The following is a 56697-nucleotide window of genomic DNA, read 5'->3' on the forward strand; positions in this document are numbered from 1 at the left end:
CTGCTTGTTGATGCCCTTGTTGTTGGAGAGGGTGCCGCCCACCACCACGCTGGTGTGGATCAGGTGGTCGGCGACCCGGTTGACGTCGAGCACCACCCGGCCGTCGTCGAGCAGCAGGCGGTCGCCGGGGGCGACGTCGTCGGCCAGGGTCTTGTAGTCGCAGCCGACGCGGGTCTCGTCGCCCTGGTCGCTGCCCAGGCCCATGTCGAGGATGAAGGACTGCCCCTCCTCGAGTTCCACGCTGCCCGCCTTGAAGCGGGCGATGCGGATCTTGGGGCCCTGCAGGTCGCCCAGGGCGGCGACGCTCTTGCCCAGGCGCTCGGCGATGGCGCGGACCCGCTCGAGGCGGCGGCGGTGGTCATCGGGGCTGCCGTGGGAGAAGTTGAGGCGCACCACGTCGACGCCGGCCTCGAGCATCGCCTCGAGGACCCCCTCCCGGTCGCTGGCCGGGCCCAGGGTGGCGACGATCTTGGTGCGACGGATGGGGGTGTGCAGTGGGGTGGTCGACATGTCGTGCTCCTCCGGTGGACGCGAGTTGTTATCCGTTCACGATAACGCTTTCAAGGTAAGTTTACTACATTTAGGCCGATGCCGGTCTTCTCTTGCGGCTCGGCGACAGCCTCTATTCTTATGGCGGAAGCTATCGGGTGTGTGGGTTTGCGGGCAGTAGCATCCGATCTCAGGGTGAAGAGCATTATGTTGTAAAGTTACTAAAAAGTGCTTGAGCCTTGGACAGGACTGGTCCACATTATGGGGGAGATGACGCTACTGGACCGAGGAGAACAACGCCATGACGCTCAAGATCGCCATCAACGGTTTCGGCCGCATCGGCCGCAACGTGCTGCGTGCCCTTTTCGAGAACGGCTACCGCAATCGCGTGCAGGTGGTCGCCATCAACGACCTCGGCGACCCGTCATTGAATGCGCACCTGCTGCGCCACGACACCGTGCACGGCCACTTCCCCTTCGCCGTCGAGCATGACGAGGAGAGCATGAGCGTGGATGGCCAGCGCATCGCCATCCTCTCCGAGCGGGACCCCGCGGCACTGCCGTGGGAGGCTCTGGGCGTGGACCTGGTGATGGAGTGCACCGGCCTGTTCACCAAGCGCGAGGCCGCGGCCAAGCACCTCGCGGCCGGCGCCGAGCGCGTGCTGATCTCGGCGCCGAGCCCCGATGCCGACGCCACCGTGGTGTACGGCGTCAACGAGGACGTGCTCACGCCCGAACACAAGGTGGTCTCCAATGCCTCCTGCACCACCAACTGCCTGGCCCCGGTGGCCCAGGCGCTGCACGAGGCGGTGGGCATCGAGAACGGCCTGATGACCACGGTCCATGCCTACACCAACGACCAGAACCTCTCCGACGTCTACCACAAGGATCCCTACCGGGCACGCAGCGCGACGCACTCGATGATCCCCACCAAGACCGGCGCCGCCGCTGCGGTGGGCCTGGTGCTGCCGGCGCTGGCGGGCAAGTTCGACGGCCTGGCCGTGCGCGTGCCGGTGATCAACGTCTCGCTGGTCGACCTGGTGTTCACCGCCGGTCGCGAGACCACCAGGGAAGAGATCAACGAGATCGTGGCCAGCGCCGCCGAGGCCTCCCCGGTGCTGGCGGTCAACGCCCAGCCGCTGGTCTCCATCGACTTCAACCACGATGCCCACTCCTCGACCTTCGATGCCAACCACACCCGGGTGAACGGCCGCCTGGTCAAGGTGATGGCCTGGTACGACAACGAGTGGGGTTTCTCCAACCGCATGCTGGATACCGCCCTGGCCATGCACGCGGCCGCCGGACGCAAGCGCGACGCCGCCTGATGGCCGGCCGTCCCTGACGGCCATCCCCACGCCGTGCGGTATGATGACGCCGGGCCACCACCGTGGCCCGGCGTCGTCTCGTGCCGAGGATGGATGAAACCCAAGGAAGGCCCATGTCGCTCCCCGACTACTCCTGGCTGGCCTGGACCCTCATCGTGGTGTCCACCTACCTCACCGGTGTCTCCAAGGGCGGGTTCGCCGGCGGCTTCGGCACCCTCTCGGTGCCGCTGATGGCGCTCGCCATCGGCCCCGTCGAGGCGGCCGGCCTGCTGCTGCCGCTGCTGCTGGTGATGGATGCCTTCACGGTGAAGGCCTGGTGGGGGCATCACGACCGCACCGAGGTGCGACGCGTGCTCCCGGGGCTGGCCATCGGGGTGGTCATCGGCACCCTGCTGATCGGTCGCCTGGACGAGGATGGCGTGCGCCTGCTGCTGGGCGTGATCTCGCTGCTGTTCGCCGCCTACATGCTGCTCAAGCCGGGGGCGGGGCGCCCGATCTCCACGCGCTGGGCGCTGCCGGCCGGTGTTGGCTGCGGCTTCACCAGCTTCCTGGCCCATGCCGGGGCGCCGCCGCTCAACCTCTACCTGGTTCCCCGGCGGCTGAGCAAGCAGGCCTTCATCGCCACCAGCGCGATCCTCTTCGCCGCGGTCAACCTGATGAAGCTGCCGCCCTACCTGTGGCTCGGCGAGATCAACCTGACCAGCGCCGGGGCCTCGCTGCTGCTGGTGCCGATGGCCTGGGCAGGCGTTCGCAGCGGCCTGTGGCTGCAGCACCGGGTCAGCGAGCGTCTCTTCTACCGCCTGGTGATCCTGGCCATGGCCATCGTCGGCGTGCAGCTGCTGCTCCGGGCCCTGGGCTGAGCCTCAGGTCGGGATATGCCAGGTCCCCCGGCACTGGCTACCGGGAAAGAGCCGCTGGGCGGTATCGGCGTTGCGCCGTTCGGCGAGGCTGTCGCGTCCGGCGCCCAGGGCCGCCAGCAGGGGGTCGTCGGCATGGCGCACGGTGAGCAGGGTCAGGTCGTCGCGGCGCTCCACCGCGTAGTCGGCGGCGAGCGATGCGACCAGCGGCTCGAGGCGCTCGGGGTGGCCGTCCAGGCACAGCGAGAGGCGCATGGCCCCGCTGTCGACCAGGCCGGCATGCAGCCCGGCCTCCACCAGGCGGCCGAGGATGTCGTGCTGGCGAGCCTCGTCCATGAAGGCGAAGTCCCGGGGGCGGACCTCCAGCAGCGTCTGCGCCTCGCGCAGGACCAGGGAGGGCGTCTGGGTGTCGAACCGGGTGTCCCGGCCGATGGTGCTGGGCGGTGCCTCGAGGTCCTGGAAGGAGCGCACCGTCAGCGGGATCGCCTTCTGCTGCAGCGGGCCCAGGGTCTTGGGGTGGATCACCTTGGCGCCGTGCCAGGCCAGCTCGATGGCCTCGCCGTAGGAGATCTGCTCGAGCTGCACCGCATTGTCGAAGCGCCGCGGGTCGGCATTGAAGAGCCCGGGCACGTCCTTCCAGATGGTGACCTCCTCCGCGTCCAGGCAGTGGGCGAGGATCGCCGCGCTGAAGTCCGAGCCCTCGCGGCCCAGGGTGGTCGAGGCGCCCTCGGCGGTGCCGCCGATGAAGCCCTGGGTGACGCGGATCCTGCCGTCGTCGCTATCCAGGCCACGCACTCGCTCGGCGGTGGCCTGCCAGTCGACGTTGGCCGCCTGGTGGCAATCGTCGGTGACCACCAGCTCCCGGGCATCCCGCCACTCGGTCGCCATGCCGGCCTCCTCCAGCCAGGCACTGACGATGGTGGTGGAGAGCAGCTCGCCGAAGCAGACGGTCTGGTCGTAGTGGAAGGGACGCTCGCGGCTCGCATGGCGACGATGGCGGCGGTCGAGCTCGGTGATCAGCGTCTCGACTCGCTCCGCCACGGGGCCGGTCCTGGTGCCGAACAGGCTCTCCACCGTGGCCAGGTGCTTCCGGCGAAGGGTCTCGAGGCGGTCGCGATAGTCGTCCGCCTCGCCCTGCCGTGCCGCTTCCAGCAGCGCCTCCAGGGCATTGGTGGTCTTGCCCATGGCCGAGACCACCACCACCAGGGGGCGCGCCCGGAAGCGGGCCAGCAGCTCGCCCAGTCGGCGGATGGCCGCGGCGTCCTGGATCGAGGCACCGCCGAACTTGAAGACCTGGGTCATCCGAATCCTCCCGCCGTTCACTGTGGTCACGGGTGCTACCTTGCGTGAAATTGCCGCCCGGGGAAAGGGCGTGTCAGCCGGCGACACAACCAGAACAGGCACCCGTGGGTGCCTGTCGCGTAGTGCCTGTCGGGCCCTGCGCGGGCGTCAGCTCAGCCTTTCCCGGTAGTCCTCGTAGCCGAAGTGCTTCACCGTGCGCACCTCGCGGCTGGCTTCGTCGATCCGGCAGATCGACGGCAGGCGCATGCCGTTGAAGGTGGTGGTCTTCACCATGGTGTAGTGGGCCATGTCAGTGAACACCAGCCGGTCGCCGATCGCCAGCGGGGCGTCGAAGCTGTATTCGCCCACCACGTCGCCGGCCAGGCAGGTCAACCCGCCCAGCCGGTAGGTGTGGGCCTTCTCGCCGGGCTCGCCGGCGCCGATGATCTCGGGCCGGTAGGGCATCTCCAGCACGTCGGGCATGTGCGCCGTGGCGGAGGTGTCGAGGATGGCGATGGGGCCGTCGTTCTCGACGATGTCCAGCACGCTGCACACCAGGTAGCCGGTGTTGAGCGCGATCGCCTCGCCGGGCTCCAGGTAGACCTCGAGGTGCGGGTGGCGCGCCTTGAAGTCGCGGATCACCCGCACCAGCCGCTCCACGTCATAGTCCTCGCGGGTGATGTGGTGCCCGCCGCCGAAGTTCACCCACCTGCGACCGGCGAGGTGGCGGCCGAAGCGCTCCTCGAAGGCGGCCAGGGTGTGCTCCAGGGCGTCGCTGTTCTGCTCGCACAGGGTGTGGAAATGCAGGCCCTCCAGGCCGGCGAGGTCCACGCCATCCAGGTCCACGGCCCGGGTGCCGAGCCGTGAACCGGGGGCACAGGGGTCGTAGAGTGCCACCTTGCCCTCGGAGTACTCCGGGTTGACCCGCAGGCCGCAGGAGACCCGCCGCGGCGCCTGGGCCACCCGCTCGCGGAAGCGCTGCCACTGGGCCGGCGAGTTGAAGCTGAGGTGGTCCGCATACTGCAGCACCACCGCCATCTCCGCCTCGCTGAAGGCCGGCGAGTAGCAGTGCACCTCGCCGCCGAAGGTCTCGGCGCCCAGCCGCGCCTCGTCCTGGCCGCTCGCTGTGGTGCCCACCAGGTACTGGCGGACCAGCGGAAAGGTGTCCCACATGGCGAAGCCCTTCAGCGCCAGCAGGATGCGCGCGCCGCTCTCTACCTGGGTCTGGCGCAGCAGCTCCAGGTTACGGCGCAGCAGGGCATCGTCCACCACATAGGCGGGCGACGGGCAGGTTTCGATATCGAACGGATAGGCGATCTGGCGCATGTCGGGCTCAGGCCAGCGGGTCGGCATCGGGGTCGAGCTCGACCATCTGCCAGGGCAGGCCCATGTCGCCGATGCGCTCCATGAAGGGGTCCGGGTCGAGCTGCTCGACGTTGAACACGCCGTCGCCCTTCCACAGGCCATCGAGCATCAGCATGGCGCCGGTCACCGCCGGCACGCCGGTGGTGTAGGAGATCGCCTGGGACTGTACCTCGGCGTAACACGCTTGGTGGTCGCAGATGTTGTAGATATGCACCTTGCGACGCTTGCCGTCCTTGATGCCGTCGAGGATCACGCCGATGTTGGTCTTGCCCTTGGTGCGCGGGCCGAGGGACGCCGGGTCCGGCAGCACCGCCTTGAGGAACTGCAGCGGGGCGATCTCGCGGCCCTCGAACTCGATCGGCTCGATGCGGGTCATGCCGACGTTCTCGAGCACCTTGAGGTGGGTGATGTACTTCTCGGAGAAGGTCATCCAGAAGCGGATGCGCTTCAGGCCCTTGATGTTCTGGCTGAGGGACTCGAGCTCCTCGTGGTAGAGCAGATAGAGGTCCTTCTCGCCGATGCCGTCGAAGTCGAAGGTGCGCTTCTCGGCCAGCGGCGCGGTCTCCTTCCACTCGCCCTCTTCCCAGTAGCGGCCGTTGGCGGTGATCTCGCGGATGTTGATCTCGGGATTGAAGTTGGTGGCGAAGGGGTAGCCGTGGTCGCCGCCGTTGGCATCCAGGATGTCGATGCGGTGGATCTCGTCGAACAGGTTCTTCTGGCCCCAGGCGCAGTAGATGTTGGTCATGCCCGGGTCGAAGCCGCAGCCCAGGGTGGCCATGTTGCCGGCCTTGGCGTAGCGCTCCTGGAAGGCCCACTGCTCCTTGTACTCGAACTTGGCCTCGTCCGGATGCTCGTAGTTGGCGGTATCCAGGTAGGGCACGCCGGTGCGCAGGCAGGCCTCCATGATGGTCAGGTCCTGATAGGGCAGGGCTACGTGGATCAACACGTCGGGCTGGAAGGACTCGATCAGCGCGACCAGCGCCTCGACGTCATCGGCATCCACCTCGGCGGTCTGGATGGGGCGCTCCAGCTGGGCCGCGATGGCGCGGCACTTCGCCTGGTTGCGGCTGGCCAGGCAGATCTCGCTGAATACCTCGGGATGCTGGGCGCACTTGTGGGTGACGACACCGCCGACGCCGCCGGCGCCGATAATCAGGACTTTGCTCATGGGGGTTCGAATCCAGATCGGGAAAATATCAACAATGGTAGGGTCTTATCGGTAATGGGAGCGCCTTGGCGCGTCCGGACCCGATGCCACCCCGGTCTCACTCTCGCCTGGTCGGTCGCATGGGCCGGCGAGTGGGCGCTGATAATGGCGCCCCCTGAGGCTGGTCGCAAGAGGTTTTCGCGTCAAGGCTAATACGAAAGTCGGGGTGGGGCAGGCCGTTTCGCGAGCCGTTCGCAGGTCGACGCGCGGGCGAGGCAGGGGCGGTGGGCCGGAAACGAAAAAAGCGCCCGTAGGCGCTTGATTCGTCGACTTGTTTGGTGGAGGCGGCGGGAATTGAACCCGCGTCCGCCGGCACTCACCCATTGGCTCTACATGCTTAGTTTCGTCTTTTGATTTAACGCGACTGGCTCCGACGAGCAGGATCCAGCCACGCGATTCCTCTGAGTTTTAACGACCGGCGAGAGGACACCACCGATCGCGATCCCATCAGTCGTCGCTCGTATCCCCTCCGTGATGAATGGGCACATCACTTCGGGGCCGGGCTAGAAGCTAGCGGCGTTTAAGCTGCCAGCGCGCCCTGAGCGTAGTTGTCGTCGTTTGCGACTATTCAATCGTGATGTTGTATTTACGAGATACATCACGCTCTCGGCATGCACCTCAGGGATTGTCACCGGCGTCGAAACCGTGTCGCCCCCGTAACGCGCATCCTAACAGGATGTGCAGTTCTGTGACACCTCAGGCCTTGATTTGTTCCCGCATGATGCGGCCCTTCTGCCGCTGCCAGTCGCGGTCCTTCTCGGTGGCCCGCTTGTCGTGAAGCTTCTTGCCGGTCACCAGGGCCAGTTCGCACTTCACCCGGTTGTTCTTCCAGTAGAGCTTGAGCGGCACGCAGGTGTGCCCCTTCTCCTGGGTGCGCGAGAAGATCTTGGCGATCTCCTTGCGATGCAGCAGCAGCTTGCGGGTGCGCGTCGGGTCCGCCACCTCGTGGGTGCTGGCGGTGTTGAGCGGCATGACGTGGCTGCCCAGCAGCCAGGCCTCGCCGTTCTTGACCAGGATGTAGGTGTCGGTGAGCTGCGCCTTGCCGGCCCGCAGGCTCTTCACTTCCCAGCCGGCCAGCACCAGGCCGGCCTCGAAGGTCTCGTCGATGTGGTACTCGAAGCGAGCCTTCTTGTTCTGGGCGATGACGTTGTTGCCGGGCCCCTTGCTCTTGCCTTTCTTGTTGGCCATGAAACCTCGTGTCCTGTATCTGCCGGTGGCGCTGCCCCTTCGATGTGGGGGGAAGCGTGGTACCATTCAAGGCCTGAAATAACCGCTCATGATACGCCCTGGGCACTGTGAAGTCAGCGGAGAGCTCAATGCCAACGGTCAATCGGTCCGCCATGGTGCGGCACACCCCCAAGGACATGTTCGACCTGGTCAACGACTTCGAGCGTTATCCGGAATTCCTGCCCGGCTGCCGGCGCGCGCGCCTGCTGGAGCGCGACGACTCGCACCTGATCGGCGAGATGACCCTGGGGCGGGCCGGGATCGAGCAGAGCTTCACCACCCGCAACGACCTGATCGAGCCCGAGCGCATCGAGATGTCGCTGGTCAGCGGCCCCTTCAAGCGCCTGCGCGGTCGCTGGCTGTTCCTGCCCATGGGTGAGCAGGCCTGCAAGGTGAGCCTCGAGCTGGAGTTCGAGTTCGCCAACCGCCTGCTGGGCATGGCCTTCGGCAAGCTCTTCCAGCAGGTGGCCGGCCAGCTGGTGGACTCCTTCACCCGCCGGGCGGACAACCTCTATGGCCGCTAGCGCACCCGCCATGCTCGAGGTCGAGGTGGCCTTCGCGCTGCCCGAACGGCAGCGCATCATCACGCTCGTGGTGCCCGAGGGCACCACGGCGCGCCAGGCGGTGGCGAAGGCGGGGCTGGAAGCGGCGTTTCCCGACCTGCCCCCGGCCACCTTCCGTGAGGCCGACCTGGGGATCTTCGGCAAGCGGCTGCGCGACCCGGACGCGGTGCGGCTGCGCGCCGGGGACCGGGTCGAGGTCTATCGCCCCCTGCAGCTCGACCCCAAGGCGGCGCGCAGCGCGCGGGCCGCCCGCGAGAAACGCTGACGCCCCGCCCGGCGAGGGCCGGCACGGGGCGTCAGCAAGGTATGCCGCTCGGCGCGATCAGGGGCGGTCCGGGGTGACGTTCTCGATGGCCTCCATCCGGGTGTCCGACGTCCCCTCGACGCGGGGGCCGGCCCCCTGGTCCTCGGGTAGCTGGATGTCACCGGAGATGTTGCCCTCGCGGTCGATGCCGGCCAGGCGCTCGCCCTGGAAGGTCAGGGTGACCCGGCGCTGCTCCACGCCGCCATAGGCCTCGTCGAGGCGATAGACATAGTCCCACTGGCGGGCATCGAAGGGGGCCTCAAGCAGCGGGCTGCCCATCAGGTCGACCACCTGCTGTCGGCTCATGCCCGGCCGCAGCTGCTCGACCATGGCCTCGGTCACCAGGTTGCCCTGGGGCAGGTCGCGCTTGTACACGCCGAAATAGCTGCAACCGCTGATCATCAGCAGGGCGAGGGAAAGGGTGACGATTCTGGTCAGCTTTTGCATTTGCGCCTGTTCTTCACTATCGTGGATTCGGTCGATCATAACCGACCCTACCCGATACTGCGAAGAGCGACCATGGCCGACCAGAACCATGAATTGCGTAAGGCCGGTCTCAAGGTGACCCTGCCGCGCGTCAAGATCCTGCAGATCCTCGAGAATGCCTCCGAGCAGCACCACCTGAGTGCCGAGGACGTCTACAAGACCCTGCTGGATGCGGGCGAGGACGTGGGCCTGGCCACCGTCTATCGCGTGCTGACCCAGTTCGAGTCCGCCGGCCTGGTGATCCGCCACAACTTCGATGGCGGGCATGCGGTCTTCGAGCTCTCTCAGGAGGAGCACCACGACCATATGGTGTGCCTGGAGAGCGGCGAGATCATCGAATTCTTCGACGAGACCATCGAGCGTCGCCAGCAGGAGATCGCCGAGGAACACGGCTTCGAGCTGGTGGACCACGCCCTGGTGCTCTACGTCAGGCCGCGTGGCTCGCGGGCGACCCGCCAGGAAGGCATCCAGAAGAAGTGACCTCGCCTCGCTGACCCAGGCAGGCAGACGAACGCGGCCCCGATCCAGAGATCGGGGCCGCAGTGCGTTAGCGCTAGTGTAAAGGCTTGGCGTCAGGGCCGGGCGAGCGGCTCGGGGCGCTCAGTGGTGGGCGCGCTGGCTGGCGTCGAGCATCTCCCGGGCATGGGCCAGGGTGCGGTCGGAGAGGTTCACCCCGCCCAGCATGCGGGCCAGCTCGCCGACCCGGCCGGCTTCGTCGAGCAGCGCCATGCGGGTCAGGGTGGAGGCCTCGTCGGCCTGCTTCTCGATATGCAGGTGATGGTGCGCCTGGGCGGCCACCTGGGGCAGGTGGGTCACGGTCATCACCTGGCCGTTGTGGCCGAGCCGACGCAGCAGCTGGCCGACGATCTCGGCGGTGGCGCCGGAGACGCCCACGTCCACCTCGTCGAACACCAGGCTGGCAATGGTCGAGTGCTGGGCCGCCACCACCTGGATCGCCAGGCTGATGCGCGAGAGCTCGCCGCCGGAGGCGACCTTGGCCAGCGGCCGCGCCGGCTGGCCGGGGTTGGCGCTGATCCGCATGCGGGCGATCTCGAGCCCCTCGGCGGCCGGGGCCTCGCGGGCCTGGAGCTCGACCTCGAAGGTCGCCTTGTCCATGGCCAGGAAGGCCAGCTGCTCCTGCACGGCCTCGCCGAAGCGGCGGGCGGCCTGCCGGCGGGCCCGGGAGATCACGGTGGCCTGCTCCTGCCAGCGGCTCTTCAGGGCCTCGGCCTCGGCGGCCAGCGCCTCCAGGTCGCCGTCGCCGCCCTCCAGGCCCTCGAGCTCCTCGGCCAGCCGCCGGTGCAGGGCGAGGAGCTCCTCGGGCAGCACATGGTGCTTGCGGGCGATGCGATGCACCTCGCCCAGGCGCGTCTCGACCCAGGCCAGCCGCTCCGGGTCCAGCTCGACGCTGCCGGCGAAGTGGCCCAGCTCGCGGCTGGCCTCCTCGACCTGGATGCGCGCATCGCCGAGCATGGAAAGGGTGTCGGCCAGGCTGCCGCGCTCGCTGCCCGGCAGCGCCGAGAGGTGCTGGATCGCCTGGTTGAGCAGCGACAGGGCGCCGCCCTCGTCACCATCGCAGCACTCGGCGGCGAACTGGGCCTCGCGCAGCCGCTCCTCGGCGTGAGCCAGCTCCTCCTGCTCCTCCTCGAGCCCCTTCAGCTCGTCCTCGGCCAGGGCCAGCTGGTCGAGCTCCTCGACCTGGTAGCGCAGCAGCTGGCGGCGGGCGCGAATCTCGTCGCCATCCTCGGCCAGGCGCTCCAGGCGGCGCCGGGTCGTCTGCCAGTCGCGGAAGGCCTGGCGCATCTCGGCCACCTGGTCGCGGTGGCCGGCGAAGTCGTCGAGCAGGCGCAGATGGGTCTCCTCGTGCAGCAGCGCCTGGTGGGCATGCTGGCCGTGGATCTCGATGAGGTGCTCGCCCAGGGCGCGCAGGTCGGCCACCGTGGCGGGCTGGCCGTTGATCCAGGCCTTGGAGCGCCCGGCCCGGGTGACCACCCGGCGCAGCAGGCAGTCGTCCGTGGGCAGCTCACGGGCCTCGAGCCAGGCACGCGCCGCGGGCAGCGCCTGGAGGTCGAAGCGGGCGCTGAGGTCGGCGCGCTCGCGGCCATGGCGCACGCTGGCGCTGTCGGCGCGCTCGCCCAGGCAGAGCCCCAGGGCCCCCAGCAGGATGGACTTGCCGGCCCCGGTCTCGCCGGTGATGGCGGTCATGCCGCCGGAAAGCTCCAGCTCGAGGTGGTCGACGATGGCGAAGTCGCGAATGGCAAGCTCTGTCAGCATGGTGCCTCCCGGGGCCTGTCTGGGACTGCTCAGTCTGTAACTGTCTGGGTCTGTAACTGCCTGGGCCTGTAACTGCCTGGGCCTGTAACTGCCTGGGTCGGTAACTGCCCAGTCTGTGGCTACTGGTTATCCATACACGTATTGTGCGTTTATACAGTAGTCAAGGTTCGCCCACAATGCACGTCCGGCGTCGTCGCCCGATGACGCCTTGAGTTCGCCACGACCAGCCCCATATACCCCGCAGACACGCATTCAAGCCATCATTCATGCCTTGCCAGCGGCCCCTGGCCGCTGATTGCCATTCAGGAGACCCACATGGCCAAAGACCCCCAGACCCCGCTGGACGACGAACTCGCTCGCGAGGAGCAGGAAGCCGAGCCGCAGGCCGAGCCCGAGACCGTGGAGGGTGAGCTGGAGGACGCCATCGAGGGCGCCGAGCAGGCCGCCACCGAGGCCCAGGCCGCGGACAATCCCGAGGCCGAGGTGCTGGCCGCCCGCGTCGAGGAGCTCGAGCAGAGCGTCGCCGAGGCCAAGGACCAGGCCATGCGCGCCGCCGCCGAGGCGCAGAACGTGCGCCGCCGGGCGGAGCAGGAGGCCGAGAAGGCCCGCAAGTTCGCCCTGGAGAAGTTCGTGAAGGAACTGCTGCCGGTGGTCGACAGCCTGGAGAAGGCGCTGGACGCCATGCAGGACGGCGCGAGCGAAGCGCACCGCGAGGGCGTCTCCATGACCCTCAAGATGCAGCAGGACGTGCTGGGCAAGTTCGGCGTCGAGGTGGTGGAGCCCCACGGCGAGCCCTTCGACCCGCAGTACCACGAGGCCATGGCCATGGTGCCCAACCCCGAGATGGAGCCCAACACCGTCATGGAAGTGATGCAGAAGGGCTACCTGCTCAACGGGCGCCTGGTACGCCCGGCCATGGTGGTGGTCAGCCAGGCCGCCGGCTGAGGCCGGGCCACACAAAAGCGGCCCTCGGGTCTTGAAAAGGTTCCGAGGGCCCCCAGATAGACGGCAACCCCGCGGTGAAAGCCGCAGACGACGAATTCAACTGCACTACTTTCGAGGATTTCCTATGGGACGCATCATCGGTATTGACCTGGGGACCACCAACTCCTGCGTCGCCGTGCTCGACGGTGACAAGGCCAAGGTGATCGAGAACGCCGAAGGCGCGCGCACCACGCCCTCCATCATCGCCTACACCGAAGACGGCGAGATCCTGGTGGGCCAGGCCGCGAAGCGCCAGGCGGTGACCAACCCCGAGAACACCCTGTACGCCATCAAGCGCCTGATCGGCCGTCGCTTCAAGGACGACGTCGTCCAGAAGGACATCAAGATGGTGCCCTACGCCATCTCCGAGGCCGACAACGGTGACGCCTGGGTGGAAGTGAAGGGCAAGAAGCTCGCCCCGCCGCAGGTCAGCGCCGAAGTGCTGAAGAAGATGAAGAAGACCGCGGAAGACTACCTGGGTGAGGAAGTCACCGAGGCGGTCATCACCGTGCCGGCCTACTTCAACGACAGCCAGCGTCAGGCCACCAAGGATGCCGGCCGCATCGCCGGCCTCGAGGTCAAGCGCATCATCAACGAGCCGACCGCGGCCGCCCTGGCCTACGGCATGGACAAGTCGCGCGGCGACAAGACCATCGCGGTCTACGACCTGGGCGGCGGTACCTTCGACATCTCCATCATCGAGGTGGCCGATGTCGACGGCGAGACCCAGTTCGAGGTGCTGGCCACCAACGGCGACACCTTCCTGGGTGGCGAGGACTTCGACCTCAAGCTGATCAACTACCTGGTCGACCAGTTCAAGGCCGACAGCGGCATCGACCTCTCCGGCGACAACCTGGCCATGCAGCGCCTCAAGGAAGCCGCCGAGAAGGCCAAGATCGAGCTTTCCAGCGCCCAGCAGACCGACGTCAACCTGCCGTACATCACGGCCGACAACACCGGTCCCAAGCACCTCAACGTCAAGGTGACCCGCGCCAAGCTGGAGTCGCTGGTCGAGGAGCTGGTCAAGCGCTCCATGGAGCCGTGCAAGACCGCGCTCAAGGATGCCGGCCTGTCCGCCTCCGAGATCGACGACGTCATCCTGGTCGGCGGCCAGACCCGCATGCCCATGGTGCAGAAGTCCGTGGCCGACTTCTTCGGCAAGGACGCCCGCAAGGACGTCAACCCGGACGAGGCCGTGGCCGTGGGGGCGGCGATCCAGGGCGGCGTGCTGGGCGGCGACGTCAAGGACGTGCTGCTGCTCGACGTCACCCCGCTGACCCTGGGCATCGAGACCCTGGGCGGCGTGATGACCCCGCTGATCGAGAAGAACACCACCATCCCGACCAAGAAGACCCAGACCTTCTCGACCGCGGATGACAACCAGACCGCCGTGACCATCCACGTGCTGCAGGGCGAGCGCAAGCAGGCGGGCGGCAACAAGTCGCTGGGCCGCTTCGACCTGGCCGATATCCCGCCGGCGCCGCGCGGCGTGCCGCAGATCGAGGTCGCCTTCGACCTGGACGCCAACGGCATCCTGCACGTGTCCGCCAAGGACAAGGCCACCGGCAAGGAGCAGTCGATCGTCATCAAGGCCTCCAGCGGCCTCTCCGAGGACGAGATCGAGCAGATGGTCCAGGACGCCGAGGCCCACGCCGACGAGGACAAGAAGTTCGAGGAGCTGGTCCAGCTGCGCAACCAGGCCGACGGCATGGTCCACGCCGCCCGCAAGACCCTCGAGGAGGCCGGCGACAAGGCCAGCGACGAGGAGAAGCAGGCCATCGAGACCGCCGCGACCGAGCTCGAGGAAGCGATCAAGGGCGACGACAAGGACGACATCCAGGCCAAGCTGGACAAGCTGACCGAGGCCTCGGGCAACCTGGCGCAGAAGATGTACGCCGAGCAGGGCGAGGCTGCCCAGGGCGCCGAGGCCGGCAGCGAGGCTGGCGCCAAGCAGGAAGATGACGTGGTCGACGCCGAGTACGAAGAAGTCAACGACGACCAGAAAAAGCAGTAAACCACGACATCTGAACCACGGATGACGCCAGCGCGGGGGCCTGACTCCCGCGTTGGTGTTTCCGCAGAGTCCCTACGGAGGCGGACAGACTCATGTCCAAGCGTGACTACTACGAAGTACTGGGCGTCGAGCGCGGTGCCGACCAGAAGGACATCAAGAAGGCCTACCGACGCCTCGCCCAGAAATTCCACCCGGACCGCAATCCGGAGGATGACACTGCGGCGGAGAAGTTCCGCGAGGTCTCGGAGGCCTACGAGGTCCTGAGCGACAGCGAGAAGCGCGCCGCCTATGACCAGTTCGGCCATGCCGGCGTCGACGAGCAGGCCGGTGGCTTCGGCGGAGGCGGCTTCGGCGGTGCCGGGGCCGGCGGCTTCAGCGACATCTTCGGCGACGTGTTCGGCGACATCTTCGGCGGGGGCGGCGGGCGCCGCCACCCCAATGCGCCGCAGCGCGGCAGCGACCTTCGCTACAACCTCGAGCTAGACCTCGAGGACGCTGTGGCCGGCACCAGTGTGGACATCCGCGTGCCGCGCCACATCGAGTGCGAGCGCTGCGACGGCGGCGGTGCCGAGCCGGGCTCCAGCAAGGAGACCTGCCCGACCTGTAACGGCATGGGCCAGGTACGCATGCAGCAGGGCTTCTTCGCCGTGCAGCAGACCTGCCCGACCTGCCACGGCAGCGGCCAGCACATCAAGGTGCCGTGCCACAAGTGCCACGGCGAGGGCCGGGTGCGCGAGACCCGCACCCTCTCGGTGAAGATCCCGGCCGGCGTGGATACCGGCGACCGCATCCGCCTCAACGGCGAGGGCGAGGCCGGCATCAACGGGGGCCCGCCCGGGGACCTCTACGTCCAGGTGGCGATCAAGCCGCACCACATCTTCGAGCGCGACGGCCGCCACCTGCAGTGCGAGGTGCCGATCAACTTCGTCGACGCCGCACTCGGCGGCGAGCTTGAGGTGCCGACCCTGGACGGCCGGGTCAAGCTGAAGATCCCGCCCGAGACCCAGACCGGCAAGCTCTTCCGCCTGCGCGGCAAGGGTGTCAAGCCGGTGCGTGGCGGCCCGCCGGGCGACCTGCTGTGCAAGGTCGTGGTCGAGACCCCGGTCAAGCTCAACGAGGAGCAGAAGGAGCTGCTGCGCAAGTTCCAGGACAGCCTGGGCGGCAGCAACGGCCATCACCACTCGCCGAAGAAGTCGAGCTTCTTCGACGGGGTGAAGAAGTTCTTCGAGGACATGAAGCCGTAAGGCCGAGTCCGCTCGGCCACTACAGGGCCCCGGCATCGCATGATGCCGGGGCCCTGTCGCGTCTGGGCCATGCCGGTCAGCGCTGCAGGTGGTCCATCCGCCATGCCAGCGCCTCGGGCGTCGGCTGCCATCGCGGGTTCCTGGGTAGCACCAGTGGCTTGCCGTCGAGGCGGCAGAGCCAGTCGTTGTCGGGCACCAGAGCGTCGACTGCCTGGCTGACATGCCAGCGATGATCGGGGCCCGGGGCGATCAGGTGGTTGTCCATCGCCCAATGCAGGTTGGGCGTAAGTGCCAGGCCGTTCGTCGGTCGATCATCCTGGCAGACGGCGAAGGGGATCAGGTGGGCCGCCTCCACCAGGTAGCGGTAGTCCGGGGTGATATAGCGCAGCCGGCTGGCTGCACAGCGATAGTCGTAGGCATCCAGCACCAGGGTCCGAAAGGCGGCGGAGCGGGCGTACTGCTGCCGTGATTCCTGGATGCTGCCCTTCAGCTTCTCGGGATGCTTCTCGTATTCGCTGCTGGCCAGCGCGCGATCGAGATATTCCGTCAGGCGTTCCAGGGCCAGGGGATCGTCGGAGAGGTAGTGCTGGGTCAGGAGCGTGCAGGCCTGGCGAGCAAGGTGGGTATCCTGAAGGGCGGCGAACAGCTCCGTATCGAGGCGGGCCGAGGCAAAGCGCGCCAGCAGGTTATCCAGTGACTTCGGTTGGCCGAGCTTGTCCGAGAGGGAAGCCAGGTCGGGCGCGTAGTCCGGTGACCAGAGTGGCCCGGCGGGACCCTGGTCATTGCGCAGGTGCCAGAGGGGGAGCTGAGGATTCGCGGCGTGTCTGTTCCCCGTGGCGGCCTCATAGAGGTCGTGGTAGCGGGCAAGCAGTCGCTTATCGATGACCACCTCGGGCGAGCCGAAATGCCCCGACTGGATCTCGCAGATGAGGGCCAGCAGCAGGCACGGCTTGTTGGGCGCCGGACCAGCCTTGCGTTGCCCCACTCTGAGCCGTGTCAGGTACTCCAGCCGCGTATCCATTGCACTCCCTACTTGCGATTCCTGTCCCCGCTGCCCAGCGGCGTGATCCACTCTGTCATGCCTTGCTCCTCAGGCATGAGGCTACCCTATATCACTCATGTGCTGGTGTGCACTCCGATGGCCCAGGCTACAGCCAGCCGGCGCGGTGGAAGCGCCAGTAGAGCATGCCGCAGGCACTGCCCATCACCAGCAGCGCCAGGGGGTAGCCCAGGCGCCAGTCGAGCTCCGGCATGTGGGCGAAGTTCATGCCCCAGATACCGGCGAGGATGGTGGCCACCGCGAAGATGGCGGCCCAGGCCGCCAGCCGCTTGTGCACCTCGCCCTCGTCGATCGCCACCATCGAGAGGTTCACCTGGATCGCGGTGATGGTCATCTCGCGGATGGTATCCACCGCCGACTCGATGCGATTCAGGTGGTCGTACACGTCGCGGAAGTATTCCCGGGTCTTGCGGCACAGCGCCGGTACCCGGCCGCCGAACAGGTGGCTCGCCGCCTCGCCCAGGGGCATGGCGGCATGCTTGAGCCGCATGGTCTGGCGCTTGAGCTGGTAGAGGCGCTCCAGGCTGCGGCGGGCCGACCCGCGGATGAAGATCTGGTCCTCGATGCTCTCGAGCTCGGCCTGCAGGGCCTCGACCACCGGGAAGTAGCGGTCGACGATGGTGTCCATCAGGGCATAGATCACGAAGGCGGGGCCGTGCCTGAGCAGCTTCGGCTCGTGCTCGCAGCGCTGGCGGACCTCGGTGAAGCCCCGGCCCGGGTGCAGGCGCACCGAGAGCACGTACCCCGGGCCGGCGAACACCGCGACCTGGCCGGTCTCCAGCTGGTCGTCGCGCATCGTGACCATGTGCATGATCACGAACAGCGACTCGCCATACTCCTCGAACTTGGGGCGCTGGTGCCCGTTCAGGGCGTCCTCCACGGCCAGCTCGTGCAGGCCGAACACCGCCTGGAAGCGGGCCATCTCCTGCTCGTCGGGCTCGTGCAGTGCCACCCACACGAAACGGTCAGGTTGCCCCAGGTAGCCGTCGATCTCGTCGGGCTTTATATCTTGGAGGCGATGTCCCTTCTCGTAGGCCACGCAGTTGATGATCATTGCCGAGTTCTCCCGATCGGTGGTGGTGTCCTGTGCGACAGCATAGTGCCTGGGGGCGGCCACCTCTCGCGCCCCGGCCAGCGCAGGCGGGATGCCGTGAAAAGGCGCATCGGGAATGGGGGTGGCGTTCATCGGGGCGCCGTCATAGGCTGGGATTTCACCCAACGAGACGCGGAGGCCGCCATGCCGATTTCACGAGCCGAGATTCCCGCCGAGGATGCCAAGGGGCTGGTCGAGCGCCTCTGCCGGGAGTGGGCCGATGCGCGGCCGATCGACCGTGAGGAGACCCAGGCGCGGGTCACCTTCGACGAGGGCCTCTGCCTGCTCCAGGCCGAGCCGGACCGGTTGATCGTGGCCGTCGAGACGCTGGATGACGAGACCCTGGACCGGCTCGAGGGCAAGGTGAACGCCGCGCTCGAGGGTCTCACGGGCGTGACCCTGGAGATCGTCTGGGAAAATTGAGCGACGGCATCTCGCCCCGCGCCGCCCACCTCGGCATGCTGCTGTGGGCGGCGCTGGTGGGGCTGTCGTTTCCCGCGGTGGGCGCGATGAGCGAACTGCCGCCGTTCTCGCTCACCGCGCTGCGCTTCGTCATCGCCTGCAGCGGCCTGTGGTGGCTGGCCCGGCGCTCGCCGGACTTCCTCCCCGCCTGGCGGCGGCTACCGCTCTATGCGCTGATGGGGCTCTGCCTGGCCGGCTTCTTCGGGGCCATGTTCTGGGCGGCGCACCATGCCACGGCGCTCTCCATGGCCACCCTCTTCGTCACGGTGCCGCTGCTGGCCTTCCTGCTGGGGCTGGGCTTCGGCGTGGAACGGCTGGCCTGGCGCCTGCCGGCGATCCTGGCGCTGGGGGCGGCGGGGGCGCTGGGCCTGGCCTTCGCCGAATCCCTGGCGAAGGGCGGGCGCCTGCAGTTCGGGATCGGCGAGGCGGTGTTCTTCCTGGGGTGTCTCTCCACGGCGCTCTATCCGGTGCTCAGCAAGTGGGGGCTTGCGACCGGGCGCCTGCCGGATTCGGCGGCGGTGCGCACCTTCTGGAGCCTGGGCCTGGGCGCCGTGCTGATCGGGCTGCTGGGGCTCGCCGTCGAGCCGGTGGGGCGCCTGGCCACCATGAGCGGCCGCGACCTGCTGCTGCTGGTCTACCTGGGCCTCTTCTCCAGTGCCCTGACCTTCTGGCTCCTGCAGCGCGCCACCTCGGCGCTCACCCCGGGGGCGGTCACCGCCTACAGCTACCTGGTGCCCTTCGTCTCCATGCTGCTGCTGTTCGTCCGCGAGCCCGAGCGGATCGGCTGGGTCTGGCTGCCGGGCAGCCTGCTGGTGGTCGTGGCGATCGCGCTGCTGCTGCGTAACGGCCGGGCGGCCGGCTAGTCGGCCTCGTCCTTCCCCGCGGGCTCGCCGGCTGCCTCGCCGGGAAAGGCCAGTCGGATCTCGTCGTGCAGGCGGCGGGTATCGGTGATGTGGCGGCGCGAGAAGTGGAAGGGCACCAGGCGTGCCACCCCGGCCGCCCCGGCGATCTCGCCGCAGGCCCGGGCGGTCAGGTGGCCGGTGCGTCGGGCCTGCTCCGCCTCGGCCGTAAGGAACGGCGCCTCGCAGAAGAGCACCCGGGCGCCCCGCGCCAGGGCGGCCAGGCGCCGGCGGTTCTCTGCGGTGTCGCCAAGGTCGGTGGCATAGACCAGCCGCTCCCCCGGCCGGGTCAGCAGCAGGGCCTGTGCCAGGCTGGCCGCGCTCCGGGTGGTGCCGTCCGGCAGCTGGATCCGGGCCTCTCCCTCGCCCGCCAGGACATGATGCTTGAGCGTGCCGAGCCAGGGGCCCGGCGGCCAGCCATGGGCTTCCAGCCGCTCCTTGCGCACCGCGACCTGCCGTTCGGGCTCCAGGGCATAGGCCAGCACCGGCGTGCCATGGTCGAGGGTGGTGGCCCGCACGCGAAAGCCGAGCTCCTCGTGCAGCAGGCCGCCGGGGGTCGGGCGCGCGGGCAGGGGGGTGGGGCGCGCCTCGCCGGCGACGATCCCCCAGCGCAGGAGGCTCTCGCCGTGCAGCTCGCCGACCTCGAAGCGGGGTGCCTTCTCGTCGACCCGGTCCCAGAGGATGCCGCTCACCAGCCCCTGCAGGTGCTCGGCCAGCCCAGGCGGGCCATAGAGCCGGCAGGCCGGGTACTCACCGATGCGCGAGCGCAGCAGCCACAGGAAGCCGCTGATGTGGTCGAAGTGGGCGTGGCTGATGAAGACGTCGCTCACCTGGTGGGCGAGGCGCGCGGGCAGGCGGCCGGGGTCGCCCAGGTCGAACAGCAGGCTGCGCGACTGGTGGCGCAGCCGCAGGTGCAGCAGCGGGTCGCCGAAGACGCCGTTGACCAGGGTCGCGGTGAAGCTGCCGAGATCCGCCCGGGGGCGCGGGCCGTCGCGGCTCTCCAGGGGCGCGGGGGTGTCGTCCGGCGCGGGCGTATCGAGGGTGGTTGCGTGGGGATGCGCGGTGCCCAGCTGGCCGTCGCGGCCGCGGCGGGCATCGCGGACCACCAGGGTGTGAGGCGTGCCGGCAAGCGGGGGCGTGCGAATCCGCAGTCGGTCATCCTCCAGCGCCAGGATCTCGCCCAGCCCCAGGGTGTCGCCTCGTGCGTCGAGCAGCCCGACCTGGCGCCCCGCCCAGGCCTCGGGGGCGCTGCGCGGCGGGGTGGTGCCGGTCAGGGCCAGCGCGGGCAGCTCGAGCACGGCCTCGTGGGCCTGCGCCAGCCAGGCGTCCCAGTCGTCAGTGCGACGCGCGCGGCGCCGATGCTTTCCTGGGTGGCGGGCCCGCGAGTCCGGCGCCAGGGTGACGACCTCCCGCCCCAGGGCGCGACACTCCTCGTGCAGCGGGAAGGGCGCCGTTTCTGCCGCCAGCACCAGCAGCGCGCCGACGCCCGCGGCCTTTGCCAGCGCCGGCAGCAGCTCGGCCCCGGCGGCACCGCGTACCACCCCCGGGGCGTCCAGCAGCAGCGCCCCGGCGGGGGCCTGTTCGGCCAGCCGTCGCACCGCCTGCACCAGCGGCAAGCGGAAGCGGGCGGCATCCAGGGAGGCCAGGGCGGCGATCGCTTCCAGCCGCCACTCCCCACTTTCCCAGCGGCCCAGGCAGGCCGCACCGGGTGGCCCGATGCCGGGCAGCCCCGGGTCGGCGCTCAGGCAGTGGCATGCCTGGCCCCGGGCGGCCAGGGTCGCCGCGGCGGCGCGCACCAGGGTGCTCTTGCCGCTGCCCGGCGCGCCGGCCACCAGCACGCGCTCATGGCGCCGCAGCAGGGCCAGCAGGGGATGGTCCGCGGGAAGGGGCTCGGTCGGTGCAGGCATGGTGATGGCCCTCGGCATCGATATGCCCAGTGTGGGGGGATTGCCGAGGGGCGGCCACCCCGGCCGGGTGGCCTCTGGTATACTGCCGGCCATCAAGCAGCCATCGAATTCGCAGGAGTCCGCATGACCCGTATCGCCATCGTCGGTGTCTCCGGCCGCATGGGCCGCACCCTGGTCAACGCCGTGCAGCAGGATGCCGGGGCCACCCTGGCCGGCGGCATCGTTGAGCCCGGCAGCTCCCTGGTCGGCGCCGATATCGGCGAGCTGGCGGGGGTCGGCAAGCTGGGCGTGGCCGCCGTGGATTCGCTCGAGGCCATCGCCGACGACATCGATGTGCTGATCGACTTCACCGCGCCCCAGGTGACCCTGGCCAACCTGGCCTTCTGCGCCGAGCACGGCAAGCGCATCGTCATCGGCACCACCGGCCTGAACGACGAGGAGCTCACCGAACTGGACGGCTTCCGCGACCGGGTGCCGATGGTCTTCGCACCGAACATGAGCGTGGGCGTGAACCTGACGCTGAAGCTGCTCGAGACGGCGGCGAAGGCACTGGGCGATGAGGGTTACGACATCGAGGTGATCGAGGCCCACCACCGCCACAAGGTGGATGCCCCCTCCGGCACGGCGCTGAAGATGGGCGAGGTGGTGGCCGAGAGCCTGGGCCGCACCCTGAAGGAGCATGGCGTCTTCGCCCGCGAGGGCCAGTGCGGGCCGCGCAGTGACAAGGAGATCGGCTTCGCTACCGTGCGCGCCGGCGACATCGTCGGCGAGCACACCGTGATGTTCGCCACCGAGGGCGAGCGCATCGAGATCACCCACAAGGCCTCGAGCCGCATGACCTTTGCCAAGGGGGCGGTGCGCGCCGCGCGCTGGGTGGCCGGCCAGGCCAACGGCCGCTACTCGATGCAGGATGTGCTCGGGCTGTAATCATTGGGGCTTGGCCAAGGCTCGAGGCTGTTCCGGCGACAGGCCTTCGAGGGGGCGCTGTGAACCCCTCCCTGGGCGCTACCGATGCCATCCCTGGCATAGGACCCCCTCTTCGGCCTGTCCCCGGCGCCTCTCGCTGCATGTCATGGCGCATGCCTTCGAGGAGTAACTTCCCGGGGGTAGCCGCCGGACACCATTTCCTGTAATATCCCCAAAATTTTGGCCGGGCGCGCGGGCATAAAGCCCTCTCGAGCGCTTGTTGCTTCGGCCCAGGCATTCCGAGCGAATGACAACAAGCGGGATGAAACCGGTCTTACATCGGGTTTCGTCCCGCTTTTTTACGGGCCGGCTACCCGGGGCCCGGCCATGGCCCCGCAGTATTCCTTGACGAGCTGTCTCGATAGCTCGCTATACACCTGGGAGGACGTTGCATTGAACAGACCCGCGATACTGGCCCTGGAAGACGGAAGTGTATTCCACGGCACGGCCATCGGCGCCGATGGACAGACCAGCGGTGAGGTGGTGTTCAATACGGCCATGACCGGCTACCAGGAAATCCTGACCGACCCCTCCTACACCCGTCAGATCGTCACCCTCACCTATCCCCATATCGGCAACACCGGTGTCAATGCCGAGGACGTAGAATCCGGCGCCATCGCCGCCGCCGGCCTGGTGATCCGTGACCTCCCCCTGCTCGCCAGCAGCTTCCGCTGTGAACAGACGCTCTCCGACTACCTCAAGGGCCAGAACGTGCTGGGCATCGCCGACATCGATACCCGCCGCCTGACCCGCATCCTGCGCGACAAGGGCGCCCAGAACGGGGCGATCCTGGCCGGTGCCGAGGCCGAGGGCGACGATGCCGTGGAGCGGGCCCTGGTCGCGGCCCGCGCCTTCCCGGGCCTCAAGGGCATGGACCTGGCCAAGGTGGTCTCCTGCCAGAGCCCCTACGAGTGGAACGAGGGCGAGTGGGCCCTAGGCGCGGGCTACTCTGATGCCACGCAGGGTGAACGCCCCTACCACGTAGTCGCCTACGACTACGGGGTGAAGCGCAATATCCTGCGCATGCTCGCCTCCCGTGGCTGCCGCCTGACCGTGGTGCCGGCCCAGACCCCGGCCGCCGAGGTGCTGGCCCTGGCCCCCGATGGCGTCTTCCTGGCCAACGGGCCCGGCGACCCGGAGCCTTGCGATTACGCCATCACCGCGATCCAGGAGCTCCTCGAGACCGGGATCCCGGTGTTCGGCATCTGCCTGGGTCACCAGCTGCTGGCGCTGGCCAGCGGTGCCAGGACGGTGAAGATGAATCACGGCCACCATGGCGCCAACCACCCGGTGCAGGACCTCGATACCGGCAAGGTGATGATCACCAGCCAGAACCACGGCTTCGCCGCCGACGAGGCGAGCCTGCCGGCCAACCTGCGGGCCACCCACCGCTCGCTGTTCGACGACACCCTGCAGGGCGTCGAGCGCACCGACCGCCCGGCCTTCAGCTTCCAGGGTCACCCCGAGGCCAGCCCGGGACCGCACGACGTGTCGCCGCTGTTCGACCGCTTCGTCACCATGATGAAGGAACGCCGCTAGGCTGCATCGCCTTCCATCAGACCGTCATTCATCGATTAGCCGCGGGAACCGTCATGCCCAAGCGTACCGACATCAAGAGCATCCTGATCATTGGTGCTGGCCCCATCGTCATCGGCCAGGCCTGCGAATTCGACTACTCCGGCGCCCAGGCCTGCAAGGCGCTGCGCGAGGAGGGCTACCGGGTCATCCTGGTCAACTCCAACCCGGCCACCATCATGACCGACCCGGTGATGGCCGACGCCACCTACATCGAGCCGATCACCTGGCAGGCGGTGGAGAAGATCATCGAGGCCGAGCGCCCGGATGCCGTGCTGCCTACCATGGGCGGCCAGACGGCGCTCAACTGCGCCCTGGACCTGGACAAGCACGGCGTGCTGACGAAGTACGGCGTGGAGATGATCGGCGCCAATGCCGATGCCATCAACAAGGCCGAGGACCGCGACCTCTTCGACCAGGCCATGAAGCGCATCGGCCTGGAGTGTCCCAAGGCCGAGGTGGCGCACAGCATGGAGGAGGCCTGGCGCATCCAGGCGTCGCTGGGCTTCCCGGTGATCATCCGTCCCTCCTATACCATGGGCGGCTCCGGCGGCGGCGTGGCCTACAACAAGGAGGAGTTCGAGGAGATCTGCACCCGCGGCTTCGAGCTCTCCAACAACCACGAGCTGCTGATCGACGAGTCGCTGCTGGGCTGGAAGGAGTACGAGATGGAGGTCGTTCGTGACAAGAACGACAACTGCATCATCGTCTGCGCCATCGAGAACTTCGACCCCATGGGCGTGCACACCGGCGACTCCATCACCGTGGCCCCGGCCCAGACGCTGACCGACAAGGAGTACCAGATCATGCGCGACGCCTCGCTGGCGGTGCTGCGCGAGATCGGCGTCGAGACCGGCGGCTCCAACGTGCAGTTCGGCGTCGACCCCGACACCGGGCGCGTGGTGGTCATCGAGATGAACCCGCGGGTGTCGCGCTCCTCGGCCCTGGCCTCCAAGGCCACCGGCTTCCCGATCGCCAAGATCGCCGCCAAGCTGGCGGTGGGCTACACCCTGGACGAGCTTTCGAACGACATCACCGGCGGGCGCACCCCGGCCTCCTTCGAGCCCGCCATCGACTACGTCGTCACCAAGATCCCGCGCTTCACCTTCGAGAAGTTCCCCCAGGCCAACGACCGCCTGACCACCCAGATGAAGTCGGTGGGCGAGGTGATGGCCATCGGCCGCACCTTCCAGGAGTCGTTGCAGAAGGCGCTGCGTGGCCTTGAGACCGGCAACGACGGCCTCGACCCCAAGTTTCCCGAGTTCAAGCACGGCGAGTTCAGCGACGACGCCATGGCGCATATCAAGGGCGAGCTGCAGGCCGCCGGGGCCGAGCGCATCTTCTTCGTCGCCGACGCCATGCGCGCCGGGATGAGCGTCGACGAGGTCTTCGCGCTGACCAATATCGACCGCTGGTACCTGGTGCAGATCGAGGACCTGGTGAAGACCGAGCAGGCGGTGGCGAAGCGTTCGCTCTCCGAGTTCACCCCCCGCGAGCTGTTCGCCCTCAAGCGCAAGGGCTTCTCGGATGCCCGCCTGGCGAGCCTGCTGGGGGTCGCCGAGAAGGAGTTCCGCCGCACCCGCCAGCAGGCCGGCATCCGCCCGGTCTACAAGCGGGTCGACACCTGTGCCGCGGAATTCGCCTCGGATACCGCCTACATGTACTCCACCTACGAGGAGGAGTGCGAGGCCGAGGTCTCCGACCGCCAGAAGATCATGGTGCTGGGCGGCGGGCCCAACCGCATCGGCCAGGGCATCGAGTTCGACTACTGCTGCGTCCACGCCGCCTTCGCCATGCACGATGACGGCTATGAGACCATCATGGTCAACTGCAACCCCGAGACCGTCTCCACCGACTACGACACCAGTGACCGCCTCTACTTCGAGCCGGTGACCCTGGAGGACGTGCTGGAGATCGCCGACAAGGAGCAGCCGGTCGGTGTGATCGTGCAGTTCGGCGGTCAGACCCCGCTGAAGCTCGCCCGCGAGCTCGAGGCCGCCGGCGTGCCGATCATCGGCACCACCCCGGACGCCATCGACCGCGCCGAGGATCGTGAGCGCTTCCAGCAGATGATCGACAAGCTGGGCCTCAAGCAGCCGCCCAACGCCACCGCGCGCAGCTTCGAGGAGGCCTTCGCCAAGGCCGAGGCGATCGGCTACCCGCTGGTGGTGCGCCCCAGCTACGTGCTGGGCGGCCGCGCCATGGAGATCGTCTACGACGCCTCGGAGCTCGAGAACTACATGACCCATGCGGTCAAGGTCTCCAATGACTCCCCGGTGCTGCTCGACCACTTCCTCAACGCCGCCGTCGAAATCGACATCGACGCGGTCAGCGACGGGACCGAGGTGGTGATCGGCGGCATCATGCAGCACATCGAGCAGGCCGGCGTGCACTCCGGCGACTCCGCCTGCTCGCTGCCGCCCTACTCGCTGCCCGCCGAGGTGCAGGACGCGATGCGCGAGCAGGTCAGGCAGATGGCCGTGGAGCTCGGCGTCAAGGGCCTGATGAACGTGCAGTTGGCCTGGCAGGACGGCGAGATCTACGTCATCGAGGTCAACCCGCGCGCCTCACGCACCGTGCCCTTCGTCTCCAAGTGCATCGGCACTTCGCTTGCCCAGATCGCCGCGCGCTGCATGGCCGGCACTACCCTGGCCGAGCAGGGCTTCACCCGCGAGATCGTGCCGCACTTCTTCAGCGTCAAGGAGGCGGTCTTTCCGTTCAACAAGTTCCCGGGGGTCGACCCGATCCTCTCACCGGAGATGAAGTCCACCGGCGAGGTGATGGGCAGTGGCGACACCTTCGCCGAGGCCTTCTACAAGGCGCAGCTCGGCGCCGGCGAGGCGATCCCGCCCCTCGAGGGCGAGCGCAAAGCGTTCCTCTCGGTGCGTGACCCGGACAAGGCGGGAGTTATCGAGGTGGCCCGTTCTCTGGTAACCTTGGGGTTCACTCTGTGCGCGACCCGTGGCACGGCGGAGGCCCTCGAGGCCGCCGACCTGCCGGTGGAGATCGTCAACAAGGTCTATGAGGGCCGTCCGCATATCGTCGATCTGCTCAAGAACGACGAGGTCGCCTATATCGTCAACACCACCGAGGGCCGCCAGGCCATCAATGACTCCTCGGTGATCCGCCGCACCGCACTCGCCCGCAAGGTTCCCTATGCCACCACCCTGGCAGGGGCCAATGCCGTTTGCATGGCGCTCGAGTACGGCAATGCCATTACCGTGCGGCGGCTACAGGAACTGCATGCAGGAGCTACACAATGAACAAGGTCCCGATGACCGTCGCCGGTGAGAAGCGGCTTCGCAAGGAGCTCGAGGAGCTCAAGGGCGAGGCGCGGCCGAGGGTGATTGCCGCCATCGCCGAGGCTCGCGAGCACGGCGACCTGAAGGAGAACGCCGAGTACCATGCGGCCCGCGAGCAGCAGGGGTTCATCGAGGGGCGCATCCAGGAGATCGAGGGCAAGCTCTCCAACGCCCAGGTGATCGACGTCACCAAGCTGCCCCAGACCGGCAAGGTGATCTTCGGCGTGACGGTGGGGCTGATCAACCTGGAGACCGACGAGGAGGTGACCTACCGCATCGTCGGCGAGGACGAGGCCGACATCAAGGCCGGCCGCATCTCGGTGACCTCGCCCATCGCCCGTGCCCTGATCGGCAAGGAGGAGGGCGACGTGGTGGTGGTGCGCACCCCTGGTGGCGAGGTCGAGTACGAGATCTCCAGCGTGGAGCACCTGTAGCCCTCCGGGCAGCGACAAGCTACAAGGATCAAGCTACAAGAAAGCCCCGCAGGCGAATGCCTGCGGGGCTTCTTCATCTCTGCAAGCCGGCAAGCTGTGCTTGCTCCTTGCTCCTTGCTCCTTGCTCCTTGCTCCTTGCTCCTTGCGCGAAGCGCGTCAGCGCCGCCCGTGGTGATTCTCGAAGCGCGTGATGTTGGAGAGCTTCGGGTTGACCCGGGGGTTGTGGCGGTAGAGCAGGGCCATCTTGCCGATCTTCTGTACCAGCTCGGCGCCGCTCGCCGCGACCAGCTCGTCGAGCATGGCGGCGCGGTCATCGCGGTCTGGCAGGGCGAGCTTGACCTTGACCAACTCATGGTCGCCCAGGGCGCGGTCGAGCTCGGCCAGGACGCCCTCGGAGGCCCCGTTCTCGGAGACGGTGACCACGGGGTCGAGGTGGTGGCCGATGCTGCGGAATGCTTTCTTTTGTGCCTGTGACAAGCTCATGGTATCTTGCTTCTTCCCGGTTGGCGCGCAGCGCACATGGTACGGTGAAACGCCGCGTGGCGAAAGCTCGCCAGCGTGTCCCCGCATGTTTCCTTCGGCCGGTTCCGCAGGTCAGCACCCCGTCGCACCTCCACCAGGTCTTACCGGAATTCGCTCGACTGCCTGTCATTCATGGTCATTCACAGGTGATGCCGTGGCACGTTCCAATGCTTCCCGCTCCAAGGGCGCTGCCGGCAAGGCGCCGGCCAGCAAGACCAGCAAGGGCTGGCTGAAGGAGCACTTCGACGACCGCTTCGTGCAGCAGAGCTGGCAGGACGGCTATCGCAGCCGCGCCAGCTACAAGCTGCTGGCGCTGGACGAGAAGGACCGCCTGCTGCGACGCGGGATGACGGTGATCGACCTGGGCGCCGCTCCTGGCGGCTGGAGCCAGGTGGCCGCCGAGAAGGTCGGCTCCGAGGGGGTGGTGATCGCCTCCGACATCCTCGAGATGGATGCCCTGGCGGATGTCGACTTCATCCAGGGCGACTTCACCGAGGAGAGCGTGCTCGAGGCAATCCTCGCCGCCCTCGGCAATAGGCCGGTAGACCTTGTGATGTCCGACATGGCCCCCAATATGAGTGGGATGGCGGCCATCGACCAGCCCCAGGCGATGTATCTCGTCGAGCTGGCGCTGGACCTGGCTCGCCAGACGCTCTCGCCCGGCGGCACCTTCCTGGCCAAGGTGTTCCAGGGCGAGGGGTTCGATGCCTTTCTCAAGGAGCTGCGGGTCAGCTTCACGCGGGTGGTGACCCGCAAGCCGGAGGCCTCCCGGGCGCGCTCCCGCGAGGTCTACCTGCTGGCGGAAGGGTTTCGCGGCTGAGGCACGCCCTCGACCGTACACGGGGCGCGGCCACGATAGGCCGCGCCTAACGGGCCGATTGCCGGACAGGGCGCCGCGACTGTGTCACAGTGGCGGCAGTTTCCCGCTCCGGCCGTAGGCTGGCTGAACATGTGCCGCTCATGTAGTGTCGAAGGACCAGGCATTTTCGGCCGACAGATTCTTGCAATGAGGGTAGTCCCTTGAACGACATGGCGAAGAACCTGATTCTGTGGTTGGTCATCGCGGCAGTGCTGCTGACGGTGTTCAACAACTTCAGCGTCGACAGCTCACCGCAGGCGATGAACTATTCCCAGTTCGTCCAGCAGGTGCAGAACGAGCAGATCCGCAACGTCACCATCGATGGCTACACCATCACCGGTGAGCGCACGGACGGCTCCCAGTTCCGGACCATCCGCCCGGCGGCGGAGGATCCCAAGCTGATGGATGACCTGCTCTCCAACAACGTCACCGTGGTGGGCAAGGAGCCCGAGCAGCAGAGCCTGTGGATGCGCCTGCTGATCGCCAGCTTCCCGATCCTGCTGATCCTCGCCATCTTCATGTTCTTCATGCGCCAGATGCAGGGCGGTGGGGCCGGCAAGGGCGGCCCGATGAGCTTCGGCAAGTCCAAGGCCAAGCTGCTCTCCCAGGACCAGATCAAGACCACCTTCGCCGATGTCGCCGGCTGCGACGAGGCCAAGGAGGAGGTCGAGGAGTTGGTCGACTTCCTGCGCGACCCGACCAAGTTCCAGCGCCTGGGCGGCACCATTCCGCGCGGTGTGCTGATGGTGGGCCCGCCGGGGACCGGCAAGACGCTGCTCGCCAAGTCCATCGCCGGGGAGGCCAAGGTGCCGTTCTTCTCGATCTCCGGTTCCGACTTCGTCGAGATGTTCGTCGGTGTGGGCGCTTCCCGCGTGCGTGACATGTTCGAGCAGGCCAAGAAGCAGGCCCCCTGCATCATCTTCATCGACGAGATCGACGCCGTGGGCCGTTCGCGCGGCGCCGGCATGGGCGGCGGCAACGACGAGCGCGAGCAGACGCTCAACCAGCTGCTGGTCGAGATGGACGGCTTCGAGGCCAACGAGGGCATCATCGTCATCGCCGCCACCAACCGTCCCGACGTGCTCGACCCCGCGCTGCTGCGCCCGGGCCGCTTCGACCGTCAGGTGGTGGTGCCGCTGCCGGACATCCGCGGCCGCGAGCACATCCTCAACGTGCACCTGCGCAAGGTGCCGCTGGCCGACGACGTCAAGCCGTCGCTGATCGCGCGTGGCACCCCGGGCTTCTCCGGCGCCGACCTGGCCAACCTGGTCAACGAGGCCGCGCTCTTCGCCGCACGGCGCAACAAGCGCCTGGTGAGCATGGAAGAGCTCGACATGGCCAAGGACAAGATCATGATGGGCGCCGAGCGCAAGTCCATGGTCATGACCGACAAGGAGAAGCTCAATACCGCCTACCACGAGTCGGGCCACGCCATCATCGGCCTGGTGATGCCTGAGCACGACCCGGTCTACAAGGTGACCATCATCCCCCGCGGCCGGGCGTTGGGCGTGACCATGTTCCTGCCGGAGGAGGATCGCTACAGCCTCTCCCGCCAGCAGATCATCAGCCAGATCTGCTCGCTGTTCGGCGGTCGCATCGCCGAGGAGATGACGCTGGGGCCGAACGGTGTCACCACCGGCGCCTCCAACGACATCAAGCGGGCCACCGAGCTGGCGCACAACATGGTCGCCAAGTGGGGCCTCTCCGAGGAGATGGGGCCGATCATGTACGACGAGGACGAGTCCCACCAGTTCCTCGGCGGGCCCGGCCAGGGCGGCAAGCTCAAGTCCGGCGAGACCACCTCCAAGCTGGACAAGGAGGTGCGCAAGATCATCGACGGCTGCTACGAGCAGGCCAAGAAGATCCTCGAGGAGAATCGCGACAAGCTCGACGCCATGGCCGAGGCGCTGATGAAGTACGAGACCATCGACTCCCATCAGCTCAAGGACATCATGGAAGGGCGCGATCCGCGGCCCCCCGAGGGCTGGGACGACCCGGGCAGCGGCGCCCCCTCGGGCGGCGAGCCGCGCCCCGAGCCTGCCCCGGAGTCGAGCGACGACGCCGAGGACGACGAGACGCCCAGGCGTCGGCCCTCCGACCCGCTCGGCGGCCCGGCCGGCAGCTGAGGCCGTTCGCCAAGCAACCACAGGCGCCCTGCGGGGCGCCTTTGCCGTTCGACCGACAGGAAGACGATGGATACCCGAACACCGACGCATCTGCCGTGTGGCCGGCACCGGCTCGACCTCTCCTTTCCCCGCATCATGGGGATCCTCAACGTTACCCCCGACTCCTTCTCCGACGGCGGCCGCCATGCGGTGCCGGATGACGCCCTGCGTCATGCCGAACGGATGCTGGCCGAGGGGGCCGCGATCATCGACGTGGGCGGCGAGTCCACGCGGCCCGGCGCCGAGCCGGTCTCGATCCAGCAGGAGCTGGACCGGGTGGTGCCGGTGGTGGAGGCCCTGGTGCGCGAGTTCGATGCCCTGGTCTCGGTGGATACCAGCACCCCCGAGGTGATGCAGGCGACGGCCCAGGCCGGGGCCGGCATGATCAACGACGTGCGCAACCTGCGCCGCGAGGGGGCGCTGGCGGCGGCGGTCGCCAGCGGGCTGCCGGTCTGCCTGATGCACATGGTCGGCGAACCCGGCGACATGCAGGATGACCCGCGCTACGACGTGCCGGTGGAGGAGGTCGTGGCGACCTTCCTGGCGGAGCGGGTGGCGGCCTGCGAGGCGGCCGGGCTGCGGCGCGAGCGCATGCTGCTCGACCCGGGCTTCGGCTTCGCCAAGACGGTGGAGCACAACCTGCGGCTGCTCAAGCACATGGACCGCCTGGAGGCGCTCGGGCTGCCGCTGCTGGTGGGCATGTCGCGCAAGAGCATGATCGGCAAGGTGCTGGGGCGGCCGGTGGAGGAGCGCCTCTCCGGCGGCCTGGCGCTCTCCGCCCTGGCGGTGGAGCGCGGCGCCCGCATCCTGCGCGTCCACGACGTGGGGCCCCACGTGGACGCGGTGAACATGACCTGGGCCGTACTCGAGGAAGGCAGCACGCATGACTAGACGCTATTTCGGCACCGATGGCATCCGCGGCACCGTGGGGGAGCCCCCGATCACCGCCGACTTCATGCTCAAGCTGGGCTGGGCCACCGGCCGGGTGCTGACCCGGGACAAGGGACGTGCCCGGGTGATGATCGGCAAGGACACGCGGATCTCCGGCTACATGTTCGAGTCGGCCCTGGAGTCCGGGCTCTCCGCCGCCGGCGTCGATGTGATGCTGCTGGGGCCCATGCCCACCCCGGCCATCGCCTACCTGACGCGCACCTTTCGCGCCGATGCCGGCATCGTCATCTCGGCCTCGCACAATCCCTTCCAGGACAACGGCATCAAGTTCTTCTCCGCCGCCGGCACCAAGCTGGACGATGGGGTCGAGGCGCGCATCGAGGCCATGCTGGAGGAGTCGCTGACCACCGTGGCGCCGGATCGCCTGGGCAAGGCGATGCGGGTCGATGATGCCCCCGGTCGCTACATCGAGTTCTGCAAGTCCACCATTCCCGATCGGGTCAGCCTGCACGGGCTGAAGATGGTGGTCGACTGCGCCCATGGTGCCACCTATCACATCGCCCCCAGCGTGTTTCGCGAGATGGGTGCCGAGGTGAGCCTGATCGGCGCCAATCCCGATGGCCTGAACATCAACCAGGAGGTGGGCTCGACCCATCCCGCCGCGCTGCGGGCGGCGGTGATCCAGCAGGGGGCCGACCTCGGGGTGGCCTTCGACGGCGACGGCGACCGGGTGCTGCTGGTGGATGCCGACGGCCGCGAGATCGATGGCGACGACATCCTCTACCTGATCGCCCGGGATCGCCATGCCCGGGGCGAGCTGGGCGGTGGCGTGGTGGGGACCCTGATGTCCAACTTCGGCCTGGCGGCCGCCATGGAGGAGCTCGAGATCCCCTTCGAACGCGCCAAGGTGGGCGACCGCTACGTCATGGAGCGGTTGTCCCACAACGGCTGGCAGCTGGGTGGCGAGTCCTCCGGCCATATCGTCTGCGGCCATGTGCAGACCACCGGCGACGGCATCGTCTCGGCGCTGCAGGTCCTGGCGATCATGGTCCGCGATCAGCAGTCGCTGGGTCGACTGCTCGCCGGCCTGCAGAAGACCCCCCAGGCACTGGTCAATGTGCGCCTGACCCCGGGCAGCGATGCCAAGGCGCTGCTGGAGCAGGCCTCCCTCAAGCAGGCGGTGACGAGCCTGGAGGCGGAGCTCGGCGACCAGGGGCGGGTTCTGCTGCGGGCCTCGGGCACCGAGCCGCTGATCCGCGTGATGGTCGAGGGGCGTCCCCACCTGGACGTCGATGCCCTGGCGCGTCGCCTGGCCGACGACGTCGAGGCGCTGCTCGGCTGATCGGGGGCGGTCCGGGCCCGGTTGTCTTGGCTGGGCCCCTCCTATACCATTTCGCACCACCTTGAAAGAGGAACCCCCATGCGCATGCCGCTGATCGCCGGTAACTGGAAGATGAACGGCTCCCTGGCCCTGGTCGAGGAGTTCGGCCGGGCCTTCGCCGACGTCTCCCTGCCCGTCAACGTCGAGGTGGCGCTGATGGTGCCCTTCCCCTTCCTGGAGGCGGCGGGGCGGACGCTCGGCGAGACGTCGGTGACGGTCGGCGCCCAGACGCTCAGCGACCATCCCTCGGGGGCCTTCACCGGCGAGGTCAGCGCGGCCATGCTGCGCGAGTGCGGCGCCCGGCTGGTGCTGGTCGGCCACTCGGAGCGCCGCACCCTGTTCGGCGAGGATGATGCCGCAGTGCTGGCGCGCGTCCAGGCGGCCCTGGCCGAGGAGCTCACGCCGGTGCTGTGCGTCGGCGAGACCCTCGAGGAGCGAGAGGCCGAGCGCACCGAGGCAGTGGTGCTGGGCCAGGTCGAGGCGGTGTTCGACGCCCTTGACGAGGCCCAGCGCCCCCGCCTGGTGGTCGCCTATGAGCCCGTCTGGGCCATCGGCACCGGCCGCACGGCGAGCCCCGAGCAGGCCCAGGCCGTGCACGCGGCCATCCGCGACTGCCTGGCGCGCTATGACGCCGGCCTGGCCGGCGGCATGCGTCTGCTGTACGGCGGCAGCATGAAGGCGGATAATGCCGCCGAGCTGCTCGCCCAGCCCGATATCGACGGCGGCCTGGTGGGCGGTGCCTCGCTCAAGGTCGACGATTTCCTAGCCATTTGTCAGTCAGCAGGTTGAATCCATGCAAGTTGCCATTCTCATGACCCATGTGGCGATCGCCATCGCCCTGGTCGTCCTGATCCTGCTGCAGCAGGGCAAGGGCGCCGAAGCCGGTGCCGCCTTCGGTGGCGGTGCCTCCCAGACCGTGTTCGGTTCGCGGGGCAGCGGCAGCTTCCTGGCGAAGTTCACCGGCCTGCTGGCCGTGGCCTTCTTCGCCACTTCCCTGACCCTGGCCTGGTTCGCCTCCCAGGCGGGCGAGGCGCCCGAGGCCGGCATTCCCGATGCCGAGCTGATCGAGCAGCAGAACAGCGTGCCGACCCTTGACGATGCCGGTCGGGATGTGGATAATGCGGCGCCAGCGCTGGAGGAAAGCGGCGACTGACGTCGTCATGTCATCCAGCCTCCCCGATGCCGAAGTGGTGGAATTGGTAGACACGCTATCTTGAGGGGGTAGTGACCTTACGGTCGTGCGGGTTCAAGTCCCGCCTTCGGCACCATATGCGAAGCGCTCGACGCAGCAGTCGGAGCTTCGAAGCAGGATTGGCAGTATGCGGTGTTGCCGCTTGACGAAGTCGTCATGTGGGCTTACAATCACCGGCCTAGATTGATGCGGGGTGGAGCAGTCTGGTAGCTCGTCGGGCTCATAACCCGAAGGTCATCGGTTCAAATCCGGTCCCCGCTACCATCTTCCTGGCAGGCATGCAGAGGTTAGAGGGGCATGCCAGAGAGCCGAAGTGGTATACAGGTTTCTTGTGAAAGCCCCTTCCTGTGAAGGGGCTTTTTGTTAGCAGCTTGCCGGCCGGAGACGGCGGCGCTGCTCCGGGCAACGCCAATCAGCCACCTGACTCTTCTCTCTACTCCCGGCCAGGTGCCTGATGCAACGGCTGTAGGAGCTTTCTTCCGTGGCAATCAAGGATGCTGCGCTGCATGCGCTGATCGAACCGGTGGTCTCCGCCATGGGGTTCGAGCTATGGGGCATCGATCATCTGTCCCAGGGCAAACATTCCCGCCTGGTGATCTACATCGATCACGAGGACGGGGTGAGCGTGGACGATTGCGCCGACGTCAGCCGCCAGGTCAGTGCGGTGCTCGACGTCGAGGATCCGGTGCCCGGTGAGTATCGGCTGGAAGTCTCCTCGCCGGGCATGGACCGGCCGCTGTTCACCCTCGAGCAGTTCGAGCGCTACGCCGGCCATGTGGTGGCCGTGAAGCTGCGCCTGCCCTTCGACGGGCGGCGCAAGTTCCAGGGGCTGCTGGCCGGGGTCGAGAGCGACGAGGTACTGCTGCAGATCGACGGCGAGGAATATTGCTTTCCCATCGAGGGCATCGATCAGGCGCGGGTCGTCCCGCAGTTCACGTGATGGGCTCGGTGCATAAGGACAGGTTCACTGGCGAGGCTAAGGCATGAGTAAAGAAATTCTGGCGGTCGTCGACGCGATCTCCAACGAGAAGGGGGTCAACCGCGAGGTGATCTTCGAGGCCGTCGAGGCGGCCCTGGCCAGTGCATCGCGCAAGCGCTTCGAGGACGTGGAAGCCAGCGTGCGCGTGCACATCGACCGCGAGACCGGCGACTACGAGACGTTCCGTCGCTGGGAGGTGGTCGAGGACGATGACTTCGACGGGCCCGATGCCCAGATCAAGCTCTCCTTCGCCGAGCGCCGTGACCCGCCCCTGGGGCTGGGCGACGTGGTCGAGGAGCGCATCGAGAACGCCTCCTTCGGCCGGATCGCCGCCCAGACCGCCAAGCAGGTCATCGTGCAGAAGGTGCGCGAGGCCGAGCGGGCCGAGGTAGTACGCCAGTATGCCGAGCGTGAGGGCGAACTGGTCGCCGGCATCGTCAAGAAGACGACACGCGACGGCCTGATCATCGACCTGGGCGAGAATGCCGAGGCCTTCCTGCCGCGCAGCGAGATGATCCCCGGCGAGCGCTACCGCATGAACGAGCGGGTCCGCGCGCTGCTGGTCAAGGTCGACCCCGAGGCGCGCGGCGCCCAGCTGATCCTGTCGCGCACCTGCCCGGAGCTGATCATCGAGCTGTTCAGCATCGAGGTTCCGGAGATCGCCGAGCAGCTCATCGAGATCAAGGGCGCGGCACGCGACCCGGGCTCCCGGGCCAAGATCGCGGTCAAGACCAATGACCGGCGCATCGACCCCGTGGGGGCCTGCGTGGGCATGCGCGGTTCGCGGGTGCAGGCGGTCTCCTCGGAGCTGCAGAACGAGCGCGTGGACATCGTGCTGTGGGACGACAATCCGGCCCAGTTGGTGATCAACGCCATGGCGCCCGCGGATGTCGCCTCGATCCTCGTCGACGAGGAGGCCCATGCGATGGACGTGGCCGTCGCCGAGGATAACCTGGCCCAGGCCATCGGCCGCAGTGGCCAGAACGTGCGTCTGGCCTCCGAGCTCACCGGTTGGCGTCTCAACGTCATGACCGAGGAGGAGGCCGAGGACAAGCGCGATCAGGAGATCGACAGCCTGGTCGAGCATTTCATCCAGCACCTGGACATCGACGAGGACGTGGCGCGCCTGCTGGTGGAGGAGGGCTTCACCTCCCTGGAGGAGGTCGCCTACGTGCCGGTCGAGGAGATGCTGGAGATCGAGGAGTTCGACGAGGAGCTCATCGAGGAGCTGCGCGCTCGCGCCAAGGATGAACTGCTGAACCTGGCCATCGCCTCCGAGGAGGAACTCGATGGCGCCCAGCCGGCCGACGACCTGCTGGAGATGGACGGTATGGAGCGCCACCTGGCCTTCATCCTGGCCAGCCGGGGCATTGTCACCATGGAGGACCTGGCCGAGCAGTCCGTCGATGACCTGCTGGACATCGAGGGAATCGACGAGGAGCGCGCCGCGGCACTGATCATGACTGCCCGTGCGCCATGGTTCGAGAACGAACAGTAAACGGGTCACGGGCTGAGGAGGGTCGTAATGTCAGAAATGACCGTTAAGGATTTTGCAGCGAAGGTGGGGCGCGATGTGCCCCGCCTGCTGGAACAGATGAAGGAAGCCGGGCTCGGTCAGAAGTCCGAGAGCGATGCCGTGTCCGAGGAGGACAAGCGTCAGCTGCTCGACTATCTCACCAAGAGCCACGGCGGCAGCGGCGCGGGGGCGAAGAACCGCATCACCCTGACGCGCAAGACGCGCAGCCGCATCAAGACCGGCGAGCGGGGCAAGAGCATCGAGGTGCAGGTGCGCAAGAAGCGCACCTACGTCAAGCGCGAGGAAGAGAAGCCCGCCGAGGAGCCGCAGGCCCAGGATCACGGGCCGCGCCAGCTGGTGGGCGACATGGCCGATTCCCAGCAGGCCCAGGCCGCCAAGGATGCCCGCGAGGCCGAGGAAGCCAAGGCGCGTGCCGCCGAGGAGTCCGCCCGCGAGGCCGCGGCCAAGCTCGAGGCCGAGAAGGCCGCCGCCGAGCCCGAGATTCCGGTGCCGGAGCTCGACACCGCCCAGCCCGCGGAGGAGCCCCCGGCGCCGCCCAAGGAGGGACGTCCCGAGCCGCGCCGCGCCGCCGTCAAGAAGGCGACCACCAAGGCCGGTGCCGGCAAGAAGGGCCGTGGCGAGCGTGACGACGACGATCGCGGTGACCGCGAGGAGCGTCGCCGTGGCGGCAAGAAGGCCAAGCGCGCCGAGCGCCGTGGCGGCCGCCGCGGTGGTGCCAGCCAGGGCGGTGGCGGCAAGCACGGCTTCCAGAAGCCGACCCAGCCGATCGTTCGCGAGGTCTCCATCCCCGAGTCGATCAGCGTCGCCGACCTGGCCGACAAGATGTCGATCAAGGCGAACGAGGTCATCAAGGCCATGTTCACCATGGGTGCGGCGGTGACCATCAACCAGACCATTGACCAGGACACCGCGGCCATCGTGGTCGAGGAGATGGGCCACAAGCCCAAGCTGGTCAAGGACGATGCGCTGGAGACCGAGGTCCTCGAGGGCATCTCCTACGAGGGCGAGGAGATCACCCGTTCGCCGGTGGTCACGGTCATGGGTCACGTCGACCACGGCAAGACCTCGCTGCTCGACTATATCCGCAAGGCCAAGGTGGCCACCGGTGAAGCCGGCGGCATCACGCAGCATATCGGTGCCTATCACGTGGAGGACGCCCACGGTGGTGTGACCTTCCTGGATACCCCGGGCCACGCGGCGTTCACCGCCATGCGTGCCCGCGGTGCCAAGGCCACCGACGTGGTCGTGCTGGTGGTGGCCGCCGATGACGGCGTCATGCCCCAGACCATCGAGGCGATCGAGCACTCGCGGGCCGCCGAGGTACCGATGGTGGTCGCGGTCAACAAGATCGACAAGCCGGGCATCGACCTGGACCGGATCAAGAACGAGCTCTCGCAGCACGGCGTGATCTCCGAGGAGTGGGGCGGCGACACCCAGTTCGTGTATGTCTCCGCCCACACCGGCGAGGGCATCGACGACCTGCTGGAGTCCATCCTGCTGGTCTCAGAGGTGCTCGAGCTCAAGGCCGTCCCCGAGGCGCCCGGCAAGGGCGTCGTCGTCGAGTCGCGTCTCGACAAGGGCCGCGGCCCGGTGGCCACCGTCCTGGTCCAGAACGGTACCCTGAAGAAGGGCGACATCGTGCTCGCCGGCCTGCACTACGGCCGAGTGCGTGCCCTGACCAATGAGCTGGGCAAGCAGGTCGACGAGGTTGGCCCGTCCATGCCGGTGGAGATCCAGGGCCTGGACGGCACCCCCGAGGCGGGTGACGACTTCATGGTGCTGGCCGACGAGAAGAAGGCCCGCGAGGTCGCCAACTTCCGTCAGGGCAAGTACCGCGAGGTGCGCCTGGCGCGCCAGCAGAAGGCCAAGCTGGAGAACATGTTCAGCCAGATGGGCCAGGATGTGGCCGCCAAGCTCAACATCGTGCTCAAGGCCGACGTCCAGGGTTCCCTGGAGGCGATCAAGGGCGCTCTGGAAGAGCTCTCCACCGACGAGGTGGAAGTGGCCGTGGTTTCTTCCGGCGTGGGCGGCATCACCGGTACCGATGCCAACCTGGCGCTGGCCAGTGACGCTATCGTGGTCGGCTTCAACGTGCGTGCCGACGCCGCGGCCCGCGAGATCATCGAGCGGGAAGGCCTGGACCTGCGCTACTACAGCGTCATCTACCAGCTGATCGACGAGGTCAAGCAGGCGATGAGCGGCATGCTGGCCCCGGAGTGGAAGGAAGAGATCGTCGGCGTGGCCGAGGTTCGCGACGTCTTCCGCGCACCCAAGATCGGCGCCGTGGCCGGCTGCATGGTGGTCGAGGGCAGCGTCTTCCGTAACAAGAAGATCCGCGTGCTGCGCGACAACGTGGTGATCTACGAGGGCGAGCTCGAGTCCCTGCGCCGCTTCAAGGACGACGTCCAGGAAGTGCGCAATGGCATGGAGTGCGGCATCGGCGTGAAGAACTACAACGATGTCCAGGTCGGCGACAAGATCGAGGTCTTCGATCAGGTCAAGGTCGAGCGGACCCTCTAAGGGCTCGAGGAGTCGTACATGCGCGAGTTCAAGCGTACCGACCGGGTGGCCGACCAGCTCCAGAAGGAGCTGGCGGTGCTCATCCAGCGCGAGGTCAAGGACCCGCGCCTGGGCATGGTCACCGTCAGCGGCGTCGAGGTCAGTCGTGACCTCGGCTATGCCGACGTCCACGTGACCCTGCTGGGCGAGCAGACCCCGGAGCGCATCAAGGAGAACCTGGCGGTGCTCAAGCGGGCCGCCGGTTTCCTGCGCAGCCAGATCGCCCGTCGCATCAAGCTGCGCCATGTGCCGGAACTGCGCTTCCACTACGACGAGAGCGTGGTGCGCGGCCAGCGGCTGTCGTCACTGATCGACGAGGCCGTCGCCAGCGACCAGGCCCAGCACGACGAGGCGGCGGATGACGACCGCGGCCCGGTCGATGGTTCGACCGACGATCGTTCGGCAGGCAATGGTTCGGCAGACAGGGACGAGCGCGACTGATGGCAAGGCGGCGTCGCGGGTTGCCGGTGAACGGCGTGCTGCTGCTGGACAAGCCCGCGGGCCTGTCCAGCAACCATGCGCTGCAGCGGGCGCGGCGCCTGTTCCAGGCCCAGAAGGCCGGCCACACGGGAACGCTGGACCCCATGGCCACCGGCCTGCTGCCGGTGTGCTTCGGCGAGGCGACCAAGTTCTCCGCCCACCTGCTGGAGGCCGACAAGGTCTACCGCACCCGGGTGGAGCTCGGCGCGATCACCGACACCGGTGATGCCGAAGGCGAGGTGGTCGAGCGCCGCGCGGTGCCCCGGCTGACCGAGGCCGACCTCGAGGGGGTGCTCGAGCGCTTCCGCGGCGAGATCGAGCAGGTGCCGCCGATGTACTCGGCGCTCAAGCATCAGGGGCGCAAGCTCTACGAGCTGGCCCGCGAGGGCAAGTCGATCGAGCGTGCAGCCAGGCGCGTGAGGGTGTATGATGCGCGCCTTCTTTCCCTTGCCGACACGGCCTTCGAGCTCGAAGTGCGCGTCAGCAAGGGTACCTATATCCGTACCCTGGCCGAGGACATCGGCCAGGCCCTGGGCTGCGGAGCGCACATCAGCGCGCTGCGCCGCCTGGGGACGGGCCCCTTCACGAGCGAGGGCATGCTGACCCTCGACGCGCTGGAGGCCCTGCCCGGCCAGGCCGAGCGCGCGGCGGTGCTGCTGCCCGTCGACGTGCTGGTCGACCACCTGCCGCGGCTCGAGGTCGATGCCGCGGCGGCCAGCCGGCTGACCCATGGCCAGGCGGCCCGGGTCGAGACCGACGAGCTGGCCGGGGACGAGACGGCAAGACTCTACTGCGACGGGGCCTTCCTGGGCCTCGGTGTGGTGGCGGGGCCACAGGAGGTGGCGCCGAAACGGCTGCTGAGCAGCGCAGCCGAATGAAGGGAGAGACGCCCGAGACTGCAAATATGCGTGGTCTCACACACTCATCATTCAGGCATATTGCTTACTGGAGAGACAGATGGCACTGACAGCCGAGCAGAAGTCCGCAATCGTCAACGAGTACGGTCGTGGCGAGAACGACACCGGTTCCCCCGAAGTGCAGGTGGCCCTGCTGAGCGCCAACATCGATGGCCTGCAGGACCACTTCAAGACCAACAAGCAGGATCACCACTCCCGTCGTGGCCTGATTCGCATGGTCAACCAGCGCCGCAAGCTGCTGGACTACCTGAAGCGCAAGGATTTCGAGCGCTATCAGTCGCTGATCCAGCGTCTGGGCCTGCGCCGCTAAGCGACGCATCCCATGCGGTAACGAAACGGGCAGCCTACGGGCTGCCCGTTTTGTGTCTATGGATGGTCAAGCCACGGCTCGGGGCTGACCCGGAGGACAGGCCTGCCAGGGGGCGCTGTGAACCCCTCCCTGGGCGCTACCGACGCCTTCCCTGGCGTAGGACCCCATCTTCGGCCTGTCCCCGGCGCCCCTCGTAGCCTGCCTCCATTGGAAATGTCGCTAACCGGTGGCCGCCGCGGGCGTCAACCCCTAAAATGGTCGCCGAGTCAAAACGACCCAAACACAGAAAAGTTGAAGGAAGTCGCCGTGAACCCGGTCAAGAAAACGTTTCAGTACGGTCGCAGCACCGTCACCCTGGAAACCGGGCGCATCGCCCGCCAGGCTACCGGTGCCGTGATGGTCACCATGGACGACACCGTGGTGCTGTGCACCGTGGTGGCCAAGAAGGAGGCCAATCCTGCCCAGCCCTTCTTCCCGCTGGGGGTGTTCTATCAGGAGAAGACCTACGCGGTCGGCAAGATCCCCGGCGGCTTCTTCAAGCGCGAGGGGCGTCCCACCGAGAAGGAGACCCTCACCTCGCGGCTGATCGACCGCCCGATTCGTCCGCTCTTCCCCAAGGGCTTCATGAACGAGGTGCAGGTGGTCTGCTCGGTGCTCTCCACCGACCGCAATCATGACCCGGACATCGCCGCGATGCTCGGGACCTCCGCCGCCCTGGCCATCTCCGGCGTGCCCTTCAATGGCCCGATTGCCGGTGCACGCGTGGGCTTTACCGAGGACAACGGCTACTTCCTCAACCCCACCGTCGAGGAGCTGACCGGCTCCGAGCTCAACATGGTGGTCGCCGGGACCGAGAAGGCGGTGCTGATGGTCGAGTCCGAGGCCAACGAGCTGCTCGAGGACGAGATGCTCGGCGCGGTGCTCTACGCCCACCAGGAGATGCAGGTGGCCATCCAGGCCATCAACGAGCTGACCGCCGAGGCCGGCAAGCCCAAGTGGGACTGGCAGCCGCCTGCCGAGAACACCGCCCTCAAGGGCGCCATGGCCGATGCCTTCGAGCAGCAGGTCGGCGAGGCCTATCGCATCACCGACAAGATGGCCCGCCAGGATGCCCTGGCCGCCCTCAAGGATCAGGCGGTGGAGCAGTTCGCCGGCGAGGAAGAGGGCAAGTACGACGCCGACGAGGTCAAGGGCGCCTTCGCCGGTCTGGAGAAGCGCGTGGTGCGTTCGCGCGTGGTCAAGGGCGAGCCGCGCATCGACGGCCGCGACCACAAGACCGTGCGTCCGCTCTCCATCGAGGTCGGCACCCTGCCCAAGACCCATGGTTCGGCGATCTTTACCCGCGGCGAGACCCAGGCCATCGTGGTGGCGACGCTGGGCACCCTGCGGGATTCCCAGCTGATCGAGTCGCTGGAAGGTGAGCGCAAGGACCGCTTCCTGCTGCACTACAACTTTCCCCCATACTGCGTGGGCGAGGCCGGCTTCATGGGCGGGCCCAAGCGCCGCGAGATCGGCCACGGCCGCCTGGCGCGTCGCGGCGTGCAGGCGATGCTGCCCGACGAGGCGGAGTTCCCCTACACCATTCGCGTGGTCTCCGAGATCACCGAGTCCAACGGCTCGAGCTCCATGGCCACGGTGTGCGGCTCGTCGCTGGCCCTGATGGATGCCGGTGTGCCGATGAAGGCACCGGTGGCCGGTATCGCCATGGGCCTGGTCAAGGACGAGGACGGCTTCGCCGTGCTGACCGACATCCTGGGTGACGAGGATCACCTCGGCGACATGGACTTCAAGGTGGCCGGCAGCGCCGAGGGCGTTACTGCCCTGCAGATGGACATCAAGATCGAGGGCATCAACGAGGAGATCATGGAGGTGGCCCTGCAGCAGGCCTATGACGCCCGCCAGCAGATCCTCGAGCAGATGAACACGGTGATCGCCCAGAGCCGTGCCGAGGTCTCCGAGAATGCTCCCTCCATGGCCACCATCAAGATCGACCCGGAGAAGATCCGCGACGTCATCGGCAAGGGTGGTGCCACCATCCGCAAGATCTGCGAGGATACCGGCGCTTCCATCGACCTCGACGACGATGGCACCGTGCGCATCTATGCCGAGGACAAGTCGGCGGCCAAGGCGGCCATCGACACCGTGCTGGCGATCACCGCCGAGCCCGAGATCGGCAGGCTCTACCGCGGCAAGGTGGTGCGCATCGCCGACTTCGGCGCCTTCGTCAACATCATGCCCGGCACCGACGGCCTGGTGCACATCTCCCAGATCGTGCCGGAGCGGGTCAACGACGTGCGCGACTTCCTCAACGAGGGCGATGAGCCCATCGTCAAGGTGCTCGATATCGACAACCGCAACCGGGTGAAGCTCACCATCAAGGAGATCACCCCGGAAGAGAAGGCGGCGTTCGAGGCCGAGGAGGCCGCCGAGCCCGCGCTGTAAGCGACCGCCTTCGGCGTGCCGCAAGCGCCAAGGAACAGGGCGCAAGGAAAACCGCCGCCAGGGCCATGCCCTGGCGGCGGTTTCTTGTGTAGGCAAGCCGAAAAGAACATGCCCCGGGACGAAGCCCGGGGCATGCTGTTTCAGCTTTCAGCTTTCAGCTTTCAGCTTTCAGCTTTCAGCTTTCAGCTTGCGCGTCAGCGCTCGATGGCGAGCGCCACGCCCTGCCCGCCGCCGATGCACAGGGTGGCCAGGCCCTTCTTGGCATCGCGGGCGATCATCTCGTGGACCAGGGTCACCAGGATGCGGCAGCCGGAGGCTCCGATGGGGTGGCCGATGGCGATGGCGCCGCCGTTGACGTTGACCTTGCTGACATCCCAGCCCAGCTCCTTGTTGACGGAGAGGGCCTGGGCGGCGAAGGCCTCGTTGGCCTCGACCAGGTCCAGGTCGTCCAGGCTCCAGCCGGCCTTCTCGAGGCAGCGACGGGTCGCCGGGGCTGGACCGATGCCCATGATGGAGGGGTCGACGCCGGCGTTGCTGTAGGCCTTGATGCGGGCCAGCGGCTCCAGGCCCAGCGCCTTGGCCTTCTCGGCGGAGCAGAGCATCACCACGGCGGCGCCGTCGTTGATGGAGGAGGCGTTGCCGGCGGTGACGGTGCCATCCTTCTTGAAGGCCGGGCGCATGCCGGCGAGCTTCTCGGCGGTCACGTCACGCGGGCCCTCGTCGGTGTCGAAGACCACCGGGTCGCCCTTGCGCTGGGGGATCTCCACCGGGACGATCTGCCCCTTGAACTTGCCCTCGCGGATGGCGGCCGCGGCCTTCTGCTGGGAGCCGGCGGCGAACTCGTCCATCGCCTCGCGGGTGATGCCGTACTTCTCCGCCAGGTTCTCGGCGGTGATGCCCATGTGGTAGTTGTTGAAGGCGTCCCACAGGCCGTCGTGGACCATGCTGTCGATGGCCTTCCAGTCGCCCATGCGCTGGCCGGTACGGGAGTTGGGTAGCACGTGGGGCGAGGCGGACATGTTCTCCTGGCCGCCGGCGAGGATCAGCTCGGCATCGCCGCAGCGGATCGCCTGGGTGGCCAGGTGCAGGGCCTTGAGGCCCGACCCGCAGACCTTGTTGATGGTCATGGCCGGCACGGCATCCGGCAGGCCGGCCTTGATGGAGGCCTGACGGGCGGGGTTCTGGCCGACGCCGGCGGTGAGTACCTGGCCGAGCAGTACCTCGTCGACCTGGTCCCCGGCGACGCCAGTGGTGGACAGGATGTCCTTGATGACATGGGCACCCAGGTCGCTGGCGGGAATGCCGGCCAGGGAGCCACCGAAGGTGCCGACGGCAGTGCGGCGAGCGGCAACAATCACCACGTCTTGCATGGGAGATACTCCTGAAGAATGACTAGCGGGCTTGCGGCCGTGTCTGGAGGACAACCTGAGCTCGAACACGTCTCAGACAGAGCCGGGTCTTCCAGCATAGGGGACGTTTGTGCGTCGCGGCAATGCTTCCATGGCCGAATGCGCGAGGAGGCGGCGAGGGAAGAGTCGCACGGGAGGTGCGGCACCCCGCAGGGTGCCGTGGCAGGCGGACGGTCAGGCCAGCTGGACGGGGATGGCGTTGCTGGTGTGGCTGACGACATTGCCCTCCTGGAGGTAGACCAGGGCCGGATGGTGGTTTTCCAGTTCGGCGTCGCTGTAGTGGGCATAGCTGCAGATGATCACGCGTTGCCCTTCGCTGGCCAGGTGGGCCGCGGCGCCATTCACCGAGATGATCCTCGAGCCCTCTTCCGCGCGGATGGCGTAGGTGGTGAAGCGCTGGCCATTCTCCACGTTGTAGATCTGGATCTGCTCGTTCTCGCGGATACCGGACATGTCGAGCAACTCGCCGTCGATGGCGCAGGAGCCCTCGTAGTTGAGCACGGCGTGGGTGACGCGGGCCATGTGCAGCTTGGCCTTGAGCATGATGGTCTGCATGGAGCGTAGGTTCCTCTGTTTGACCGCGCCACGCCCTCAGCGTGGCAGGGTCAGGCTCAGGTTATCGATCAGTCGGGTCGGGCCCAGGCGCGCCGCGGCGAGCAGGACGGCGTCGCGGGTGGTCGCCGTCACCGGCCCCAGGTCGGCGTCGCGAAGCTCGAGGTAGTCCGGCGTGAAGCCGGCCTCCCTCAGCCGGGCGAGGCCGTCCTCCAGGGCCGGCGCGACCTCGCCGCCGGCCTCCAGGGCGTCGCGCAGCGCGCACAGGGTGCGGTAGAGCGCCGGGGCAGTGGCACGCTGCCCGGCGTCCAGGTAGCCGTTGCGCGAGGAGAGGGCCAGGCCGTCCTCGGCGCGCACGATGGGTACGCCGACGACCTCCACGGGGAGGTGCAGATCGGCCACCAGGCGGCGGATCACCGCCAGCTGCTGGTAGTCCTTCTCGCCGAAGCAGGCCACATCGGGCTGCACCAGGTTGAAGAGCATGGTGACGACGGTGGCGACGCCATCGAAGTGCCCGGGCCGGTCGCCACCGCAGAGCCCCTCGCTCACCTCGGGGACGCAGACCCGAGTCTGGGCCGCGAGGCCGCGCGGGTAGAGGGTCGTCGTCTCGGGGGCGAACAGCAGGTCGCAGCCGGCCTCCTCGAGCTTCGCCTGGTCCTCGGCGAGGGTCCGCGGGTAGGCCTCCAGGTCCTCGTCGGCCCCGAACTGCAGCGGATTGACGAAGATGGTCGCCACCACCACGTCGCCCCGGCGACGCGCCTCCGCCACCAGGGCCAGGTGGCCGTCGTGCAGGTTGCCCATGGTCGGCACCAGGGCGATGCGCTGGCCGCGGCGACGGAATTCGTCCAGGGCCTCGCGCAGGGGCGGAATCTCTCGCAGGGTACGCATCGCGGCGAGCTCCTCGAAACGCGGCTTAGAAACAGTGCTCCTGGGCGGGGAAGCGGCGGGCCTTGACGTCCTCGTGGTAGCGGCGGAAGGCGCCCGGGATATCGTCGGCATCGACCATGAAGTTCTTCACGAAACGCGGCGTGCGCCCGTGGGTCACCCCCAGCACATCGTGCATCACCAGGATCTGGCCGTCAGTGTCGGGGCCCGCGCCGATGCCGATCACCGGCACCTCCAGCGCCTCGCTCACCGCCCGGCCCAGGCTTGCCGGCACGCACTCGAGCAGGATCACCGAGGCGCCGGCCTCGACCAGCGCGCGGGCATCCTCGAGGATCCGGGTCGCCTGCTCGGCCTCACGCCCCTGCACCTTGTAGCCACCCAACTGGTAGACCGACTGGGGGGTCAGGCCGAGGTGGGCGCAGACCGGCGCGCCGCGCCGGGTCAGCTCGCGGATGCCGTCGGCCATCCAGGCCTCGCCCTCGACCTTGACCAGCTCGGCCCCGGCGCGCATCAGCGCGCCGGCATCCTGGAGCAGGCGCTCGGTACTCGAGTTGCTCATGAAGGGCAGGTCGACCATCAGCAGGCTGGCGCTCTTGCCGCGGGCCACGCAGCGGGTGTGGTAGCAGACCTCGTCGAGGGTCACCGGCAGGGTGCTGGCGTGGCCCTGCAGGACCATGCCCAGGGAGTCGCCCACCAGCAGCACCTCGATGCCGGCCTCCCCGGCCGCACGGGCGAAGGAGGCGTCATAGGCGGTCAGGCAGCTGAACGGCTCACCGGCGCGCTTGAAGGCCTGCAGCGTGCTCAGGGTGACGGTTTTCATGGCGTGCTCTCATCGTCGGGTCGTGGGAGGCCTCCGGCGGGCCTGCCTCGGTGTAACCCGAGATTGTTACCCGAATCATGCCGAAGTGTCGATAGGTAACAGTCTGGGGTGTTTCTCAGCCCTGGGGTAACGAGTCCTGCGGTAACACGGGCCTCAGGTCCCGAGCGTCGACCCCGGCGATCAGGTTCGCCAGGGGTCGACCGTCGAGTACCAGGTGCGGGGCCAGCTCGGCCAGCGGCACCAGCACGAAGGCGCGCCGGGCCATCTCAGGATGCGGCAGCGTCAGCCGTGGCAGCGTGACCCGCTGGTCATCGAAGAGTAGCAGGTCCAGGTCCAGGGTCCGGGCGCCCCAGCGCCGGCCGCGCACGCGGCCGTGGCGCTGTTCCAGGGCCTGCAGCTGGTCGAGCAGGGCGAGCGGCGAGAGCCGCGTCTCCAGCTGGGCCACGGCATTGATGTAGTCCGGCTGGTCGGCGGGCCCCACCGGCGCGCTGGCATAGAGCCGCGAGGCGGCGACCCGGCGGGTCAGGGGCAGGCGGTCGAGCTCCCCGAGGGCGCGCTCGACATGTGCCCGCGGGCCATCGAGGTTGCTGCCCAGGCCGATCCAGGCAGCGTGCCGTGGCGGGCTCATGTGTCGCTCGCGGGGCCCCGCGGCTTGCGGCGGCGACGGCGGCGCTTGCGCGGCTGACCGCTGCCCGCCGGGTCGGCGCCGACCTTGCCCAGCAGGCGGCGCTGCTCGTGCTCGTCGGCCTGCTGGAAGGCGGTCCACCAGTCGCCCAGGCCCGGTGCGATCTCGCCGGCCCCTTCGCGCAGCAGCAGGAAGTCGTAGGCGGCCCGGAAGCGCGGGTGCTCGCGGGTCTGGAAGACGCGCTTGCCGCGGCGCAGCGGCAGCCGCTGCTGCAGGTCCCAGATGTCGCGCATCGGCAGGCTGAAGCGCTTGGGAATGGAGATGTGCTGGAGCTGGCGCGAGACCACCTGCTGGGAGGCCGCCTGGAGCGCGGGGATGGGCGGCATGCCATCGGCCTCGAGGATCGCCTGGCGCTGCTGGACGGGAGCCCAGAGCAGGGCGGCGAACAGGAAGGCCGGCGTCACCGGGCGGTCCTCGGCGATGCGCCGGTCGGTGCTCTCCAGTGCCAGCTCGACCAGGCGCTCGGCCCAGGGCAGATCCTCCATGGCCTCGTCGGCCTCGGGGAAGAGCATCGCGAAGAGCCCGTAGTCGCGCAGCAGGTGGAAGGTGGCCACACCCTGGCCAGCCATGAACAGCTTGAGGATTTCGTCGAACAGCCGCGCCGGGGGGATCTGCAGCAGCAGCGGCGCGGCGTCGTGGATGGGGGCCTCGGTGGCCGGGTCGAGGTGGAAGTCGAGCTTGGCGGCGAAGCGCACCGCCCTGAGCATCCGTACCGGGTCCTCGCGATAGCGGGTCGCCGGGTCGCCGATCAGCCGCAGGGTGCGGGCCTCGATGTCCTTTACGCCATCGGCGAAGTCGTGGATCGAGAAGTCGGCGATGTTGTAGTAGAGGGCATTGACGGTGAAGTCGCGGCGCAGGGCGTCTTCCTCGATGTTGCCCCAGACATTGTCGCGCAGCAGCAGGCCATCGTCCGACTGCTGGGAGATATGGTCGGCATGGTCATCGTTGGGCTTGCCGCGGAAGGTGGTGACCTCGATCACCTCGCGCCCGAAGCGGACGTGCACGATGCGGAAGCGCCGGCCGATGATGCGCGAGTTGCGAAACAGGTCCTTGACCTGCTCCGGGGTGGCATCCGTGGCGACATCGAAGTCCTTGGGCATGTGGCCGAGCAGCGCATCGCGGATGCAACCGCCCACCAGGAAGGCCTGGAAGCCGGCATTGTGGAGCCGGTAGAGCACCTTGAGGGCGGCGTCGCTGAAGTGCTGACGCGAGACAGGGTGTTCCTGGCGGGGAATGATGCGCGGCCCGGTGTTGCCGGCCGGCGCATCCTGAGGGCCGAAGAGCGACTTGATGCGCTCGCCCGGACTCTGCAGAAAGCGGGTAAAACCTTTGATCATGCGGCGATATCGACTCGCGGGACGCGGAAAGCGTTGAGTGTAGCCGACCACTGACACCTTGCAAAGCGCGGCACGGTGCCGAGGGTGGCCAGGAAGCAGAAAGGGGAGGCCATTGGCCTCCCCTGTAAGCAGGATGCAGCATCCCTGCTGCTGATTCTTCTTCGTGATGGCGCATCGCCCTGAATACGCACCACAGTCACCAAGGAGTGTTCAGGCAAGCGGTGTTGTTGTGTTTGTTGATGCTCCTGACGGCGACCGTCTCGTATTCAAAACAATAGTCCAACCACGACGGCATGGAAGCATGCCTCCTCCCGGCTTGTTGGTCTTGTTGCCGGGAGTGCACCTCGACGGCCCGTTGTCATTGTTGGTCGGCCGTACCCGGGTGCGTCGCGTCCTGATGGCTCCGGTGCTTCGAGCAGCTTGTTCTTGTTGGGGCCCGAAGGCCTCGCGCCGTGCCGATGCTGTTCTTGTTGTCGGCAAGCGCCGAAGTCGCAGGGGCCCGGGTGTCTTGTTGTTGTTGTCGGGTCGGGCCCTGTCACGCCTGGCTGTCCTGTTGTTGTTGTTGGCAGCGGGTGACATCCGGATTTGTTTTTCTTGCCCTAGGTGTAGCAGGTGGCGTGCCATCAAAGAATAATATCTTAAAAAACAGATGGTTATTTCGGTGGAGAAAAGTTCACGCCCTGGCGTGCGGGTGGAGTGTTACCCGATCGGCCCCGTTGTGGGGCACGAGCTGTGTGGGAAGGTAACAAATGGGGCAAACGGGGTGTCGGGAAGGAGGAAAGGCAGGCCCACGGACGATGCCGCGGGGCTTGCACCATGGTCGCATGGCCGGCCGCCTCAACCCGTGCTGCGGCGCGGGCTCTTCTTGCGGGGGATGCCCAGGCGCTGGCGACGCTCCCACAGGCACTTGCGGCTGATGCCGAGCTTCTGGGCGAGTTCGGTCTCGCTCATCTGGTCCTGGTGCTCCAGCACGAAGTGCTGGAAGTAGTCCTCCAGGGAGAGGTCCTCCTCGTCGCCGGTCTCCCGTTCCGCCTGGCCGGCGAGGGCCGGCGTGGGGGGTGCAGGCTTGCTCGGCAGCGGGGTCGCCGACGCGAGCCCCAGATCATCGGGATGGATGAGGTGGCCCTCGGCGAGGATCACGCCGCGCTCCAGGGCATTCTCCAGCTCGCGCACGTTGCCGGGCCAGGGGTAGTCGCGGATGGTGCGCCGGGCGGCCCGCGAGAGGCGCAGCCCGTCGCGCTCGTGGCGTCGGCAGGCCTTGTCGAGCAGGACATCGGCGATCTCGAGGATGTCGTCCTCGCGCTCGCGCAGGGCCGGCAGGTCGATCTGCATCACGTTGAGGCGATAGTAGAGGTCGAGGCGGAACTCGCCGGTCTTCGACAGGCTCTGCAGGTCGCGGTGGGTGGCGGCGATCAGGCGCACGTCGACATGCCGGGTCTCCACCGAGCCGATCTTGCGGATCTCGCCCTCCTGCAGCACCCGCAGCAGCCGCGCCTGGGCATCGAGCGGCAGCTCGCCGATCTCGTCGAGGAAGAGGGTGCCGCCATCGGCGGCCTCGACCAGGCCGGTACGCGCGGCGCTGGCCCCGGTGAAGGCGCCCTTCTCGTGCCCGAACAGCTCCGACTCGATCAGCGTCTCGGGGATGGCGGCGCAGTTGACGCAGACCAGCGGCGCATGGGCGCGGCGGCTCTGCTGGTGCAGGGCGCGGGCGACCAGCTCCTTGCCGGTGCCCGACTCGCCCTGGATCAGCACGGTGACGTCGGCCGGCGCCGCCTTGCGGATACGCGTGTAGACCACCTGCATGGCGGGGCAGTTGCCGATCATCGGCTGGCGGGTACCGCCGGGCTCGGCGATGTCGGGCGGCTCGCCCTGCTGCGAGGCCTGGCGGTGCAGGACCCGGGCCACGGTCTCGAGCAGCTCGTCGTGGTCGAAGGGCTTGGCCACATAGTCCACGGCCCCGAGCTTCAGCGCCTCCACTGCGGAGCGCATGCTGGCATAGCTGGTCATGATCAGCACCGGCACCGGGGCGGCGCGGGCGATCAGCTCGGTGCCGGGCTCGCCGGGCAGGCGCAGGTCGCTGATCACCAGGTCGAAGCCCTGGGGCTCGAGCGCCAGGGCCTCGGCCACCGAGCCGGCCTCGCTGACCCGGTGGTCGTGGCGCTCCAGCAGCCGCTTCAGGGCGCTGCGGATGATGGCTTCGTCTTCAACGATCAGGATCCGGCTCATCGGTGCGTTCACCATGCTCTGGGTTGAGGGGCAGCCACAGGTGGATGCGGGTGCCCTTGGCCTGCCCGGGGGGCGGGGAGTCGATATCGATCTGGCCGCCGTGCTCGGCAATGATGCTGTAGACCAGCGGCAGGCCGAGTCCCGTGCCTTCGCCGGGGGGCTTGGTGGTGGTGAAGGGCTCGAACAGGTGGTCGCGCACCCGCTCGTCGATGCCGTGCCCCTGGTCGGTGACGGTGACGTGAAGCCACTCGCCCTCTGGGGCGGCATCGATGACCACCTCGCCGCCCGGGGTGCTGGCATCGCGGGCATTGCCGAGCAGGTTGACCATCACCTGCAGCAGCCGCTGGGCATCGCCCTCGACCTCGAGGCCCGCCGGGCAGCGGTTGTGGTAGCGGATATCCTCCCCCGAGCGGGCCAGGTGGATCAAGTGCAGGGCCTCGTCGGTCAGCGAAGCCAGCGACACCGGAGCGAAGGGGCGGCCGGTCACGTGGCGGCCGCCGTGGGCGAACCCCACCAGCGACTCGACGATGCGCGAGATGCGGTCGGTGAGCTGCTGGATCTGGCTGGCGGTCTCCAGCACCTCCGGGTCATCGGTATCGTAGCGCAGGTTCTGGGCCAGCGAGGAGATGCCGGTGACGGGGTTACCGATCTCGTGGGCCACGCCCGCCGCCAGCTGGCCGATGGAGGCCAGCCGGGCGGCATGCACCAGCTCGTCCTCCAGCCACTTCATCTCGCTGTGGTCCTCCACCAGGACCACGGTGCCGCCGCGCATCTCCTCGTCGGCCTCGAGCTCGGCCTTGTGCAGGCTCAGGTAGCGGGTGGTGCCGGCAAGCGTCACCGGCTGCTTGTAGAGATGGTCGTGATGCTCGAGGAGCACGCGCCCCAGCAGGTCCCCCCAGGGGGGCGGCAGGCCATCGCGGCGCGAGCCGACCACGCTGCTGCCGTCGATCCCGGAGAGCTCGGCGAGGGCGTCGTTCCACATCAGCAGCTCGTCGTCGACGCCGAAGGCGCACAGTCCCACCGGCAGTCGGGTGAGCATGCGGCGGTGGTAGCGGCGCAGGCCGTCGAGCTCACGGGCGAGCCCGGTCAGCCGGGTGCGATAGGCCTCCAGGCGGCTCTCGACGAAGTGGATGTCGTCGTTGGGCTCCAGGCCGCCGCGGCGATAGGGCAGGTGGCGGTCGACGATGTCCTGGGCCACCGAGGGGCCCATCAGCCCCGAGAGGTTGGCCTGGATGCGGTCGCGCAGCCGGCGCAGGGCATAGGGCCGGCCATCCAGCGGCGACAGGCCCAGGTCGGTCAGGGCGCGGTCGACCTCGCGACCGGCGACCTCCTCGCCCAGGGCGCGGGCCAGGTGGTGCTTGAACTCCTCGCCGTTGCCGGCCACCAGCGGCAGGCGCTTGGGACGGATCACCGCATCCACCGAGCAGGCCTCGGCCGCGGCCCGCTCCCCGGCGGAGGTGGGCGTGAGCAGCGAGACCAGGATGAGGGTCAGGATGTTGGCCGCCAGCGAGACCAGGGTCACCACGTACCATACCGGCTCGCCGGCCAGTGCCTCGAGGCCCGGCGGAAGCAGCACCAGGGCTGGAAAATCGCTCAGCAGGGGCACCCAGGTGCCGGCGAGCCACACCAGCACGCCCGCCGTCAGCCCGCTGACCATGCCCTTGCGGTTGGCGCCCGGCCAGTAGAGCAGCGCCAGCATGCCCGGCAGGCACTGGGCCATGCCGATGAAGGCGGCCAGCCCCAGGGTGGTGAGGTCGTGGTTCACCCCCACCAGGCGGTAGAAGAGCCAGCCGCCGAGGATCACCGCCACGATCAGGGCGCGGCGCAGCCAGCGCAGCCAGCGATAGAGGTCGGGCTGGTCCACCGGGGGGTGGGCGACCAGCACCAGGTGGTTGAGGATCATCCCCGACAGTGCCAGGGAGATGATGACCATGGTGCCGCTGGTAGCCGCCAGGCCGGCGATGAACACCAGCCCCTGGAGCCACAGCGACTCGGAGAGCCCGTAGGCCAGGTAGGCGGTGCCGAGCCCGCCGGCATCGACCCCCAGGCGCTGGGCGGCCCACAGGATCAGCGGCACCGGCAGCGCCATCAGCAGCAGGAACAGCGGCAGCGTCCAGGCGGCCTGGAGGAGGGTGCGCCGCGAGAGGGTCTCGGCGAAGGTGATGTGGAACATGTGCGGCATCAGGAAGGCCGCGGCGAAGAACAGCAGCAGCAGGGTGCGCCACTGGGCCGGGTCGAGGTGGGCGACCCGCGCCTGGGCCGCGCGACCCGGCCCGTCCAGCCAGGCCTGGAGGTCCGCGGGGCCATCGAAGACCACGAACAGTGCGAAGGCCCCCAGGGCCAGCATGGCGACGAGCTTGACAAGCGACTCCAGGGCGATGACCGCGAGCAGGGTGTCGTGGCGGGCGTGGAGCCGGGTATGGCGGGCGCCGAAGAGGATGGCGAACAGCGCGATCAGCGCGTTGAACAGCAGGGCCAGCAGGGCCGGTGAGGCGGTGCCGGTCATCAGGTAGATGGTGTCGCCCAGGGTCTGCACCTGGAGGGCCAGCAGCGGCAGTACGGCCAGCAGGCTGACCAGGGTGATCAGGGTGCCGACCCAGCGCGAGCGGAAGCGGAAGGCGAAGAGGTCGGCGAGCGAGGCCAGCTGGTAGGTACGGGTCATGCGCTGGATCGGCACCAGCAGGACCGGGGCGAGCAGGAAGGCGCCCGCCACCCCCAGGTAGTAGGCGAGGTAGCCGTAGCCGGCATTGCCGGCCAGCTCCAGGCTGCCGTAGATCGCCCAGGCGCTGGCGTAGACGCCCAGCGCCAGGGTGTAGACCGCCGGGTGGCGGGCGATGCGCGTGGGAATCCAGTGCCGCTCCACCGCCAGGGCAACGAGGAACAGCAGCAGCAGGTAGCCGCTGCCGAGGGCCAGCAGGCCGCCGAGGCTAGCGTTCATCGAGCTTCCTCTTCTGCTCCAGCCACAGGGTCAGGGCGATCAACACGCCCCAGATGACGAAGGGGCGGTACCAGGCCACCTCGGGGCTGGCCCAGCCGCTCATCAGCAGCGGCGAGAGCAGGTAGCCGCCGAAGACCAGGAACAGCATGATGCGATAGACGTACATGGCGGGCTCCTCTCAGGGCGCGAGGCTGCCGGCCTGGCGGTGGGCCTCGGCGCGCAGCCGGGTGATCTCCCAGTGGGCGACGGCCCAGCGCAGCTGCTCCGCCACCGGGGCCTTGGCAAGCTCCCGGGGCGGGGCCTGGTCCAGCGCGGCCAGGGCCGCGTGCAGCAGCGGGCGCACCGCATCGTCCCGCTCCGGCAGGGCCGGTGCCAGGTTCTGCTTGGAGAGCTTCTGGCCGTCCTCGCCGATGATCAGCGGCAGGTGCAGGTAGCGCGGTTCGGGATAGCCCAGGGCGTGCTGCAGCTGGCGCTGCCAGGGGGTGTTGTCGAGCAGGTCGAAGCCCCTCACCACGTCGCTGATGCCCTGCTCGGCATCGTCGACCACCACGGCGAGCTGGTAGGCCCAGAGGCCGTCCTTGCGCTGGAGCACCACGTCGCCGAGCTCGGCCGGGTCGAAGCACTGCTCGCCGAACAGCCGGTCCTGCCAGACCACCGGTCGCAGGCCCAGGTCGCTGCGCAGCCGCCAGGCCACCGGCTTGCCGGGTTCGCGCACCCCATCCCGGCACCAGCCGGGGTAGACGCGATGCTCGCGCCACTGACGGCGCGAGCAGCTGCAGGGGTAGGCGAGCCCCAGGCCCTTGAGTCGCTCCAGGGCGGCGGCATAGGCGTCGTTTCGCTCATGCTGCCAGGTGACCGGGCCGTCCCAGTGCAGGCCGAAGGCCTCCAGCTGGCGCAGGATGGTGTCGGCGGCCCCGGCGGGGCAGCGCGGCGGGTCGATGTCCTCGATGCGAAGTAGCCACTCGCCGCCTGCCCGGCGGGCATCCAGGAAGCTGGCCAGGGCCGCCACCAGGGAGCCGAAGTGCAGGGGCCCCGAGGGGGTCGGCGCGAAGCGTCCCCGGTAGGCGCTCACCGGTTTCCCCCGTCGCGTAGGGCCGACATGCAAACGGGCACCCTGGGGTGCCCGTCGCGGGGTGGGATTGCGGAGACCGGCATGGCCGCCTCAGCCGCCCAGCTGCTTTTCCTTGAGCTCGGCCAGGGTCTTGCAGTCCACGCACAGGGTGGCGGTGGGCCGTGCCTCGAGCCGGCGAATGCCGATCTCGACGCCGCAGGCCTCGCAGAAGCCGTAGTCGTCCTCGTCGATCTTCTCGAGGGTCTCGTTGATCTTCTTGAGCAGCTTGCGCTCGCGATCGCGGGTCCGCAGCTCCAGGTTGAAGCCCTCTTCCTGGGTGGCGCGGTCGGCGGGGTCGGCGTAGTTGTTCGCCTCCTCCTGCAGATGGCGCACGGTGCGGTCGACCTCTTCCATGAGCTCCTGTTTCCAGCCCAGCAGGATCTGTCGGAAGTGCTCCAGCTGCTTGTCGTTCATGTACTCTTCACCCGGCGCCGGCTCGTACGGGGTGAATTTCTTGGGAGCATCCATCTTCTTTTCTGCTACTGGCATGGGACTGCCTCGTTACTTGAGTGACTACTGATCAATACCCGCCGTGATGCATGGTATCTCACGCCAAAGGGGTGCTTGTTTAGCGTAAAAAGCGCGGACGTGCAACCTCTTCCGCCGCCGGGACTGCGCCGGCACGCCAAAAGTCGTAACATGCCGGTTTTGACTCCCGGCCGCGGGAAAGATGCCCGTCGTGCCGCGACATGTCGAGAGGAGCCGTGCATGTCCTGGAACCCGCGCGTCGAGCGCATCGCCCCCTTCCGCGTGATGAGCCTGCTGGAGACGGCCCAGGCCCGCGAGGCCGCCGGGCACGATGTCATCCACCTGGAGGTGGGCGAGCCCGATTTCCCGACCCCCGAGCCGGTGGTCGAGGCCGGCCGTACCGCGCTGTCGGCCGGCCACACCCGCTATACCCCGGCGGCGGGGCTGCCCGCCCTGCGCGAGGCGATCGCCGGCCACTATGCCGAGCACTTCGGTGCCGCCGTCGATCCCAGGCGCATCCTGGTCACGCCCGGCGCCTCCGGGGCGCTGCTGCTGGCCAGCCAGCTGCTGGCCGGCCCGGGTGACCGGGTACTGATGGCGGATCCCAACTACCCCTGCAACCGCCACTTCATGGCCCTGGCCGGGGCCGAGGTGGACGCCGTGCCGGTGGGGCCGGCGAGCGGCTGGCAGCTGGATGCCGGGCTCGTCGAGGCCC

50 protein-coding genes, 2 tRNA genes and 1 other RNA gene (1 of these 53 only partly in view) are annotated in these 56697 nt (G+C 68.1%); 30 read left to right on the forward strand and 23 right to left on the reverse strand.

Annotated features, from left to right (window positions below):
• Positions 1 to 510 (reverse strand): pyruvate kinase (locus SCI24_RS04055; RefSeq protein ID WP_318724153.1); only part of this gene is annotated, 510 nt, incomplete at its 3' end.
• Positions 511 to 790: 280 nt separating this feature from the next.
• Here SCI24_RS04055 and gap point away from each other — a divergent pair.
• Both gap and SCI24_RS04065 read left to right on the forward strand, forming a co-directional pair.
• Positions 791 to 1813, forward strand: a complete 1023-nt coding sequence (gene gap / locus SCI24_RS04060) for a type I glyceraldehyde-3-phosphate dehydrogenase (protein WP_318724154.1) — start codon at positions 791 to 793, stop codon at positions 1811 to 1813.
• A gap of 113 nt (positions 1814 to 1926) precedes the next feature.
• Positions 1927 to 2673, forward strand: a complete 747-nt coding sequence (locus tag SCI24_RS04065; RefSeq protein WP_318724155.1) for a sulfite exporter TauE/SafE family protein — start codon at positions 1927 to 1929, stop codon at positions 2671 to 2673.
• A 3-nt stretch (positions 2674 to 2676) separates the two neighbouring features.
• On the opposite strand, the gene SCI24_RS04070 is transcribed toward SCI24_RS04065, so the two are convergent.
• The 5 genes from SCI24_RS04070 to smpB all read right to left on the reverse strand — a co-directional run bounded on the left by SCI24_RS04070 (position 2677) and on the right by smpB (position 7711).
• Positions 2677 to 3972, reverse strand: coding sequence for an aspartate kinase (locus SCI24_RS04070; RefSeq protein WP_318724156.1), 1296 nt, complete (start codon positions 3970 to 3972; stop codon positions 2677 to 2679).
• A gap of 147 nt (positions 3973 to 4119) precedes the next feature.
• Entirely contained in the window at positions 4120 to 5304 is a 1185-nt protein-coding gene (gene nspC / locus SCI24_RS04075; protein ID WP_318724157.1) for a carboxynorspermidine decarboxylase, read from the reverse strand.
• On the reverse strand, positions 5285 to 6484 hold the full coding sequence (locus tag SCI24_RS04080; RefSeq protein ID WP_318724158.1) for a saccharopine dehydrogenase family protein: 1200 nt from the start codon (positions 6482 to 6484) through the stop codon (positions 5285 to 5287). Before SCI24_RS04080 ends, nspC begins: the two co-directional genes overlap by 20 nt.
• Positions 6485 to 6799: 315 nt before the next feature.
• Positions 6800 to 7179, reverse strand: a transfer-messenger RNA (tmRNA) gene (gene ssrA, locus SCI24_RS04085).
• 40 nt (positions 7180 to 7219) lie between these two features.
• A complete protein-coding gene (gene smpB / locus SCI24_RS04090; RefSeq protein ID WP_318724159.1) occupies positions 7220 to 7711 on the reverse strand; it encodes an SsrA-binding protein SmpB in 492 nt (163 codons plus the stop codon).
• Between the two features lie 128 nt (positions 7712 to 7839).
• Between smpB and SCI24_RS04095 the strand changes: the two genes are divergently transcribed.
• A complete protein-coding gene (locus SCI24_RS04095; RefSeq protein WP_318724160.1) occupies positions 7840 to 8274 on the forward strand; it encodes a type II toxin-antitoxin system RatA family toxin in 435 nt (144 codons plus the stop codon).
• Complete coding sequence (locus tag SCI24_RS04100; RefSeq protein WP_318724161.1) at positions 8264 to 8578, forward strand: RnfH family protein; 315 nt, start codon at positions 8264 to 8266, stop codon at positions 8576 to 8578. The genes SCI24_RS04095 and SCI24_RS04100 overlap by 11 nt, the downstream gene beginning before the upstream one ends.
• A 57-nt stretch (positions 8579 to 8635) precedes the next feature.
• Here the strand turns inward: SCI24_RS04100 and SCI24_RS04105 are convergent, their stop codons facing one another.
• Positions 8636 to 9064, reverse strand: coding sequence for an outer membrane protein assembly factor BamE (locus SCI24_RS04105; RefSeq protein WP_318724162.1), 429 nt, complete (start codon positions 9062 to 9064; stop codon positions 8636 to 8638).
• A gap of 72 nt (positions 9065 to 9136) precedes the next feature.
• On the opposite strand from SCI24_RS04105, the gene fur reads away from it, so the two are divergent.
• The gene (fur, locus tag SCI24_RS04110; RefSeq protein ID WP_106232295.1) at positions 9137 to 9583 is read left to right on the forward strand and encodes a ferric iron uptake transcriptional regulator; all 447 of its coding nucleotides are present in this window, start codon (positions 9137 to 9139) and stop codon (positions 9581 to 9583) included.
• A gap of 120 nt (positions 9584 to 9703) precedes the next feature.
• On the opposite strand, the gene recN is transcribed toward fur, so the two are convergent.
• Positions 9704 to 11377 carry a DNA repair protein RecN gene (recN, locus tag SCI24_RS04115; RefSeq protein WP_318724163.1) on the reverse strand — a complete coding sequence of 558 codons (1674 nt, stop codon included), beginning with the start codon at positions 11375 to 11377 and terminating at the stop codon, positions 9704 to 9706.
• A 315-nt stretch (positions 11378 to 11692) separates the two neighbouring features.
• Between recN and grpE the strand changes: the two genes are divergently transcribed.
• The 3 genes from grpE to dnaJ all read left to right on the forward strand — a co-directional run bounded on the left by grpE (position 11693) and on the right by dnaJ (position 15619).
• The gene (grpE, locus tag SCI24_RS04120; protein WP_133637640.1) at positions 11693 to 12322 is read left to right on the forward strand and encodes a nucleotide exchange factor GrpE; all 630 of its coding nucleotides are present in this window, start codon (positions 11693 to 11695) and stop codon (positions 12320 to 12322) included.
• A 124-nt stretch (positions 12323 to 12446) separates the two neighbouring features.
• The gene (dnaK, locus tag SCI24_RS04125) at positions 12447 to 14375 is read left to right on the forward strand and encodes a molecular chaperone DnaK (protein WP_318724164.1); all 1929 of its coding nucleotides are present in this window, start codon (positions 12447 to 12449) and stop codon (positions 14373 to 14375) included.
• A 92-nt stretch (positions 14376 to 14467) separates the two neighbouring features.
• Entirely contained in the window at positions 14468 to 15619 is a 1152-nt protein-coding gene (gene dnaJ, locus SCI24_RS04130; RefSeq protein ID WP_318724165.1) for a molecular chaperone DnaJ, read from the forward strand.
• Positions 15620 to 15695: 76 nt separating this feature from the next.
• Here dnaJ and SCI24_RS04135 read toward each other — a convergent pair whose 3' ends face one another.
• On the reverse strand, positions 15696 to 16640 hold the full coding sequence (locus tag SCI24_RS04135; RefSeq protein ID WP_318724166.1) for an HNH endonuclease: 945 nt from the start codon (positions 16638 to 16640) through the stop codon (positions 15696 to 15698).
• Between the two features lie 127 nt (positions 16641 to 16767).
• Positions 16768 to 17865 carry a magnesium/cobalt transporter CorA gene (gene corA / locus SCI24_RS04140; protein ID WP_318724167.1) on the reverse strand — a complete coding sequence of 366 codons (1098 nt, stop codon included), beginning with the start codon at positions 17863 to 17865 and terminating at the stop codon, positions 16768 to 16770.
• Between the two features lie 51 nt (positions 17866 to 17916).
• On the opposite strand from corA, the gene SCI24_RS04145 reads away from it, so the two are divergent.
• Both SCI24_RS04145 and SCI24_RS04150 read left to right on the forward strand, forming a co-directional pair.
• Complete coding sequence (locus SCI24_RS04145; RefSeq protein WP_318724168.1) at positions 17917 to 18195, forward strand: DUF2218 domain-containing protein; 279 nt, start codon at positions 17917 to 17919, stop codon at positions 18193 to 18195.
• Positions 18192 to 19097, forward strand: coding sequence for a DMT family transporter (locus tag SCI24_RS04150; RefSeq protein ID WP_318724169.1), 906 nt, complete (start codon positions 18192 to 18194; stop codon positions 19095 to 19097). The genes SCI24_RS04145 and SCI24_RS04150 overlap by 4 nt, the downstream gene beginning before the upstream one ends.
• Here SCI24_RS04150 and SCI24_RS04155 read toward each other — a convergent pair.
• Positions 19094 to 21040: an MBL fold metallo-hydrolase gene (locus SCI24_RS04155; protein WP_318724170.1), complete on the reverse strand. Its 1947-nt coding sequence runs from the start codon at positions 21038 to 21040 to the stop codon at positions 19094 to 19096. The two genes, SCI24_RS04150 and SCI24_RS04155, sit on opposite strands and share 4 nt — an antisense overlap.
• Positions 21041 to 21163: 123 nt before the next feature.
• Between SCI24_RS04155 and dapB the strand changes: the two genes are divergently transcribed.
• The 4 genes from dapB to greA all read left to right on the forward strand — a co-directional run bounded on the left by dapB (position 21164) and on the right by greA (position 27317).
• A complete protein-coding gene (dapB, locus tag SCI24_RS04160) occupies positions 21164 to 21967 on the forward strand; it encodes a 4-hydroxy-tetrahydrodipicolinate reductase (RefSeq protein WP_318724171.1) in 804 nt (267 codons plus the stop codon).
• A gap of 432 nt (positions 21968 to 22399) precedes the next feature.
• Positions 22400 to 23545, forward strand: a complete 1146-nt coding sequence (gene carA, locus SCI24_RS04165; RefSeq protein ID WP_318724172.1) for a glutamine-hydrolyzing carbamoyl-phosphate synthase small subunit — start codon at positions 22400 to 22402, stop codon at positions 23543 to 23545.
• Positions 23546 to 23598: 53 nt separating this feature from the next.
• The gene (carB, locus tag SCI24_RS04170) at positions 23599 to 26844 is read left to right on the forward strand and encodes a carbamoyl-phosphate synthase large subunit (RefSeq protein ID WP_318724173.1); all 3246 of its coding nucleotides are present in this window, start codon (positions 23599 to 23601) and stop codon (positions 26842 to 26844) included.
• Positions 26841 to 27317 (forward strand): transcription elongation factor GreA, encoded by a 477-nt coding sequence (greA, locus tag SCI24_RS04175; protein WP_318724174.1) that lies wholly within the window; start codon positions 26841 to 26843, stop codon positions 27315 to 27317. The genes carB and greA overlap by 4 nt, the downstream gene beginning before the upstream one ends.
• Before the next feature lie 156 nt (positions 27318 to 27473).
• On the opposite strand, the gene SCI24_RS04180 is transcribed toward greA, so the two are convergent.
• Positions 27474 to 27800 (reverse strand): YhbY family RNA-binding protein, encoded by a 327-nt coding sequence (locus SCI24_RS04180; protein ID WP_318724175.1) that lies wholly within the window; start codon positions 27798 to 27800, stop codon positions 27474 to 27476.
• Positions 27801 to 27993: 193 nt separating this feature from the next.
• Between SCI24_RS04180 and rlmE the strand changes: the two genes are divergently transcribed.
• The 15 genes from rlmE (at position 27994) to pnp (ending at position 43551) form a co-directional block, all read left to right on the forward strand.
• On the forward strand, positions 27994 to 28659 hold the full coding sequence (gene rlmE, locus SCI24_RS04185; RefSeq protein WP_318724177.1) for a 23S rRNA (uridine(2552)-2'-O)-methyltransferase RlmE: 666 nt from the start codon (positions 27994 to 27996) through the stop codon (positions 28657 to 28659).
• A gap of 200 nt (positions 28660 to 28859) precedes the next feature.
• Positions 28860 to 30824, forward strand: coding sequence for an ATP-dependent zinc metalloprotease FtsH (ftsH, locus tag SCI24_RS04190; protein ID WP_318724178.1), 1965 nt, complete (start codon positions 28860 to 28862; stop codon positions 30822 to 30824).
• Positions 30825 to 30959: 135 nt separating this feature from the next.
• Positions 30960 to 31754 (forward strand): dihydropteroate synthase, encoded by a 795-nt coding sequence (gene folP, locus SCI24_RS04195; protein ID WP_318724208.1) that lies wholly within the window; start codon positions 30960 to 30962, stop codon positions 31752 to 31754.
• The gene (gene glmM, locus SCI24_RS04200) at positions 31747 to 33096 is read left to right on the forward strand and encodes a phosphoglucosamine mutase (RefSeq protein ID WP_318724179.1); all 1350 of its coding nucleotides are present in this window, start codon (positions 31747 to 31749) and stop codon (positions 33094 to 33096) included. The genes folP and glmM overlap by 8 nt, the downstream gene beginning before the upstream one ends.
• Before the next feature lie 78 nt (positions 33097 to 33174).
• Positions 33175 to 33924 carry a triose-phosphate isomerase gene (tpiA, locus tag SCI24_RS04205; protein WP_318724180.1) on the forward strand — a complete coding sequence of 250 codons (750 nt, stop codon included), beginning with the start codon at positions 33175 to 33177 and terminating at the stop codon, positions 33922 to 33924.
• 4 nt (positions 33925 to 33928) lie between these two features.
• Positions 33929 to 34288 (forward strand): preprotein translocase subunit SecG, encoded by a 360-nt coding sequence (gene secG / locus SCI24_RS04210; protein ID WP_318724181.1) that lies wholly within the window; start codon positions 33929 to 33931, stop codon positions 34286 to 34288.
• Positions 34289 to 34316: 28 nt separating this feature from the next.
• Positions 34317 to 34403: transfer RNA gene (locus SCI24_RS04215), tRNA-Leu, on the forward strand.
• Positions 34404 to 34514: 111 nt separating this feature from the next.
• A tRNA-Met gene (locus tag SCI24_RS04220) sits at positions 34515 to 34591 on the forward strand.
• 217 nt (positions 34592 to 34808) lie between these two features.
• A complete protein-coding gene (gene rimP, locus SCI24_RS04225) occupies positions 34809 to 35267 on the forward strand; it encodes a ribosome maturation factor RimP (protein WP_106232276.1) in 459 nt (152 codons plus the stop codon).
• A gap of 43 nt (positions 35268 to 35310) precedes the next feature.
• Complete coding sequence (nusA, locus tag SCI24_RS04230; RefSeq protein ID WP_318724182.1) at positions 35311 to 36804, forward strand: transcription termination factor NusA; 1494 nt, start codon at positions 35311 to 35313, stop codon at positions 36802 to 36804.
• 27 nt (positions 36805 to 36831) lie between these two features.
• Complete coding sequence (infB, locus tag SCI24_RS04235; RefSeq protein WP_318724183.1) at positions 36832 to 39363, forward strand: translation initiation factor IF-2; 2532 nt, start codon at positions 36832 to 36834, stop codon at positions 39361 to 39363.
• A gap of 18 nt (positions 39364 to 39381) precedes the next feature.
• The gene (gene rbfA / locus SCI24_RS04240; protein ID WP_318724184.1) at positions 39382 to 39843 is read left to right on the forward strand and encodes a 30S ribosome-binding factor RbfA; all 462 of its coding nucleotides are present in this window, start codon (positions 39382 to 39384) and stop codon (positions 39841 to 39843) included.
• Entirely contained in the window at positions 39843 to 40760 is a 918-nt protein-coding gene (gene truB / locus SCI24_RS04245; protein WP_318724185.1) for a tRNA pseudouridine(55) synthase TruB, read from the forward strand. The genes rbfA and truB overlap by 1 nt, the downstream gene beginning before the upstream one ends.
• Before the next feature lie 79 nt (positions 40761 to 40839).
• On the forward strand, positions 40840 to 41109 hold the full coding sequence (rpsO, locus tag SCI24_RS04250; protein ID WP_250062010.1) for a 30S ribosomal protein S15: 270 nt from the start codon (positions 40840 to 40842) through the stop codon (positions 41107 to 41109).
• 306 nt (positions 41110 to 41415) lie between these two features.
• Positions 41416 to 43551, forward strand: coding sequence for a polyribonucleotide nucleotidyltransferase (gene pnp, locus SCI24_RS04255; protein ID WP_318724186.1), 2136 nt, complete (start codon positions 41416 to 41418; stop codon positions 43549 to 43551).
• 194 nt (positions 43552 to 43745) lie between these two features.
• Here the strand turns inward: pnp and SCI24_RS04260 are convergent, their stop codons facing one another.
• From SCI24_RS04260 to dksA, 11 genes are all read right to left on the reverse strand, one after another.
• Complete coding sequence (locus SCI24_RS04260) at positions 43746 to 44921, reverse strand: acetyl-CoA C-acetyltransferase (RefSeq protein WP_318724187.1); 1176 nt, start codon at positions 44919 to 44921, stop codon at positions 43746 to 43748.
• A 213-nt stretch (positions 44922 to 45134) separates the two neighbouring features.
• Positions 45135 to 45515 carry an aspartate 1-decarboxylase gene (gene panD, locus SCI24_RS04265; protein ID WP_133637664.1) on the reverse strand — a complete coding sequence of 127 codons (381 nt, stop codon included), beginning with the start codon at positions 45513 to 45515 and terminating at the stop codon, positions 45135 to 45137.
• Between the two features lie 36 nt (positions 45516 to 45551).
• Positions 45552 to 46400, reverse strand: a complete 849-nt coding sequence (panC, locus tag SCI24_RS04270; RefSeq protein WP_318724188.1) for a pantoate--beta-alanine ligase — start codon at positions 46398 to 46400, stop codon at positions 45552 to 45554.
• A gap of 25 nt (positions 46401 to 46425) precedes the next feature.
• On the reverse strand, positions 46426 to 47217 hold the full coding sequence (gene panB, locus SCI24_RS04275) for a 3-methyl-2-oxobutanoate hydroxymethyltransferase (RefSeq protein ID WP_318724189.1): 792 nt from the start codon (positions 47215 to 47217) through the stop codon (positions 46426 to 46428).
• Between the two features lie 115 nt (positions 47218 to 47332).
• A complete protein-coding gene (gene folK, locus SCI24_RS04280) occupies positions 47333 to 47845 on the reverse strand; it encodes a 2-amino-4-hydroxy-6-hydroxymethyldihydropteridine diphosphokinase (RefSeq protein WP_318724190.1) in 513 nt (170 codons plus the stop codon).
• Positions 47842 to 49239, reverse strand: a complete 1398-nt coding sequence (pcnB, locus tag SCI24_RS04285) for a polynucleotide adenylyltransferase PcnB (RefSeq protein ID WP_318724191.1) — start codon at positions 49237 to 49239, stop codon at positions 47842 to 47844. The genes folK and pcnB overlap by 4 nt, the downstream gene beginning before the upstream one ends.
• 837 nt (positions 49240 to 50076) lie before the next feature.
• Positions 50077 to 51465: a sigma-54 dependent transcriptional regulator gene (locus SCI24_RS04290; RefSeq protein ID WP_318724193.1), complete on the reverse strand. Its 1389-nt coding sequence runs from the start codon at positions 51463 to 51465 to the stop codon at positions 50077 to 50079.
• Positions 51443 to 54403 (reverse strand): ATP-binding protein, encoded by a 2961-nt coding sequence (locus SCI24_RS04295; protein ID WP_318724195.1) that lies wholly within the window; start codon positions 54401 to 54403, stop codon positions 51443 to 51445. Before SCI24_RS04295 ends, SCI24_RS04290 begins: the two co-directional genes overlap by 23 nt.
• A complete protein-coding gene (locus tag SCI24_RS04300; protein WP_166644658.1) occupies positions 54393 to 54569 on the reverse strand; it encodes a hypothetical protein in 177 nt (58 codons plus the stop codon). Before SCI24_RS04300 ends, SCI24_RS04295 begins: the two co-directional genes overlap by 11 nt.
• Before the next feature lie 12 nt (positions 54570 to 54581).
• Positions 54582 to 55475 (reverse strand): tRNA glutamyl-Q(34) synthetase GluQRS, encoded by an 894-nt coding sequence (gene gluQRS / locus SCI24_RS04305; RefSeq protein WP_318724196.1) that lies wholly within the window; start codon positions 55473 to 55475, stop codon positions 54582 to 54584.
• 90 nt (positions 55476 to 55565) lie between these two features.
• Positions 55566 to 56003, reverse strand: a complete 438-nt coding sequence (gene dksA / locus SCI24_RS04310) for an RNA polymerase-binding protein DksA (protein WP_106232261.1) — start codon at positions 56001 to 56003, stop codon at positions 55566 to 55568.
• A gap of 219 nt (positions 56004 to 56222) precedes the next feature.
• On the opposite strand from dksA, the gene SCI24_RS04315 reads away from it, so the two are divergent.
• Positions 56223 to 56697: the beginning of an aminotransferase class I/II-fold pyridoxal phosphate-dependent enzyme gene (locus tag SCI24_RS04315; protein WP_318724197.1), read on the forward strand. It continues 686 nt past the right edge of the window; the window shows 475 of its 1161 coding nt (coding positions 1-475); its start codon is at positions 56223 to 56225; the stop codon falls past the right edge of the window.

Source organism: Halomonas sp., from assembly GCF_033549285.1.
In the GTDB taxonomy this organism is placed as follows: domain Bacteria; phylum Pseudomonadota; class Gammaproteobacteria; order Pseudomonadales; family Halomonadaceae; genus Halomonas.

Excerpts from the sequence above, each read along its gene's own strand:
- gap (WP_318724154.1), top strand. The coding sequence starts at position 791 with ATGACGCTCAAGATCGCCATCAACGGTTTCGGCCGCATCGGCCGCAAC.
- SCI24_RS04065 (WP_318724155.1), top strand. The coding sequence starts at position 1,927 with ATGTCGCTCCCCGACTACTCCTGGCTGGCCTGGACCCTCATCGTGGTG.
- SCI24_RS04070 (WP_318724156.1), bottom strand. The coding sequence starts at position 3,972 with ATGACCCAGGTCTTCAAGTTCGGCGGTGCCTCGATCCAGGACGCCGCG.
- nspC (WP_318724157.1), bottom strand. The coding sequence starts at position 5,304 with ATGCCGACCCGCTGGCCTGAGCCCGACATGCGCCAGATCGCCTATCCG.
- SCI24_RS04080 (WP_318724158.1), bottom strand. The coding sequence starts at position 6,484 with ATGAGCAAAGTCCTGATTATCGGCGCCGGCGGCGTCGGCGGTGTCGTC.
- smpB (WP_318724159.1), bottom strand. The coding sequence starts at position 7,711 with ATGGCCAACAAGAAAGGCAAGAGCAAGGGGCCCGGCAACAACGTCATC.
- SCI24_RS04095 (WP_318724160.1), top strand. The coding sequence starts at position 7,840 with ATGCCAACGGTCAATCGGTCCGCCATGGTGCGGCACACCCCCAAGGAC.
- SCI24_RS04100 (WP_318724161.1), top strand. The coding sequence starts at position 8,264 with ATGGCCGCTAGCGCACCCGCCATGCTCGAGGTCGAGGTGGCCTTCGCG.
- SCI24_RS04105 (WP_318724162.1), bottom strand. The coding sequence starts at position 9,064 with ATGCAAAAGCTGACCAGAATCGTCACCCTTTCCCTCGCCCTGCTGATG.
- fur (WP_106232295.1), top strand. The coding sequence starts at position 9,137 with ATGGCCGACCAGAACCATGAATTGCGTAAGGCCGGTCTCAAGGTGACC.
- recN (WP_318724163.1), bottom strand. The coding sequence starts at position 11,377 with ATGCTGACAGAGCTTGCCATTCGCGACTTCGCCATCGTCGACCACCTC.
- grpE (WP_133637640.1), top strand. The coding sequence starts at position 11,693 with ATGGCCAAAGACCCCCAGACCCCGCTGGACGACGAACTCGCTCGCGAG.
- dnaK (WP_318724164.1), top strand. The coding sequence starts at position 12,447 with ATGGGACGCATCATCGGTATTGACCTGGGGACCACCAACTCCTGCGTC.
- dnaJ (WP_318724165.1), top strand. The coding sequence starts at position 14,468 with ATGTCCAAGCGTGACTACTACGAAGTACTGGGCGTCGAGCGCGGTGCC.
- SCI24_RS04135 (WP_318724166.1), bottom strand. The coding sequence starts at position 16,640 with ATGGATACGCGGCTGGAGTACCTGACACGGCTCAGAGTGGGGCAACGC.
- corA (WP_318724167.1), bottom strand. The coding sequence starts at position 17,865 with ATGAACGCCACCCCCATTCCCGATGCGCCTTTTCACGGCATCCCGCCT.
- SCI24_RS04145 (WP_318724168.1), top strand. The coding sequence starts at position 17,917 with ATGCCGATTTCACGAGCCGAGATTCCCGCCGAGGATGCCAAGGGGCTG.
- SCI24_RS04155 (WP_318724170.1), bottom strand. The coding sequence starts at position 21,040 with ATGCCTGCACCGACCGAGCCCCTTCCCGCGGACCATCCCCTGCTGGCC.
- dapB (WP_318724171.1), top strand. The coding sequence starts at position 21,164 with ATGACCCGTATCGCCATCGTCGGTGTCTCCGGCCGCATGGGCCGCACC.
- carB (WP_318724173.1), top strand. The coding sequence starts at position 23,599 with ATGCCCAAGCGTACCGACATCAAGAGCATCCTGATCATTGGTGCTGGC.
- greA (WP_318724174.1), top strand. The coding sequence starts at position 26,841 with ATGAACAAGGTCCCGATGACCGTCGCCGGTGAGAAGCGGCTTCGCAAG.
- SCI24_RS04180 (WP_318724175.1), bottom strand. The coding sequence starts at position 27,800 with ATGAGCTTGTCACAGGCACAAAAGAAAGCATTCCGCAGCATCGGCCAC.
- folP (WP_318724208.1), top strand. The coding sequence starts at position 30,960 with ATGGGGATCCTCAACGTTACCCCCGACTCCTTCTCCGACGGCGGCCGC.
- glmM (WP_318724179.1), top strand. The coding sequence starts at position 31,747 with ATGACTAGACGCTATTTCGGCACCGATGGCATCCGCGGCACCGTGGGG.
- tpiA (WP_318724180.1), top strand. The coding sequence starts at position 33,175 with ATGCGCATGCCGCTGATCGCCGGTAACTGGAAGATGAACGGCTCCCTG.
- secG (WP_318724181.1), top strand. The coding sequence starts at position 33,929 with ATGCAAGTTGCCATTCTCATGACCCATGTGGCGATCGCCATCGCCCTG.
- nusA (WP_318724182.1), top strand. The coding sequence starts at position 35,311 with ATGAGTAAAGAAATTCTGGCGGTCGTCGACGCGATCTCCAACGAGAAG.
- infB (WP_318724183.1), top strand. The coding sequence starts at position 36,832 with ATGTCAGAAATGACCGTTAAGGATTTTGCAGCGAAGGTGGGGCGCGAT.
- rbfA (WP_318724184.1), top strand. The coding sequence starts at position 39,382 with ATGCGCGAGTTCAAGCGTACCGACCGGGTGGCCGACCAGCTCCAGAAG.
- truB (WP_318724185.1), top strand. The coding sequence starts at position 39,843 with ATGGCAAGGCGGCGTCGCGGGTTGCCGGTGAACGGCGTGCTGCTGCTG.
- rpsO (WP_250062010.1), top strand. The coding sequence starts at position 40,840 with ATGGCACTGACAGCCGAGCAGAAGTCCGCAATCGTCAACGAGTACGGT.
- SCI24_RS04260 (WP_318724187.1), bottom strand. The coding sequence starts at position 44,921 with ATGCAAGACGTGGTGATTGTTGCCGCTCGCCGCACTGCCGTCGGCACC.
- panD (WP_133637664.1), bottom strand. The coding sequence starts at position 45,515 with ATGCAGACCATCATGCTCAAGGCCAAGCTGCACATGGCCCGCGTCACC.
- panC (WP_318724188.1), bottom strand. The coding sequence starts at position 46,400 with ATGCGTACCCTGCGAGAGATTCCGCCCCTGCGCGAGGCCCTGGACGAA.
- panB (WP_318724189.1), bottom strand. The coding sequence starts at position 47,217 with ATGAAAACCGTCACCCTGAGCACGCTGCAGGCCTTCAAGCGCGCCGGT.
- folK (WP_318724190.1), bottom strand. The coding sequence starts at position 47,845 with ATGAGCCCGCCACGGCACGCTGCCTGGATCGGCCTGGGCAGCAACCTC.
- pcnB (WP_318724191.1), bottom strand. The coding sequence starts at position 49,239 with ATGATCAAAGGTTTTACCCGCTTTCTGCAGAGTCCGGGCGAGCGCATC.
- SCI24_RS04290 (WP_318724193.1), bottom strand. The coding sequence starts at position 51,465 with ATGAGCCGGATCCTGATCGTTGAAGACGAAGCCATCATCCGCAGCGCC.
- SCI24_RS04295 (WP_318724195.1), bottom strand. The coding sequence starts at position 54,403 with ATGAACGCTAGCCTCGGCGGCCTGCTGGCCCTCGGCAGCGGCTACCTG.
- SCI24_RS04300 (WP_166644658.1), bottom strand. The coding sequence starts at position 54,569 with ATGTACGTCTATCGCATCATGCTGTTCCTGGTCTTCGGCGGCTACCTG.
- dksA (WP_106232261.1), bottom strand. The coding sequence starts at position 56,003 with ATGCCAGTAGCAGAAAAGAAGATGGATGCTCCCAAGAAATTCACCCCG.